This is a genomic window from Blastopirellula marina (assembly GCF_002967715.1).
GTDB classification, from domain to species: domain Bacteria; phylum Planctomycetota; class Planctomycetia; order Pirellulales; family Pirellulaceae; genus Bremerella; species Bremerella marina_B.
Genome location: NZ_PUIA01000012.1, coordinates 1 through 45723, shown reverse-complemented (window position 1 = coordinate 45723; position 45723 = coordinate 1). Strand labels below are relative to the sequence as shown.

The 45723-nt window shown below is 53.8% G+C and carries 24 protein-coding genes and 1 pseudogene; 14 read left to right on the top strand and 11 right to left on the bottom strand.

The window, feature by feature from the left end; translation table 11 throughout:
* Positions 1-413 precede the first annotated feature (413 nt).
* Entirely contained in the window at positions 414-1079 is a 666-nt protein-coding gene (locus C5Y96_RS01345) for a hypothetical protein (protein ID WP_105349753.1), read from the bottom strand.
* 98 nt (positions 1080-1177) lie between these two features.
* Between C5Y96_RS01345 and mfd the strand changes: the two genes are divergently transcribed.
* The 5 genes from mfd to C5Y96_RS01320 all read left to right on the top strand — a co-directional run bounded on the left by mfd (position 1178) and on the right by C5Y96_RS01320 (position 14198).
* The gene (gene mfd / locus C5Y96_RS01340; RefSeq protein WP_105349752.1) at positions 1178-4420 is read left to right on the top strand and encodes a transcription-repair coupling factor; all 3243 of its coding nucleotides are present in this window, start codon (positions 1178-1180) and stop codon (positions 4418-4420) included.
* A gap of 158 nt (positions 4421-4578) precedes the next feature.
* Entirely contained in the window at positions 4579-5979 is a 1401-nt protein-coding gene (locus tag C5Y96_RS01335; protein WP_158261036.1) for a peptidyl-prolyl cis-trans isomerase, read from the top strand.
* 379 nt (positions 5980-6358) lie between these two features.
* Positions 6359-7645 carry a citrate synthase gene (locus C5Y96_RS01330; protein WP_105349750.1) on the top strand — a complete coding sequence of 429 codons (1287 nt, stop codon included), beginning with the start codon at positions 6359-6361 and terminating at the stop codon, positions 7643-7645.
* Positions 7646-7901: 256 nt separating this feature from the next.
* Positions 7902-8933: a WD40 repeat domain-containing protein gene (locus C5Y96_RS01325; RefSeq protein ID WP_105349749.1), complete on the top strand. Its 1032-nt coding sequence runs from the start codon at positions 7902-7904 to the stop codon at positions 8931-8933.
* 51 nt (positions 8934-8984) lie between these two features.
* Complete coding sequence (locus C5Y96_RS01320; RefSeq protein WP_105349748.1) at positions 8985-14198, top strand: SdrD B-like domain-containing protein; 5214 nt, start codon at positions 8985-8987, stop codon at positions 14196-14198.
* A gap of 16 nt (positions 14199-14214) precedes the next feature.
* On the opposite strand, the gene C5Y96_RS01315 is transcribed toward C5Y96_RS01320, so the two are convergent.
* Both C5Y96_RS01315 and C5Y96_RS01310 read right to left on the bottom strand, forming a co-directional pair.
* The gene (locus C5Y96_RS01315) at positions 14215-17772 is read right to left on the bottom strand and encodes a PVC-type heme-binding CxxCH protein (RefSeq protein WP_105349747.1); all 3558 of its coding nucleotides are present in this window, start codon (positions 17770-17772) and stop codon (positions 14215-14217) included.
* A 148-nt stretch (positions 17773-17920) separates the two neighbouring features.
* On the bottom strand, positions 17921-18748 hold the full coding sequence (locus tag C5Y96_RS01310) for a DUF4339 domain-containing protein (protein WP_105349746.1): 828 nt from the start codon (positions 18746-18748) through the stop codon (positions 17921-17923).
* Positions 18749-19043: 295 nt separating this feature from the next.
* Between C5Y96_RS01310 and C5Y96_RS01305 the strand changes: the two genes are divergently transcribed.
* Both C5Y96_RS01305 and C5Y96_RS01300 read left to right on the top strand, forming a co-directional pair.
* A complete protein-coding gene (locus C5Y96_RS01305; RefSeq protein ID WP_105349745.1) occupies positions 19044-20330 on the top strand; it encodes a PQQ-binding-like beta-propeller repeat protein in 1287 nt (428 codons plus the stop codon).
* Positions 20331-20525: 195 nt separating this feature from the next.
* Positions 20526-23015: a c-type cytochrome gene (locus C5Y96_RS01300; RefSeq protein WP_105349754.1), complete on the top strand. Its 2490-nt coding sequence runs from the start codon at positions 20526-20528 to the stop codon at positions 23013-23015.
* A gap of 389 nt (positions 23016-23404) precedes the next feature.
* On the opposite strand, the gene C5Y96_RS01295 is transcribed toward C5Y96_RS01300, so the two are convergent.
* Positions 23405-24352, bottom strand: a complete 948-nt coding sequence (locus tag C5Y96_RS01295) for a WG repeat-containing protein (RefSeq protein WP_158261035.1) — start codon at positions 24350-24352, stop codon at positions 23405-23407.
* 64 nt (positions 24353-24416) lie between these two features.
* Entirely contained in the window at positions 24417-31163 is a 6747-nt protein-coding gene (locus C5Y96_RS01290) for an RHS repeat-associated core domain-containing protein (protein ID WP_233198707.1), read from the bottom strand.
* Between the two features lie 448 nt (positions 31164-31611).
* Between C5Y96_RS01290 and C5Y96_RS01285 the strand changes: the two genes are divergently transcribed.
* Together C5Y96_RS01285 and C5Y96_RS01280 are read left to right on the top strand one after the other, a co-directional pair.
* Positions 31612-31947: a hypothetical protein gene (locus C5Y96_RS01285; RefSeq protein WP_146115475.1), complete on the top strand. Its 336-nt coding sequence runs from the start codon at positions 31612-31614 to the stop codon at positions 31945-31947.
* A gap of 403 nt (positions 31948-32350) precedes the next feature.
* Positions 32351-32653 (top strand): annotated as a pseudogene (locus tag C5Y96_RS01280) (integrase core domain-containing protein); the annotation flags it as partial.
* Positions 32654-32717: 64 nt separating this feature from the next.
* Here C5Y96_RS01280 and repC read toward each other — a convergent pair.
* Entirely contained in the window at positions 32718-34067 is a 1350-nt protein-coding gene (repC, locus tag C5Y96_RS01275) for a plasmid replication protein RepC (protein WP_158261033.1), read from the bottom strand.
* Positions 34068-34783: 716 nt separating this feature from the next.
* On the opposite strand from repC, the gene C5Y96_RS01270 reads away from it, so the two are divergent.
* Entirely contained in the window at positions 34784-35374 is a 591-nt protein-coding gene (locus C5Y96_RS01270; protein ID WP_146115474.1) for a hypothetical protein, read from the top strand.
* A gap of 27 nt (positions 35375-35401) precedes the next feature.
* On the opposite strand, the gene C5Y96_RS01265 is transcribed toward C5Y96_RS01270, so the two are convergent.
* Positions 35402-36178 carry an N-6 DNA methylase gene (locus C5Y96_RS01265; RefSeq protein WP_233198705.1) on the bottom strand — a complete coding sequence of 259 codons (777 nt, stop codon included), beginning with the start codon at positions 36176-36178 and terminating at the stop codon, positions 35402-35404.
* Between the two features lie 374 nt (positions 36179-36552).
* Here C5Y96_RS01265 and C5Y96_RS01260 point away from each other — a divergent pair, with 374 nt between their 5' ends.
* Genes C5Y96_RS01260 through C5Y96_RS01250 form a run of 3 tightly spaced genes read left to right on the top strand, consistent with a single transcriptional unit; the run spans position 36553 to position 41629 of the window.
* Positions 36553-40179, top strand: a complete 3627-nt coding sequence (locus C5Y96_RS01260) for a tetratricopeptide repeat protein (RefSeq protein WP_158261032.1) — start codon at positions 36553-36555, stop codon at positions 40177-40179.
* A gap of 32 nt (positions 40180-40211) precedes the next feature.
* Complete coding sequence (locus tag C5Y96_RS28070; RefSeq protein WP_105349737.1) at positions 40212-40541, top strand: DUF6088 family protein; 330 nt, start codon at positions 40212-40214, stop codon at positions 40539-40541.
* Entirely contained in the window at positions 40538-41629 is a 1092-nt protein-coding gene (locus C5Y96_RS01250) for a YhcG family protein (RefSeq protein WP_105349736.1), read from the top strand. The genes C5Y96_RS28070 and C5Y96_RS01250 overlap by 4 nt, the downstream gene beginning before the upstream one ends.
* Before the next feature lie 60 nt (positions 41630-41689).
* Here C5Y96_RS01250 and C5Y96_RS01245 read toward each other — a convergent pair whose 3' ends face one another.
* Both C5Y96_RS01245 and C5Y96_RS01240 read right to left on the bottom strand, forming a co-directional pair.
* Complete coding sequence (locus C5Y96_RS01245; protein ID WP_105349735.1) at positions 41690-43153, bottom strand: relaxase/mobilization nuclease domain-containing protein; 1464 nt, start codon at positions 43151-43153, stop codon at positions 41690-41692.
* Positions 43146-43523, bottom strand: coding sequence for a plasmid mobilization protein (locus C5Y96_RS01240; protein ID WP_105349734.1), 378 nt, complete (start codon positions 43521-43523; stop codon positions 43146-43148). The genes C5Y96_RS01245 and C5Y96_RS01240 overlap by 8 nt, the downstream gene beginning before the upstream one ends.
* Before the next feature lie 525 nt (positions 43524-44048).
* Here C5Y96_RS01240 and C5Y96_RS01235 point away from each other — a divergent pair.
* A complete protein-coding gene (locus tag C5Y96_RS01235; protein ID WP_105349733.1) occupies positions 44049-44486 on the top strand; it encodes a hypothetical protein in 438 nt (145 codons plus the stop codon).
* 71 nt (positions 44487-44557) lie between these two features.
* Here C5Y96_RS01235 and C5Y96_RS01230 read toward each other — a convergent pair whose 3' ends face one another.
* Both C5Y96_RS01230 and C5Y96_RS01225 read right to left on the bottom strand, forming a co-directional pair.
* Positions 44558-44830 (bottom strand): hypothetical protein, encoded by a 273-nt coding sequence (locus C5Y96_RS01230; protein WP_105349732.1) that lies wholly within the window; start codon positions 44828-44830, stop codon positions 44558-44560.
* A 540-nt stretch (positions 44831-45370) separates the two neighbouring features.
* Positions 45371-45723 (bottom strand): integrase core domain-containing protein (locus C5Y96_RS01225; protein ID WP_146115472.1); only part of this gene is annotated, 353 nt, incomplete at its 5' end.

Below are 45723 nucleotides of genomic sequence, written 5' to 3'. Positions count from 1 at the left end.
GGCACTGCTTTAGATCTCAGCGAACTGAGAATCGTAAGTAGCACACTTTGGTAATAACCATAACTCTATGAAATTGCATCGTTTGTGTCGCAACAAAGCTTCCATCGAACTCTCAATCTGCCAGTGGTAAATTGAAAATCGAGATCCACTTTGCTACGCAAAATGCCATCTACCAACCAAATTGTCAAAGATCATGAGCACTTCTTGGTGAAGTGAGTTTTCCCTGTCGAGGAATTACTCTCAACTGGAAGGACGCAATGTATCACCGGACGGCCGCCATTGTCAAACGGGGGTGGTGAGAATTTGGCCATGATTTTTGGGTGTATGTTGTAAGTGGCGTTAGGTGAAGGGGTTAGGGCTTCGCGAAATCTTTGCATTTCGTGCTAGATGCTGAAATATGAGGTGGGAGGTGGCTATTGAACCTGCTCTGACGACAGTAAATAGGGTGCTTCGAAACGATATTCGACGTCCTTTTGTGTCACGTTGAGCCCAAGAATTCCTACTTCAAGGTCCTTTTGAAGGGTACAGCGACGCTCTAAAACCTTTCGCCATGTGGAGTTATCGTACGTTGCCGAGAGAATTAACCGGTCTTTGCGGCGTTCAAGTCGCAGCGTGATGGGTTTGTCTTCCATGGGGAAGTTGCCGCCACCAACTAATTGCCCCTGTTCATATTGCTCGCAGCTCAGGAATACCGCGTTGGCCTCGCCACTTCCTGTACGTGTCCAGCGAAGGAGGTTGCGATCGTCTTGCCACACGAGGATTCCGGCGGCGATATAGCTGGCGTGCCCTTCGACTCCTGATTTGGCTTGGGGCCGTGGGAAATCGCCTACACGAACTTCATAGAGAAAGTCCCCCACGATTTTCTGCATGACGCGAGGAGCGTTGGTTACTTGAAGCCGAGGATTCATGTCGTGCAATCCGGCGGGAATCGATAACGAGATGCCTGATTCCACGAAATCAACCGGGCAGTTTCCTACAGGGTCGACGACTTCGCCCCAGCCGGGGATTTCTTCAGCGTTTAGCGTCGCAGATGCCATGAAGTAACTGAGTGAAAGAATCAATAGTAGGCGAAGGGCCATGAAAGTGGGTCCTTGCGAAGCGGGCAAAAGGCAAGAAAAACAGCGGATCGCGTCTTGGCCCGATTCTATCATTCACTCTAGAATTCACGACTACAAAAATGAGCATTGCGACATCCCAGCAAGCGGCGACGATGCTCAAGAGTCTGCCGCAATGTTTCGAGCAGAACGAGTCTTTCCGCAACGTTGTCCAGGCCCTTCAGCAAGGGAAGGATGCTACGTTGGAAGGAGTCTGGGGCTCAGCCTGCGCGCTGGTTGCCGCCGCATTCCAAGGTGACGTCTCACCCCATGTCGTGCTTGTCGCACCGCATCTGACGGAAATCGACAAGCTGTCCGAAGCATTGCCGCTGTTTTCCAATGTGGATGTCGCAGCTTTCCCGGCCTGGGAGTCTTCACCGGATGAGCGTCGATTGCACGACGAGATCTATGCTGCTCGGCTGAGAATCTTGAAGCAGTTGGTTTACGGCAAGTGCCCTTCCCTTCTGGTTACGTCGATCGAGAGCTTGATCCAACCGGTTCCGGGCAAAGACAACATCGTTGCTAATAGCCGCCGCCTAGAAGTTGGCCAGCGGTTGATTCCGGAAGAACTCGGCAAGTGGCTGCTCGCTCATAAGTACCATTCGACAACGGCGGTGGAACTGCCTGGCGAGTTTTCGCTGCGCGGGGGCATTCTCGATGTCTTCGCGCCCGATTGGCAAGGGCCAGTGCGTGTCGAGTTGTTCGGCGACGAGATCGAATCGCTTCGCGAGATCGATATTCAAACCCAGCGCAGTGTCGGTTCCCTCCAGCAAATCGATATTACGGCTCTGCGGCACTCGCGAGACTACCAAGGTAGTTTCATCGATTATCTACCGGAAGACTCGGTGTTTCTGCTGATCGAGCCCGATCAGATGAAGCAAACCGCGAACGATTATCTCAAACGGGTCGACGACGTTCGTGACGCGTTCGAGTTTGCCGAAACCATTGTTCGATTAAACGACTTTCGCAAGGTGTCCGTGGCAGGCATCTCGAGCGGATCGTTTAACGTTACCGCAAATTTAAACTTCGAGTCCGTCGAACAGTTTAGCGGTGATGTCGAGCGGGTTCGCGGCGAACTGGACGTTGTGAGCCAGAATCTCGACGTCGTCATCGTTTGCCAGACGCAGGCCGAGGTCGAGCGTCTGCACGAAATCCTCGATGCCACGCAGGTCGCCAAGACGGGACGACTGCACTATGTGCTGGGGGAGCTGCACCAAGGTTTTCGCTTTCGCGACGGCCAACTGGTGCTGGTAAGTGGTAACGAGATATTCCATCGCGGGGCTCTGCATCGCACTAAGACGCGGCGTCTGGGCAAGGTCATCGATAGCTTCCTCGACCTTAAGAAGGGGGATCTGGTCGTTCATCTTGGTCACGGGATCGGTCGCTACCGAGGCTTGCGCCTGATCGAAAAGCAAGGACATGCCGAAGAGCACTTGATCCTTGAATTTCATGGCGAAACTAAGATTTTTGTCCCGGCTTCGAAGATCGATCTCGTTCAGAAATATGTCGGCGGCAGCAAGACACGGCCACCACTGGCGCGAATTGGTGGTGTTGTCTGGAAGAAGCAGAAAGAGAACGTCGAGAAGGCGGTTAAAGATCTCGCGGCCGATCTGTTGCAGGTTCAAGCGGAACGAAAAAGCCGACCAGGGATCGCTTTCGCGGAAGATACCCGCTGGCAGTACGAGTTCGATGCGTCGTTCCCTTATACGGAAACGGACGATCAGGCTCTGGCCATCGCGGCCATTAAGCAAGATATGATTCAGCCCCGACCGATGGATCGCCTGCTGTGTGGCGATGTCGGTTTTGGCAAGACCGAAGTTGCCATGCGTGCCGCGTTCAAGGCGGTCGACAATGGTTACCAGGTCGCCGTCCTCGTGCCAACTACCATTCTGGCCGAACAGCACTATAAAAGCTTTCGCGAGCGGATGGCTGAGTTTCCTTTCACGATTGCCCGCCTCAGTCGATTTGGCACGGCCAAAGAACAGCGGGAAGTGGTGGATGGACTCAAGAATGGGACCGTCGACGTTGTCATTGGTACGCATCGATTGGCGTCGAAGGATATCGAATTCCAAAACCTGGGGGTCGTCATTATCGACGAAGAGCAGCGTTTTGGCGTCGAGGTGAAGGAGCGGTTAAAACATCTACGTACGACCGTTGACGTTCTTACCATGACAGCGACTCCCATTCCGCGAACGCTACATATGTCGCTGGTGGGGGTTCGCGATATCAGCAACCTGGAAACTGCCCCTAAGGATCGAATCGCGGTCGAAACCAAGGTTTCGCGATGGAGCGACGAACTCATTCGACATGCTGTTTTGCGGGAACTGAACCGCGGTGGACAAGTCTATTTTGTGCACAATCGTGTACAAGATATCCAGCTGGTCGCTGCCAAACTGCAACGCATCGTGCCGGAAGCCAAGATCGGAATCGGTCATGGGCAGATGGCCGAAGGGGCACTCGAGCAGATGATGGTCGACTTTATTGACGGGAAGTTCGATTTGCTGCTGGCGACGACGATCATCGAGAGTGGTCTCGATATTCCCAACGCGAACACCATCTTTGTCGACGAGGCCGACCGTTACGGCCTGGCTGATCTGCATCAATTGCGTGGTCGCGTAGGGCGGTCACACCATCGTGGTTATTGCTATCTGCTGCTCGAGCCTGGCAAGCACCTCACGCCAATCGCTAGCAAACGCTTGCATGCGATCGAAGAGTTCAGCCACATGGGGGCCGGGTTCGCGATTTCGATGCGCGACCTCGAGATTCGCGGAGCTGGTAACATACTCGGCACCCAGCAGAGTGGTCACATTGCGACGGTTGGCTACGAATTGTACTGTCAGCTATTAGAGAGCGCGGTACGAAAGCTGCAGAAGATGCCGCCGAAGCTGACGATCGATGTCGATATCGATTTGCCTGTTGAAGCTTTTTTGCCAGACGATTACGTCGGCGACATGCGGCAGAAGATCGATCTTTATCGGCGTATGACTCGCATAGCTTCGGACGATGATCTGAAGCAAATCGAAGAAGAGATGCGCGATCGATTCGGGCCGACGCCTGAACAGGTGGAAGAGCTCTTGCGGCTGGTTGCACTAAAATTAGATGCCGCTTTTTGGCAGGTTTCCGCGATTTACGTCGAGGAAGAGGTCGATCAAACTTTTCTCGTCTTCGTATATACCAATGCGTCTCGAATCCAGCAGCTAGCAAAGCTACGTGGCAAGAAAGTCCGTGTCGTGGACGAGACACGAGCCTATATTCCGCTGCCAGATGCCAGCATGAATGGATCGGAATTGCTCGATTTTTCGAGAATGATGTTGCGTGCTAGTTAGGTGCGTTCCTATACTCCGCCCGCAATTTTCTTGCGCGAGCGCGGCCGGATGCCGCAATCGAATGGGAACTCCTCATGGATGGGAAGTCAAGCAACGTGATTTCAGCTGCTAACGCGACTAGCAAAAACATCGGTCTGAGCACCCTAACTGCAGGCCTCATGCTTAGCTCCGTCCTGCTATATCCGAGTGAAGCGTCAGCACAGTTCGGCTGGCTGAACCCTTGGAAAGGGGAAGAGGCCGCAGCGGCTCAGCAAACCCCGTCTGATCCATTCTCCCAGCGTCGCGCCGCGAGTGAACCTCAGTACCGAACGGCCGCGCGAACGGGGCCCAGTGTCGGAAGCTATCCAAGTACCTCGTCTCCTGCGGGTGGTGGCGCGACGGCGGTGATCTCCGATATGCCGAACTATCCACCCCAAAGCGGCTACAACTATCCGCAAACTCAGGCATCGACACCAACGTACCCTACAACCAGCTACCCTGTTGCCGGTCAGCCCAGTTACCAGGCAGTTCCACCTCAAAGCAATTTCAATCCGTCGGGACCTCCGCAGGTTGCCAACTTGCCACAGCGACCGGTAGCAGATCGGACGAAAGAAGATCTCTTCGAGCCTGCTCGTATCGTGGCCATCGTCAACGGCGAACCGATTCTCGCTGGGGATATCTTGGGGCCGGTGAATCAGATGATTGAAGAGAAGATGGCATCGCTCACCCCTGAGCAGCGAGAAAGTGTTGCGCCGGAGGAAATCAAGCAATTTAAAGAGCAGGCCTTGAAGCAGATGCTGCCTGGGCTGATTGACATCAAGGTGGTTTACCTCGACTTCCTGCGGGCCGTTCCGTCCGATCGGATGGAAGAGATGCAGGGCATGCTTGGTAAGAACTACGAAGAGTATCAGCTTGAAACCGACATGAAGAACGCCGGAGTGAACACGCCAGCCGAACTGGATATGAAGCTTCGCGGAATGGGTGGGTCACTGGAAAAGAAGAAACGACAGTTCGTCGAGAAGCTGGTTGCCCAGCAACAGATCCAACGAAAGATCCGGAAAGACGAAGAAGTCACCCACCAGCAAATGCTCGACTATTACAACGAACATGCGCAAGAGTACGAAAAGTTGGCCAAGGTGAAATGGGAACAACTGATGGTGAAGTTCTCGGAATTTCCCAATCGCCAGGCTGCCTGGGAGGCCATGGCCAGCATGGGCAATCAGGTGCTACGTGGGGCCCCCTTAAACGCGGTGGCCAAGCGTGAATCTCAAGGAATCAAGGCCTCCAGCGGTGGTCAGTACGACTGGACTCGCCAAGGGAGTTTGAAAAACGAAACGGTCGATCGGGCTATTTTCAGCCTGCCGATTGGCGAACTCAGCCCCATTATCGAGTCGCCAGAGGGCTTTCATATTGTGCGTGTTACCGAGCGGGAAGACGCAGGCATGGTCCCGTTTACCAAGGCCCAGGTCGAGATCAAAGAAAAGATCCAGAACGAACGCCGCCAAGAGCAAATGCAGATCTATATCAAAGACGTAAAGTCCAAAGCTCAAGTCTGGACCATCTTCGACGAGGCCAAATAGTTGGCTGTACGTTGGCCCTTCGGCAGGGGGTGTGGCTGCCGGAAAACCCTGTGTGAACGGGAAATCTTACTGAGTTTTCCTCGCTTTTCTCTTAACTATTGGGGCATTTAATTCGCCTGTTCTGCCACAGAAATATCTCTCGTTTCGTAAGAATTAAAATAAGCGGTACTTATGTCAGGCGAATGTTTCAGTACCGCCTATTTTGTTGGCTCCTACAATCGAGTAAAGTAGCGGTCAAAAGTTAATGTTCAGAGTTTCGTTCCGCGCCATCAACTCAATGCATCGTGCCATCATCGGTGCCTTCACCCCGCCGCGGAGAACATGACTGCCCTGAAATTCTTCAGGGGAGCCAGCGTACGCACCCAGTGAGGAAGTCTGCATGTCCGATACTGCCAAGCTAATGCTCGATGGAAAAGAAATCGAACTGCCTGTTGTCGTAGGTAGTGAAGACGAGAAGGCGGTTGACATCTCGAAGCTTCGTGGCGGAACCGGCTACATCACACTGGACGAAGGGTATGTCAACACCGGCTCTACCACTAGCGCCATCACTTATCTGGATGGGGAAGCTGGTATCTTGCGGTACCGCGGTTATCCCATCGAAGAACTCGCGGCCAATTGCGACTTTGTCGAAGTCATGTACTTGCTGATCTACGGCGAACTTCCGACCGAAGAACAGTTGACCAACTTCCGCAATTCGATTCGCCGTCACACGATGCTGCATGAAGACATGCGGTCGTTCTACGATGGTTTCCCACGCGACGCCCATCCGATGGCGATCCTGTCCAGCGTGGTCAGCGCCCTGTCTACGTTCTATCAAGACTCACTCGACCCGCACGATCCTCAGCAGGTCGAAGTTTCGATCCACCGCTTGCTGGCTAAACTGCCAACGATTGCTGCTTACAGCTACAAGAAGTCGTTCGGGCAACCGTTCATCTATCCGCAGAACGACCTGTCATACTGCGAAAACTTTCTACAGATGATGTTCGCCGTTCCGAGCGAACCGTTCCACGTCGACCCAGACTTCGTCGACGCGTTGAACTTGCTGTTGATCGTGCATGCCGACCACGAGCAGAACTGTAGTACCTCGACCGTTCGCATGGTCGGTTCGGCTGATGCGAACTTGTTCGCTTCGATTTCCGCAGGCATCAGTGCTCTATGGGGCCCTCTGCATGGTGGTGCTAACGAAGCCGTGGTGAACATGCTGGAAGAGATCATCGACAACGGCGGCGACGTTGATAAGTACGTTGAACTGGCCAAAGACAAACAAAGCAAAGTTCGCCTGATGGGCTTCGGGCATCGCGTCTACAAGAATTTCGATCCGCGAGCAACGATCATCAAGAAGGCTTGCGATCGCTTGCTGGATAAGCTCGACATCAAGGATCCTTTGTTCGACGTTGCCCAGAAACTCGAACACGCGGCTCTCAACGACGAATACTTCGTCCAACGCAAGCTGTACCCGAATGTCGACTTCTATTCCGGCGTGATCTACCGAGCGATCGGTATTCCGGTTCAGATGTTTACGGTGCTGTTTGCCATGGGGCGTCTGCCAGGCTGGATTGCCCACTGGAAAGAAATGCAGGGTTCGCCAACCAAGCGTATCTGTCGTCCCCGCCAGATTTACACCGGCGAGACGAAACGAGAGTTCGTCCCGATCGAAAAGCGATAGCATCGCTAGTTCGTCAACATCGCAGCTATCAAAGAGGACGTGTTCGCACGTCCTCTTTTTCTTGAATCAGGCTGGCCAAATCTTGCCAATGCCAGCAGAGCATGCGGCCGCGTATCCGGAAAAGTTTACCTAAATAGTCAAACTTTTGGTGATCGTTTGAGGTCGGCTACGGCGTTGTGTCGATAAATACCGTTGTACGTCTGGGGACTACGAAAGATCCTCAGCATGGGTTCAGCGACGGAGACGCAACAGAACGATGATTAAGCAAATTATCGGTACCACGGCAGTGATCGCTACTTGGGTCGTTCCGTCGATTGCCATGGCTCAGGTTTCGGCCATCAAGTTGTCGCATACCATTCAGCTACAACCCGATTCCGAGCGACTTCATCCGCCGGTTGTTTCTCAGGTCGAAATTCACCCGACCGGTAAACTGATGGCGGTTGCCGGAGACGATCATTTTGTGCGAATCATGGAAGTCGCCACTGGGCGTGTGATCGTAACGCTCAAAGAACATACCGATTGGGTCCGAGCCGCACAGTTCTCGCCCAATGGCAAGCTGCTGGCCACCGCCGGAAACGATCGCCAGGTACTGTTATGGGACGTACAGGAAAACATCCAACTGCGTAGTGGAAGTGAATTTCCTAGCGTCATCACCGCGGTCGATTTCAATCATGATGGAACCCAATTGGCCGTCGTGGGCTTCGGTGAGTCGGTCGTTGTCTACGATGCAAACACTGGCAAGAAGGTCCATCAATGGAAGACTGCCGGAAACGATCTGCGGGCAGTTGCTTTTTCACCCGATGGCAAACTGGTTGCCGCTGCCGGACGTACAGGTGTTATTCGTGTTTGGGATGCCGTTAGCGGCACTCAGGTGAAGGATATCCGCGCACACAACGAGCGTATCCACGGTTTGGCGTTTTCCGACGATGGTGCGCAGATCATCAGCGGAAGTGAAGATCGCAAGCTGACCGTACACAACGTCAACACGGGACAGGAACTCGCTTCGATGCCTACCGGCGATGCGAAGGTGTTTTCCGTTTCGCTTGTTCAACCACGCGTCATTGCCACAGGTGGAAGTGATAACGAAGTTCATCTGTGGAGCTTAGATACGTACGAAGAGATTGATCGCCTGACAGGCCATGATGGCACTGTCTCGACGCTTGCGGCTCAAGGGCAAACGATGGTTTCCAGCGGTTTCGATACCACGATCCGCGTTTGGGACCTGGGTAACTCGCGTCAAAATCCCCCCCCCGTGTTAACGGTTCCGGTCAGCCGTTTCTCGAATTAATTAGGTCACCATTTTCGCAGGGATGCGAAAGTAAGGCACAGGAGTCGCCTGATGGGTTTCCACTATCGAGACGCATTGCGTCGTTTTCGTAGCTTTTTTGGTGGCGGCAAGAATGCTGCATTTCATCGTCCGGTTCGCTCGCGAGGTATTGAAACCCTCGAAGCACGCCGCGTGATGTCGGCTGATCCGATTCGTCTGGGTGCGATCTACCACGAAGAAGACGGCGCTGGTGGTGACGACCACGGCGATACGTTCATTGTCACCTTCGATGGAGGTGCTGACGGTACCCAACTGAACCGGCTCATCATCGATGGCGACCAGATTCAAAACTTCGGCAACCTGCCCGGTCTCAGTGCTGGCGACGTGATCTTCGATATCACGCCAGGCGGCCTGGGGGCGGATTCCGCGTTTCCATTCCAGGTCATTTCCGCCAGCGGCATCGATTCGATCAAAGCAACCGTGACTGATGGTGGAAGTCGTTTGATCCTGGACTTCACCGGCTTTGATGCAGGGGAAGAACTGCGGTTCTCGATCGACGTCGACGAAATCATTATCTACGATCCGAACAACCCGGACGAAACGCTGATCGACCCGATCGCATCGGGGGCGGAATTCCACGGGACACTACTCACCGGAGAATTCTCGGCGGCTCACTACGAGAACGCCACGGTCAATACCAAGTTCATCGACATGTACGATGCCAAGTTGGCCGAGTCAGGCTTGAACCTCCCGGCCGACGATTCGACCGGACACCGCGACCGAACTGACGGTGCGTTCGGCAGCATCGTGCAGCAGCCACTTCCAATCAGCATCAGTGGTACGGTCTATCACGACCCCAACCTAAGCTTGACGCAAGACGCCGGGGAACAAGGCATTGCAGGCGTTTCGCTCACGTTGTGGAAGAAAGAAAACGGCCTCTTCGTCAACACGGGGCATACCGTCACGACTGATGCCAATGGTAACTACCTGTTTGGTGAAAACCTGGGACTGCAGCCAGGCACTTACCAGGTTCGCGAAACTCAGCCTACCGGCTACTTCAGCGTTGGGGCCGTGCCAGGTACTGTCGAAGGAACGTCAACTGGTTCGACCGTCTCTGGCGATCCGGACATCCTGACCGAGATCAGCATCCCGCTGGGCGGCACGGCAGCGATCGACTACGACTTCGCCGAAGCGACTCCGGCGATGATCGATGGTTATGTCTATCACGACCGCGATAACGATGGCGTCAAAGAAGCGGGCGAAGAAGGCATCGCCGGGGTTCAGATCCGCGTCCAAGGGGTCGACGTGCTGGGCAATCCCCAGTCGTTCCTGGTAACGACCGATGCCAATGGTTACTACAAAGTCACCAACATGCCGCCAGGCGTCTACGAAGTACTGGAAGTCGTTCAGCCGCCAACCTATCAGGATGGTAAAGACACCGCCGGTACGGTTAATGGTGTGACCAAAGGAACGGCACACAACCCAGGCGATCGCATCAGCACCGTTACACTCAAGGGTGGTGAATCTGGTGTCAACTACAACTTCGGTGAAATTCGCCCTGCTGAAATCAGTGGCCACGTTCACCTGACCGATCCCGAAGGGAACTGCTACGGCGAAGGGATCGAAACGACCCCGATCGAAGGCGCTGTGATCAATCTGTACGACAGCCAAGGCAATCTCGTGGCTACCACCACGACCGATGCCAACGGCAATTACCACTTTGGTAACTTGCTGCCAGGCGTTTACACGATTGAAGAGATTACCCCGCCAGGACTGATCGACGGTGGTGACCATGTCGGTACCATCGACGGCATCCATGTTGGTAACCTGGACGGAAACGACCGTATTGCCGATATCGAATTGCTTTCAGGCGACTCAGGCGTCGAATACGATTTCTGCGAACACTTGCCTGCCAGCCTTTCTGGGTACGTCTATCACGACCGCAACAACAATGGAATCCGTGAAGCAGGCGAAGAAGGGATCGAAGGGGTACTCGTTCAACTGTATGACGAGAATAACATCCCGGTCGGCTTGGCAGTCACCGATGCCAACGGCTTCTACGAGTTCGTTGGGCTGTCGAAGGGGCAGTACCACCTCGCTGAAATCCAGCCATTCGAGTACATCGACGGTCTCGATACGGCAGGTACGATCTTCGGCACCACGGTTGGTGCAGCCGTGAATCCCGGGGACGAGATCAATACGATCGACGTCAAATGGGGCGACGAAGGTATCGAGTACAACTTCGGCGAAATCAAACATGGTTCGCTCAGTGGTTACGTCTATCACGACCGCAATGTGAACGGCACAAAGAATGCCGGTGAAGAAGGGATTGCCAACGTCACCATCACGTTGATCAATACCGACACCAACGAAACGTTCTTTACCACGACCGATGAAAACGGTTACTACGAGTTCCTGAATCTTGTGCCGGGCAACTATCGCGTTCTCGAAACGCACCCGATTGCCTACCAGGATGGAACCGACGAGGCCGGTACGATCAACGGCAGCGTCCGTGGTGTGGCCGTGAATCCGGGCGATGAAATCAACGGCATTCCCATCGGCAGCGACGAACACGGTATCAACTACAACTTCGGTGAGTTCCTGTACGCCTCGATTTCGGGTAGTGTTTACCTGACCGACGAGGACGGTAACTGCGATCACGAATCCGAGACCTCGCGTCCTGTTGTGGGGGCCGCGATTCATCTTTACGATGCTGCAGGCAACCTGCTGAAGTCGACCGTTACCGATGCCAACGGTGACTACTTCTTTGGAGAACTGCTGCCAGGCACGTACACCGTGGTGGAAGTCACCCCTCCAGGTTTGATCGACGGTGGCGACCACATTGGTACCATCAACGGTATTACCGTGGGTAACTTTGGCGGAAACGATCGCATTGAATCGATCGTCTTGATGGCTGGCCAGCATGGTGAAGAATACGACTTCTGCGAAAGTGAACCTGCCGATCTGTCGGGTTACGTCTACCACGACCGCAATAACAACGGGGTTCGTGAAGCCGGGGAAGAAGGCATCGGGGGAACGACTGTCCGGTTGTTCGATGAGAACGGCAACCTGGTGAACACGCTTGTCACCGATTCCAACGGCTACTATCACTTCACCGGTCTGACTAAGGGAATCTATCGCATTGTCGAAACCCAGCCGACCGGCTACCTCGACGGCCTCGATGCGGCCGGTACGATCAACGGTTCGACCGTCGGTTCGGCGACCAACCCTGGCGACGTCATTCACACGATTGAATTAAAGTTTGGTCAATCGGGTATCGAATACGACTTCGGCGAAGTACTGCCAACCTCGATTGGCGGTTTCGTGCACGTTGACCCAGATCAGGACTGCATCTTCGACGAAGGGGAGCAGCCTCTTTCTGGCGTGAAGATCACTCTGCTCGATGCAGGCGGCAACGAGATTGCCACAACCTTTACCGATGCCAACGGTCATTACCAGTTTGATGGTCTGCCGCCAGGCAATTACACCGTCGTCGAATCGCAGCCTACGGGTTACTTCCAGGGTGGGCAGATCGACCACAACGGCTTGGCGGACGCCTCGGTAACCGACGTCATCTCGAACATCGTGACCCATTCCGGCGAGCACCTCGACGAACACAATTTCTGCGAGTTGCCACCGGCTTCCCTGTCGGGTTACGTCTTCCAGGATGGTGCGGTCATCTCGAATGCCAGCGGCGAAGTGCCAGCCGATATCGCTTCGCTGCGTGACGGTCAACGGACGGCCGACGACACCCCATTGGCTGGCGTCGTGCTTGAACTTCGCGATGGCTTTTCGGGGCAGCCGATTTACGGCAACAGCGATACCGTGTTGCAGGGGATTTACGGCGACGGACCAATTCGCGTCGTTACCGATGCCAACGGCTTTTACCGTTTCGATGGGCTGAAGACAGGCTTCTATGCCGTCTATCAGATTCATCCCGATGGCTACATCGATAGCATCGATACCGTCGGTTCAACAGGCGGTTTAGCCGTGAATCCAGGTACCGTTGGTCCGGAAGTTTCGGCCTTGTCGATCGATCCAGGGCACGATGCGATCATCCGGATCTTTGTTGTTGGGGGAACTGAATCTCTGGAAAATAACTTCAGCGAAATCCGCGTGGTGCCATTTATTCCACCACCGGAGATTCCACCAGGAATTCCACCCGTTACACCTCCGCCGGTTGCCGTTCCGCCACCAACTCCGGAGCTGATTCCTCCTGCTGAACTGTTGGTATTGCCGCAGATCGTTCAACCATACGGTGGTTCGGCGGTGGGCTTTACCTGGCACTTGAGCGTGGTCAACGCAGGCGACCCACGTGGCAAGGAACCCGTTGCGATCTCGGAATCGTTCTGGCTTACCTCGGCCAACGGCGACCTCAATCCTTGGAATATCGAGAACCTCGGACAGGCAAGCTGGACCTTGCTGACCGACGGCGAAGATGGCGAGGAATCGGAACTGCTGCATCGCCTGTTCGGCTCGAAGGATGCTATTCCGGTAGCCGGCGACTTCAATGGCGATGGTGTCAGCGAACTGGGTGTCTTCATCGACGGTCACTGGTTCATCGATCTTAACGGCAATGGTCGCTGGGACGACGAAGACATGTACGCCAAACTGGGGCACGACGGCGACCAGCCGGTTGTGGGTGACTGGGACGGCGACGGCAAGGACGATATCGGTATCTACGGCAAAGCCTGGCCGAACGATCCTCGGGCCGTGAAGGAAGAGCCTGGTCTTCCGGATGCGGCGAACAGCTTCGTCTCGGTCGAGAAGCCGAAGAACATTCCGCCGAAAGAAGAGCATGCTCCACACGGCACGCGGGTGATGAAGGTCGCCCAGCACGGCAAGTTCCGTCAGGACCTGATCGACCATACGTTCCACTTCGGTGTGGGTGGCGATCATGCTCTGGTCGGTGACTGGAACGGCGACGGCATCAGCACGATCGCTGTCTTCCGTGGCGGTACCTGGCATGTCGATTCCAACGGCGATGGTCGCTGGAATCCGGAAGTCGATGCGGCATTCGCCTACGGCGAAGCAGGAGACATCCCGGTCATCGGCGACTGGAATGGGGACGGCATCGATGAAATCGGCGTCTATCGCGGCGGTAACTGGATTGTCGACGACAACGGCAACCACGTCATGGACCCGACCGACAAGGTCTTCCAGCTAGGCGAATGGGACGACGTGCCTACCGTCGGAGACTGGGACGGCGACGGCACCGACGATCCTGGCGTGTTCCACGCTAACAAGGAAGGCTCGGTTACGGTCGCCAGTCGCAAGGCCGGCTAATCAACTGAGTACAGCACTACTGCCGGACAACGCTCGTTTCCGGCAGTAAGTTGCCAGCAAACCACGAGAAACCCTCTTCGCCGCGGAAATGAACGCTGCGAACAGGGGTTTTTTCGTCGGGACTGAACACTTTCACACGCAGTGCCTCGATCGGCACGCTCACCGCACCAGGCCAACCCCACACGAAACGGCCGCTGTCGTACCAGCCTCCTTGCCCTCGTTCGAGCGTCTGCCAAGTGCCGTCGATCTTCACTTCCACTGCCCAGGCCGTATCGGGCTGAGGTTGATTCGGGTACGTGCCAGAGAGGGTCAGGAAGTTGATGCTGACCGGCTTATTCCATGTTGCTGTCCAGGTCACAGCTTGCTCTTCGCTAAGAACACCCAACTCGGCACCGCCAGCCACGCCGATCTCGTGCCACTGCGAATCCCGCACAAACTTGCCAGTCTTCGGGTTAAAGATCGGATCATGCATTTCACCTCGTTTGCCGGCATCGAACAGAGGAACGTTCGTCGAGATCTTGGCGTCGACCAGCAGATTATGCGCGGTGGATGGCAGTACAATCGCGGCTGGGTCGATCGTTCCGGCCCCAGAGATCAACTCCGCATTCGGGTTTTCTGGAGGCTTGGTCAGCGTCAGGTAGGCAAACAGGTCGAGGATTTCCGCTGGCGACAGTTGTTTCTCGATCCCCTCAGGCATCAAGGAAGTATCCGAGGTTTTCATCGCATCTACGTCATCCCGGGCAACCGTTTCCAGTTTGCCCCCTTGCATTTTCAGGACAACCCGCGCGTCGCTATCTTCGACCAATAGGCCCGACAGCACGCGACCTTCGGTCGTCAGCACCGTCACGGCTTGATAATCTTTGCCAATTACCAGGCTTGGGTCGAACACGTTCGAAAGCAGTTGTTCGAAGTTGCCACGCCCATTGACGGTGATTTCGGGGCCCACTTCCTGCCCTTTGCCATGCAGTTTATGGCACTGCCCACAAAGCTTGTTGTAAACTTCGATCCCGCGATGGGGATCCCCTTCGCCGGAAGAGATCAGCCGCCGCATCTGGGCGACGATAAACGTCCGCGATGGATCTCGGCCGGTCTTGATGGTGCCATAGATCGAGGCGATCTGCTGGGCGACTTCCTTGCTGGATGTGCTGACCAGCCGCTGAAGCTGATTAACCGACAGGATGTCTTTCGGAACCTTCCCTTGTTCAATCTGCGAGAGCAGCAGCAAGGTCCACGCCGGTCGCTGTAGCAGCACTTCTACCGCTTTGGGGCGGTTCTCGGATGAAAGGGTGTCGAGCCGTTCCAGCAGTAGCGCCGCTATGACATCGGAGTCCGATTTGCCGAGCGTCTGAATCACCCGCCCAATTTCATCTTGGCTGTTGTCGGTGGCGCTAAAGTATTTGGTTACTAAGGTTATTGCCTGCGGGTGGCCGGCGGAGAGCATCGCGTCGAGAGCGGCCACGCGTCGTTCGGTTGGCTGACCAGTCGTGGCAAAGACCTGGGGGGCAATCTTCATCGCATTGGCGTCATTCCAGGCCAACGCTAGATTGGCAGCATGATAGTAGCCTGGGTGCTGATTGCCGGCGGCCATGACTTCGGAAAGAGATCCGGCCAGTTCCGATTTGAGTTGCGCGAGTCGCTCGCCGGTAAGCTCGCGCGATTGTGTTTGCGCGGCAATTCTCTCCAGGCAGGCCGCCAGTTGCTCTTCCTGCCCCGGTTGAGAAGCGAGCAGTTTCACCAGCGTCGCCACGTGTTCGACCGAGAGCCCTGGTGTCCCCAGGATGCGTCCGGCTGCCCGTGGTAGCAGTGACAATGCCGCTTCACTTTGGACGTACGGAGTTTGCTGCATCAGTGCCAGATACTGCGGCGTTTCGTTTTCCAACTGCGGATGCAGGTTCTGCCAAACGATGTGCGGGATCAGCTTGTCCTCTGGCGAGTGGTGTAGCACTTCCAGCAGTGTTGGGACCGTTGGCAAGTAGTCGACTTGTGGGGCAAGCGTTGCGACCTGCAAGCGAACGTCCGGGCTTTCGTCGTGTGCCAACTTGCCAATCGCCTGGGCGATCGCTGGATTGTCGGAGGGGACGGTCCCTTGGTAACGAACGGCCCAGCTTCGTAATTGTGGATTGGTGTGTGAGAGCAGTTTTAAAGAGAACTTATCCGAAAGCTGGCGAGCGCCAATCAGCGACCATAATGCGTGAAGGCGAGTCTTTTGCGACGCCGATTCGTCCAGCACTAATGATTCGAGCTGGGGGATCGCGTTCTGGCTGGCACGTTCGGAAAGAACGCGTTGGGCCTGATCGCGATAGAATCGGTTCGAGGAAGCAAGCCGTGAGATCAACTGGTCGTCTGTCTCTTGATTCAGATCGTACGGTTGGGCACGTGGCGTGTTTTCAAAACGCACACGGTAGAGGCGTCCCTTCAGACGATCGACATCGCCTGGGCGGGCCCTGGCATCTTGGTAACAGTGATACCGGTCGTACCAGTCGAGCACGTACAGACACCCATCCGGGCCGGTCTTCTGATCGACCGGCATGTGCCAGACATCGTTGGCGGTCAGAAAGTCGGGACGCGGCTTGGCGAAGTAGGTAGAGCCTTCCCGCTGAAGAACATCGACATTCACGCAGCCACCGTGGATGTTCCCCATGTACAAGCAGTCGCGATACTCTTGGGGGTAGGCGTCGCTGTCGAAGTACTCGATCCCGCAGTACGCTGCCATCTGGTGTTTGTGCTTGACGATCGATTCAATCTTCCACGTATGTGGCGGATAGGGGCCGCCTTGTCGGTGGTAATAGCCGCTTTCGGTCAAATGCCACAAATGGTCGATCACGCAGGCACTGACAAATGCCTGGCCGTTGGGATCGAACGCGATCCCCCAAGGGTTACTGGTCCCTTCGCAGAACAACTCAAACTCACGCGTTCGCGGATCGATCCGGAACATAGCACAAGTGAACACAAAATCCTGGCCGCGATGTTTCACGTGGCTGTAGTTGAACACCCCGTTGAGCCCATACAGGTAACCATCGGGGCCCCAGGTCAACGAATTGGGAAGCTCGTGCGTATCGGTCCGTCCGAAGCCTGTGACGACGACTTCCGACTTGTCCGCTTTCAGGTCGCCGTCAGTATCTTGCAGAAAGAGAATATCGGGGGCATTCGCGACCCATACGCCGCCGTATCCTACGGCAATGCCTGAGGGGATATTCAGTCCCTCGGCGAAGACCGTCACCTTATCGATTGCCCCATCCTGGTCGGTATCTTCCAGAACCTTGATACGATCACGGCCTGGGCCAGGTTCCGACCGTGGGTACTCGAAGCTCTCGGTAACCCAGATGCGTCCCTTTTCATCGAACGTCATCGCCACGGGGTTCACGATGTCGGGTTCCGAGGCGACCACTTCCACCGAAAATCCACTGGGGACGGTCATCTTGGCGATGGCATCCTGCGGCGAAAGTGGCGGGCCTGGCACACCTTGCTGCCGACGCGGAACAAAGTTGTCTTCGTTCTCGGCGGCTTGTAGCGTTGAAGAAACGGTCAGCGTTAGTGTCGCAAACAGGGCAATTTGGAAGAGAAGACGATGCATCGGGGAGCTTTCCGGGGAGGGGGAGTAGGGCATGCCGGCAAGGAAAGGATCTCTACCCAATGTAAAATCTAATGGCATCCATTCCAATCAAAACGCCTGCAGGCTGTGAAATAAAGCAGGCCGCTTGTGAAATTGCTCTGATGACGAACTAGGCCAGATAGGCGGCAGCGATTAGTACGCCCAGCACAATCCAGATTCCCAATTGTTGGTCGGGGGGAGAGTAGAAGAGAGCGATACCCAGCCCAAGAAGCGTAAGGGTTGTTCCCAACAGGCCTGCAATCCGGCGGAACATCTGCACCGAAAGCTTCTCGGCCCCTGCACGAGCTTCTTCCGCACGCAATGGTCCCCAGGTTTCGGCCTCCATGCGTTTGTGTTCGTTGGCCATCATTACCTTGGCGGTTCGCAGGGCTTCGACCGCTTCCTGCTGTTGCTTCTTGTCTTCGGCGGTCATGAACTCTTTGGCTTGAAGTTCTTCGACCTTCTGTTGCAGTGGTCCGATCTCCGACGCTTCGCGCTGCTGGAACTCCTGCTCCGAGATGCTACGTTGGGCCGAGAGACCGTCGATGCGCGCCTGGTCGATTTGATCGCAGCCGCGGGTAAACACGATACAAAGCAACCCCAGCAGAATGCCTGACTTGGCGATCTGCATGAGTAGCATCGAGTCGACTTCGGAAGTGATGTCCTCGGTCGGTGGTGGCTTCATGGGGGTTGGGCTCAGTTGGGCGGAACTGGGTGAGCCTCCAGAAAAGCTTGAATCGCTCGATCGCCCAGACCGCGAGCGAAAGAGCCCATCGATCGTTTTGGCCGGTACCCAATCGGTGTATCCCGTACACCAGACCAGGGTATCGGCTTTGATGACCCCTTCTTCGGCAAGTTGCCAAAACTTAGTTGCCGAGACCGGGCCTACATGGGCATCATCGACGGCGTAATACCACCGAAGTTCCGATTGGGTCGAGCTAGACGAAGGCGAGGGCATTCGGGCCAATCCATTCCCAAGAGATGAGGTACGACAAGGGTGCTAAGGGAACGAGCAGGCTCATCCCGTTGGCGAATTGCCCGTCGGGTGGTCCGCACGTTTGTGGCAGCAAACCTGCTGAAACTATGGGGTAGTGAATTTAGTCATCAGTTGCAAGGGAATTTTACCCCGTTTAAACTTTCCTCAATCGAGGTTCACCTGCAATTATGGTACCTCTATTCTATCCCATGGCGATCCAGCCTTCCATAATCGCCTCCCGGACCAGAGTTCCCCCCTTTAATATCAAGGAATTGGCATGAAACGCCGGTACACAACGATCGCTTTGCTGCTGCTTACGTGCGCAGTACCCTCGCTGGCCGCAGAAAACGATCAAGATTGGCCGCAATGGCGAGGTCCCCACCGCGACGGTAAGTCGTCGGCGACCGGTCTTATTTCCAATTGGGAAGAAAAGCAGCCCAAGCTGTTATGGATGGCAGAAGGCCTGGGCGAAGGTTACGCCAGCGTCTCCATCGTGGGAAATGACCTCTACACCACCGGTAACTTCTCCGACGGCCAGGGCGTCGTCTGTTTCGATCTCGATTCGAAGAAGGTTGCCTGGAAACAATTGCTGACCCCTCAGGCTCCTAAGCATGGCTACCCCGGTTCTCGCTGTACGCCGACGGTTGACGGCGAAGACCTGTACGTCGAGATGTCGGAAGGGACTGTGGCCCGCTTGAATCGCAAATCTGGCGACGTCATCTGGAAGCGAAACCTGCAAGAGGAATATGGTGCCTCGCTGCCGACTTGGGGATTCGCCGAATCGCCATTGATCGATGGCGACCGACTGATTTGTGGTGCCGGCTCGTCGAAGGCCTTGCTCGTTTGCCTGGATAAGAAGACGGGTAATGAAATCTGGGTGACCCCACGCGGCGAAGCCGACTTGGGCGAAAAAGGGAAAGACGAAGCGGGCTACTCTTCGACTCTCGTCTGCAATGCGGCCGGAAAGAAACAGTACGTGAAACTGATTGGGCGCGGCTTGATCGGTGTCGATGCGACCACCGGCGACCTGCTGTGGTCGTACAACGGTGTTGCCAACGGTACGGCGAACATTCCCGATCCGGTGATCGATGGCGACTACATCTTCGCTTCAACCGGCTATCAAACTGGTGCGGCGCTGGTTCACCTGAAGAACGTCGGTGGCAAGATCGAAGCCGAAGAAGTCTACTTCCTCGATCCCAAGACCTTCCAGAATCACCACGGCGGCATGATCAAGGTCGGCGACTACATCTACGCCGGTACCAAGCACAACAGTGGTTTTCCGATCTGCGTTGAGATGAAGACCGGCAAGGTCATGTGGGGTGGTGACTTCCGCCCCGAAGGGAAGGGTTCAGCGGCGATTCTGTATGCCGACGGTAACCTGATCTACCGATATCAATCGGGCACTCTCGCTTTGGTGGAAGCCAACCCGAACGAGTATGTGTTAAAGGGGACGTTGACGCCTGAATTCCAAGAGAAAGAAAGCTGGTCGCATCCGGTTATCGTCGATGGCAAGCTTTACCTTCGTGAACAAGACAAGCTGATGTGCTACGACCTGCGTCCGTAAGACGCATGCTTTTTCACAGCAAACCAGGGCCGCCGAGCGATTTCGGCGGCCTTTTTTTGTCCCAAAACTGGAAGGGGTAGTTTCTAAGGGAGTTGTAAGCCCGCAATAGCTGTGATTAGATTGAAAAGTTCCCCAAAAGAGGATTTAAATTCTCTTGCGTTATTTTTTATGTTTCTGCCTGATGAGTTGATCTCGATGAGAAAAAAGCAAGTTTGGACCTTCCTAAGTACATTGGCCCTGCTGCTCGGTTTGGGCAATGTCGCACTGGCCAAGGAGCCGACAGCCACCGATCCTAAGAATTTCAAGGTCGCTGATGGTTTCAACGTTGAACTACTTTATTCGGTACCGAAAGATCGGCAGGGATCTTGGGTCAGCATGTGCGTTGGTCCTGATGGAAACCTGATTGTCTGTGACCAATACGGCAAGCTGTATCACGTGGCCGTGCCCAATGCAGGCACCCAAGGAGAAGTGACCGTCACCCCAATCGATGTCAAGATCGGTGGGGCCCAAGGTTTAATCTGGGCTTTCGACAGTCTATATGTTGTGGTTAACAGTGGGCAGTTCCCTAGCGGACTTCATCGCGTGACCGATAGCGACGGCGACGGCAAGCTCGACAAAGTAACCGAGCTGCGCAAGCTCAACGGTGGCGGTGAGCACGGTCCTCACGCGGTCATGCTGCACCCTGATGGCAAGCACCTGGTGGTTGTCTGTGGTAACCAGACCAATTTGACTGACTTTACTACTTCCCGCGTACCGCAAGTTTGGGACGAAGATCTGATCCTGCCCCGCATCTACGGTCGTGGGTTCATGCGAGACAAGATGGCTCCGGGCGGTTACATCGCCAAGATCGATCCCGAAGGGAAAGAGTGGGAACTGATGGCCGTTGGTTTCCGCAACGAATACGATGCTGCATTCAATCGCGACGGTGAGCTGTTCACCTACGATGCCGACATGGAATGGGACTTAAACACCCCTTGGTATCGCCCAACCCGCATTTGCCATGTGGTCAGTGGTGCTGAGTTCGGCTGGCGTAATGGTTCCGGCAAGTGGCCTGCATACTACCCAGACAGCACCCCAGCTACGGTAGATATCGGCCCAGGCTCGCCCACCGGGGTCGCGTTCGGCTACGGGGCTGACTTCCCCCAGAAATACCAAGACGCGTTCTACGCATGCGACTGGAGCTACGGCAAGCTATACGCTGTGCATCTGGAAGAAGATGGTGCTTCCTACAAGGCTACCGCCGAAGAGTTCATCACCGGCACGCCTCTTCCGCTGACCGATATCGTTGTCCGCCCTGCCGACAAGGCGATGTACTTCACGGTGGGTGGTCGTAAGGTTCAGTCCGGTCTTTACCGTGTCACCTACACCGGCGACAAAGGGGCCGACGCTGCTGTTGCTTCCAGCAAGAGCGAGGCAATGAAGCTTCGCCGAGAGATCGAAAAGCTGCACCTCTCGAAAGATCCCGCTGGACTGGACCTCGCCTTGGCGAACCTGGGAAGCGACGATCGCTTCATCCGCCAGGCCGCACGAATCGCCCTGGAGCACCAGGCTCCTGCTTCATGGCAGGAAAAAGCCCTCGCTCTGAATGATGCCAATAGCGTGATCAACACGGCGATTGCCTTGGCTCGTACCGGCGACGACTCGCTGCGTGGCCAGGTTTTGGACAAGCTCGACACGATTGACTACGCCGCAGTCAGCAAGTCGCAAAAGCTCGACCTGCTGCGGGCTTACGGTCTGGTGTTGATGCGTATGGGAGAGGACGCTTCCGTGCGTGATCGCTACCTGAAGAAGCTTGAGCCGCTGCTGCCGGCCAAATCGCCGGAAGAAAACCGGATGTTGGCCGAACTCCTGGTTCGTCTGCAATCGCCGACCGCGGCACCCAAGCTGGTGGCTCTCCTGGAAGCTACCCCCACCCAAGAGCAGCAGATCGAATTGGCTAAGAGCCTGCGACTGTTGAAAGCTGGCTGGACCAACGATCTGCAAGAGCGATACTTCCGCTGGTTCCACAAAGCGGCCACGTACCGCGGCGGGGCAAGCTTCGACTTGTTCGTTCAAGACATTAAGAAGGAAGCGGTCGAGAACCTCACGCCAGAACGTAAAATGGCCCTCGCTGCCATTCTGGAGCACAAGCCAGCTTCCAATGCTCCTGTCTTCAGCGGCAAGCCACGCACGCTGGTAAAGAAGTGGGCCGTGGAAGACCTGGCCGCCGTGGTCGAGCCTTCGGCTTTGAAGAATCGAAACTACGAAAAAGGTCAACAACTGTTTGGTGAAGCGAGCTGCTTTGCTTGCCATCGGTTCGATGGGCAGGGGGGGGCGATCGGTCCTGACTTGACGGCTCTCTCGGGACGCTTCAGCCCGCGTGACATCCTGGAATCGATCATCCTGCCCAGCAAGCAGGTGAGCGACCAATACCAGGCGGTCAAAATCTTGACCGAAGACGGCAAGGTGGTCGTTGGTCGTATCGTGAACCTGAACGGGGACACGATGCAGATCAACACCAACATGCTCGACCCGAACGCCATGACCGGCGTCAATCAGAACCAGATCGAAGAGATCGTTCCGTCGGACAAGTCGATGATGCCGGAGGCCTTGTTAGATAACTTCACCGAAGACGAGATCAAGGACCTGATGGCCTATCTCCTCTCGCGTGGTGATCGCAACAGCGGCATGTTCGCTGAGAACTAACGCTGGCCAAACAAGAAAAAAAGAAAACCACGATGGCGAATCCATCGTGGTTTTTTATTGAGTGCCGAAGAGAGGACTTGAACCTCCACGGGGTTAACCCCCACTAGGACCTGAAGTTAAGAAATGACCATTTTAATACTATGCGAATTACACGCTAACACCATATGACGCAATAGGTTGCGGGATTTTTCCATATTACTCCAATACCATCTGAATGGCACCGAAATGGGCCATGTTGTCCGCAAAATGTCCGCAAAAAAATATAAGGTGGACACATCTTTTGGAGCGGCTTCGGCGGAGCAGTCGATTGAGGTGGCGCTAAGCCATGCGGAAGTACATTTTACCAACGAATAATTTGTTTAACCTTAAGCAGCACGCCAGTTGAATCTCTACCACCATTCCGGCAATAAGAGATTTCCATTAGGGTCGATGAAGTTTCGCTCTTCGTCATCTCCGTAGGTAGGATCGGCGTTCGGACGCCATACGACAGCAACTTTCTCTTTAAAACCACCGATAAGCGAAAATACACCTTCTCCCAAGGTTTCTCCTGCACCATTGATCAATCGGACCTCCGGTTGCCCAGAAGGAGAAATCATTCCGGCTTGGAAACGATTGAATCCAACCACATCCAGCACATCAAACTGAGGCTCTAAGACGAAGTGACCATCTCGATCGACCAATCCCCACTTTTCATTCTTCTTAATAGGGATCAAGCCATCACTAAAGTAGGCACCGATCATCGTTCCCTCGACTCGCCTGACTTCCTCACCGTTGGTGTCAACCCAGCCGATTTGCTCGTTAAGAAATTCGACAGGCAACAGACCTTCCGCTTCGAGACCGACATGATTAAATGTGCTCTTGCCGACTCGTGAACCAAAGCAATCGACGACAACGCCAGTCTCAAATCTAAACGTAAGATAAGCACCCGTAAAACGGCGATCAGTTCGGAAATTTTTGATTTGGCGAAATAGGTCCCCTATGAATTCTCCTTTTCTGTTGATTCGCCGTTCCTTGCGCCCGGCATCATCAGGGGGCACGCCTACCGTTGCCCCATGCTTATCAAAAGCTTTGGCATTCCGAAACATCGGCTCTATCGTCCATTCACCGTTTGTATCCAAATAGCCGCACCTCTTAGAGCCAGCGTCGGTCGCCGCGAGTAATCCCTGGCATACCCCGGAATTATCGACTCTAGAAACGTCTGGTAGATGGCAACGAACGGCTCCGTTTTCATCAAGCAAAACGTACTGTTTTGGAGATCGAGTCTCCAACGCAACCGCGATTCCCTCGTTGCTCTCGTAAGCATTCAAAAACGCAGGTTCAACGATGACCTCTCCCATGAGATTTCGATACCCGAACCGATCACCTCGTCGAAATGGCAACAACATAGAATTGACCTTTTAGTTAGAAATGACGATCAGGTATCTCCCGTCGATCAGGCGGACAAACTGTACCCCGTGCACGAAGAGGAATAATTGAATTCTGGGGATCTTTTGAAAGGCCATCATATATTTCGTTAAGCCGCCGATTATGGTCCAAGGCGCTTTCGATCCTGTCACGGTATCGATCAGCGATTCCATTAACAAATTGATCGAGTTCTTGGGCACCAACTGGGAACGGATGCAACTCATCAATCGCCGCTATTGCTACAGCTTCTTCATGGCTTTTTCCATCGCTTCGCAATTGATTGTATGCCATAAGAGCTCCAATAAGCGGCAGCATTTTTCCTCCATATTTTGCCGTCAAGTCAGCTGTGTCACCCAGATAGGACAAAATCTTTCGTAACTTAGCATTGGAGATAGGTCTGAGACCGGCAATCTTTATTGAAGTAACTGGAAAGGGTTTTTCAGGAAATCTTTTTCTTCCATGGACGTCATTTTTCCATCGTTTTACTTCTGAAACCCCTTCCTCTGCCGCGACATTGAACTCATGCAAAAACCGCTCTGTTTCACTCTTACAAGCACTCTCATCGGAAATATCGTCGATGAATCGTTTAATAAATTCTTGCTGCTCATGAACGGACAATTTCCGACTGTCGTCTAATCGATCATGCAGTCTCTGCCGAAGTGCTTCTCTTGCATAAGCGGTATATCCTGTCGAACTCCCATGAGCCGTCATATTATGTGTATTATCCTTAGGTTGAATGTTGCCATAAGAATCGAGGAACCAGTAAAGCGACTCATCAAATCCGAATTCTAGCCACAATTCAACAGGAATTGGGTGATGTCCTGTTCCTTCTACGGGGTATGTTCCAACCCAACGTTTTTTTAGTCCGTCTGGATCGTTAAATAAGATAGGATCATTACCCACGTACCGATACAGATTCGGATCTTCCGCCTCGAACTCGATCGGGTCTTGACTCGCCCAACGGCCAAGTGAGGCGATGTACCAACGCTCGCTATTGTACTGCAGCCCAGTCGCCTCATCCAAGTAACGAGCTGTAAACCCGAAGCCTGCCGTATCGAGCGATCCGTTCGTTTCACTTAAGACAATTCCGAAGCTGTCGTAAGCGATGTGGTTGACGACACTGGTCGTATCGGCCACGTCATCATACTCGGCCCAATCGCGGATCGTGTTTAGCTGATCGGTCAAAGCCCAATAAACGTCGCCTGCAGCGTTTTCATCGGCCAGGACCTGATCCACATTCGGGCCCCAGAGAAGCCGATGATCGACGTCTCCTGCGTCATCCAGCACCAGGATGATCTGGTTGCCGTCGTAGACAAAAGTGCCTGACGTATCGACAGTACCGTCCCCGTCCGTATCGTGCTCCCTCCCGATCATCCGATTCGAGTAGTCATAAACGTACTCGACCTTCTGCTGCTTGACGTCCGACGCGTCGTAATCGGTCACGCTGATCAGGTGGTTACGATAGTCCCACTCGTAAACAGCGTAACTGCCATCCGCGATACTGGTCCTTTGGGTCAGATTCCCTTCCGCGTCGAACGTGTAGTTGTATGTCCCGTCGGAAAGAAGCTGGTTGTTGGTGCCGGTTGAGTAGCCGGTGTTTGTTCGGTTGCCGTTTTCGTCGTAGGTATACGACTCGTCGGAAGAAATGCCACTACGATCGGCCCCGGTCAATTGATCCGTATCGTCGTAGCTGTAGGTCGCGTCTTCAGCCGAGTAGCCGTAGACCGTGAACGCCGTCAGACGGTTGCCTTCGTCGTAGGCCCAGGTATAGCCAGCGAGCGTGCTGGAGCCGCCATCGGCATGGGTCAGGCTGGTGAGGCGGTCGGCCGCGTCATAGCCATAAGTGCTGGTCGCGACCAGTTCGGTCCCGGTCAGGTCGGCGTAGCGAGTAATCGACGTGAACTGCCCCTTGTCTTCGGCATCGTAGGCGAAGTCGACCCGTTTTTCGGTGACCGCATTGCCGCCTGACTGACTAGCCTGCGTGACCTGGGTCATGCGGTTCAGATAGTCGTAGGAATAGGTGTTGATCAGATCATCCGTGCCGTCGATCTCCGCCGCCAAGCTCGTGCGACGGCCCAGGGCGTCGTACGCCTCATCAATCACCACGTCGAAGCCAAGAGCCGCCAGGTCGTGCGTGGTGCTCGTGTTGCGGCCCAGGTTGTCGTAAGTGAACGTGTAGGTCGCTGCCGGATCGCTGGCACTGGTCAACTGCGAAGCGGCATCAAACGTGTAGCTGAGTGTTCGCTCTACATTGACGCCATCTATCCATTTTTCGGCGGTGCGACGTTGTAAGTCATCATATTCGTAGACGGTCACTCGGCCGTTGCGGTCGGTGTATTCGACCACGTTACCAGCAGCGTCGTACTCGTAGGTTCGCGTATCGTTCAGCTCATTTGTATTGGTGAGCATTCGGTTAAGAGCATCGTACGTCCAGGTGGTTGTGTTCGACACTGGATCGGTGAGCGTCAGGCGGTTGCCGTTGGCGTCGTAGGTATAGGTCGTCTCGCCCAATTCGGCATCCGTCTTTTTCACAACACGGCCCAGGTGGTCATACTCGTAACTGGTCGTATGGCCCAGAGCATCAGTTTCGCTGGTCGTTCGCCCGACATCATCGTATGTGAAACTGGTCGAGGCGGCGACTTCACTACCGTTGGTGCTGGCCTGCCCCGAACCGGTCAACTGGACCTCGAACGACGATTCATCATTGTCATCGTTGTTAATCGTCAGCGTAGCCGAATATGAGGCGACCGTGGTCGGAGTAAACTGGACGGTGATCGTGGTCGACTCACCAGCGGCAATTTCGTCGTCCGAGTAAGAAATAATTTTAAAAACGCTAGGAAGCGTGATTGAACTGATCGTGAGCGGACTGTCGCCGATGTTGGTGATCTCGAAGGTGCGAATCGCAGTACTTCCCACATCGACTGTGCCGAAGCCCACGGTCGAGGAACCATCTGTCAGGACAAGCCCTTCGAGAACCCCGTCGGTAACAACGATTTCCGGACCTCCAGTCGCCGAGCCTGTGGCCCCAGTCCCTGAGCCCAGCGCGGAACCGAGAGCCAAGCCCACATCATCGGGATCGGCCTCGGTGATCTTGGTGATCCGTCCCAAGTTGTCGTATTCGTAGCTCGTTTTTCCATCGCGGGTGATGGTGGCCGCCAGTTCCCCGTCGTCGTTGTACTGATAGAGGGTTACCGGAGCCTGTTGCGAGCCCGCGCCATCGGGGTCCGGTTCATAGATGGCAATCTGTCGTCCCAGGGCATCGTAGGCATAGACGGTTGTACCGCGCGGATCGGTCATCGTCGCAATGAGGTCCGCCGAGTTGTACGTATAACTGACCGTCTGCGATTCAGCATCGGTCACGCTGGCCAACTGCCCGCTACTGTTATACGTGTAGGTCGTGACTGGTGCCGCCAGAGGCCCGGCAGGCGCGATTCCATCCGGATCGGGCAGCGTCTCGGTAAGCAGCCGTCCCATCGCGTCGTAGGTGTAGCTGGTTGTCCGCCCGAGTGGATCGGTTTCACTGAGCAGTTGCCCATTGGCGTCGTATTCGTAGCTGTAAACGGGGGAAGTCGCTGAACCGGCTCCATCGGGATCGGGCAGGGTAACCGAGATTTGCCTTCCCAGGTTGTCATACGCGTAGGTCGTGACGTTCCCTAGTTCGTCGGTCATGCTCGTGAGTCGATCGTTGGCGTCGTAGACGAACGAAACTTCCGGAGATGATTGCGCACCGGCCCCATCGGGATCCGCATAAATGACCTTGGTTTGGCGACCCAGGTCGTCGTACTCATAGGTAGTTACGCCTCCATTCGGATCGGTCATGCTGACCAGTTGGCCGAATTCGTCGTACCCATACTCGGTCACCGGAGAGGTCATCGCCCCGACGCCGTCTGGGTCAGGCGAAGTGATTTTGATGACTCGATTCAGATCGTCGTATTCGTAAGTGGTGACATTGCCGAGGGCATCCGTTTCGGTCAGCACGTTTCCGGCATCATCGTAGGTGGTGCTGGAGACGGGAGCGGATTGACCGCCAACTCCATCCGGATCGGGCAAGGTTACGCTGGTTCTGCGACGACGGTTGTCGTAAGTATGCGATGTCGTTCCCTTGGGCGTGGTGACCGAAGCAATTTGCCCGGTAGCCGTGTAGGAGTAGGTGTTCACCAGGGCTGCGAGCGCACCGGCTCCATCGGGATCGGCCGTTTCGACTTCCACCAGCCGATTTAGTTCATCATACGTGTAGGTCGTCGTGCCCAGCGGCGTTGTTTCGGTGAGCAGATTGCTTTCCGAATCGTAGGTGTAGGTTGTGGTGATTCCACTGAAGTCGGTTTCGCTGACGAAGCGTCCGAAGGCATCGTAGACAGTCGTGCTGCTCAGTGCAGTAAGCGCCCCAGCACCATCTGGATCGGGTAACGACACCGAAATCTGACGTCCCAGATTGTCGTAGTTATAGGTCGTAACCTGACCGAGAGGATCGGTGACCGTCAGGATTCGGCCAGCGTCATCGTAGGTGTAGCTTGTTACCGGAGCGGTTTGCGGCCCGGCTCCATCCGGATCGGCTTCGGTGATTGAGGTCAGCAGGCCATCGGTATAGCCATAGGTCGTCACGTTCCCCAGCGGATCGGTGATGGTAAGGATGTTGCCATCGCTGTCGTAAGTGTAGGAAGTAACCGGAGCAGTTAGCGAACCTGCACCGTCCGGATCGGCTTCTGTGACCGAGGTGACTTGCCCCTTGGTGTTGTAGGTGTATGTGGTCGTCCTACCGTTTATGGATTCGGTGGCGAGAAGGTCAAAGTCGTTGTAGGTGTAGGTGACGACCGTGGCGGCTTGCGGCCCCGCCCCATCTGGATCTGCTGTTGTCACCGAGGTGACACGATCGAAGTTATCGTACGTGTAAGTCGTAACATTGCCCAACTCATCGGTTTCCGTGAGCATATTGCCAGCGGCGTCATAGGTGGCCAAAATGGTCGCTTCGTCGGCCGTGCCCACCGCATAGGTCACTGAGGTGCGATTCCCGTCGACATCGTATCCGAACTCGGTGACGACACCATCCGCTTCGGTGATCGATTCAACCAGGCCTATCGGCGGATCGGTTACCCCGACGGGAGCACCGGTGTAGGTATAGGTGGTGGTCAGGTCGTCTGTTTCTAGATTGATAGCGTCATCGATTTCCCCAATGATAATCGTCTCGGTCAGTAGCCACTGATTTGTGGCATCGTAAGCGTAGAGGGTGATGTTTCCATTAGCATCGATAAACTTGATCGGCTCATTCCAGGTCGCGTGGTACTCCCAGGTTCTTACTGAATCGTCCGGCAGCGTTTCAGTCAGTATATTACCGCTCGAGTCGTAGGAGTATTCGTAGACTGCCGCTTCTAGCGCGCCAGGACCGTCCGGATCGGCCTCGGTGATTTTGGTGACGTAACCCGCGGCGTTGCGGTCGTAGGTCGTGACGTTGCCTTCCGCATCTTTGACCGCAAGCAGATTGCCTTTTCGGTCGGTCTTGTAATAGGTGGTGACTCCATCGGTCGTCATCTCGCCCCAGGCATCTCCTTCAAGGGTCAGCGAGGCTGGATTCATCAATGTGCCGGTTCCCGATGCAGGAAGGTTCCGATAGGCGTAGTTATTGTATTCCGTGGAGCTACCATCAGGCGATATGCTTTCGATCAAAGCTCCTGAAGAATCACGGACGTACTGGATCGTTTCGCCGTTCGACTTGGCGATCGAATTGACCCTGCCTGTGCTGTCGTAGCTGTAAGTGTTCACGATCGGAACTAAGCTGCCTGCACCGTCTGGGTCAGGCGAAGTGATCGTTTCAATCCGGTCATTGACGTCGTACGTATAGGAGGTAACCCGTCCCAATTCATCGGTAATAGTGGTCAGCTTGCTAGACGTATAGCCATAGCTAGTGGTTTGGCCACCATGTTTGGTGATACTAGAGATTTCATCCGCAACGGAATCGCCATCGGCGTCGGTATAGCTGTAAGAGGTCTCACGGCCGCGTTTATCCTTCTTCGTGGTCGCCAACCCGGCACTATTGAAGGTGTAAGTCTCGCCTTCTTGATTCGTCAAGGTGTAGGTGCTGCTGCCGGAATCCCAGGCCAATTGACTGTAAGGATCGTTGGCAGCCGAGTAAGTGCCGTCCAAGTTATCCAGGAAGTGTGTCAGATTCCCATTGCCTAAATCAAGCAGCTTACCATCGGCAGATGTGGTGAGTTTGGCGAGATCGTCCACAACTCCATTGCCAAGGGCATCATTTGGCTTCGAGACCAAGAGTTCGCCCGAGAAATTGAAGTTATTCAACGCGGAATCAAAGGCGGTACTGCTTAGTTTCGCAGTATAGTTGTAAGCCCCAGTCGCAAGACTCGACGTATTGAAGACGTGCGTCAAAGGCAGCGTGATTTCGCCTGACGACGGCAGGCCGTCTAGCGAGTAATAAACCGTCTCGACGGCTCCGCCTACCAACTGCCAAGCAACTGCCATGACACTGCCAGGCGGACGTTCTCCGGTCAAAGTCGCATTGATTGTAACTGGCTTGGTGTCTCCGCTGTTCTCGGCAGGCTTACTGGCTTTTTCAGGAAATCCTTTCGCGGAACAGCCGCAGTTGCAGTCGCAGGTAGGGGGCGTTTCGTTTGCAGAATCCTCGGCGACATTCGAAGGGCCATTTGGATCGCCGCCATCAAAGACAATCTTAATGGTGAAGGTTGCAGCACCCGAAAAATGGATATTCACATAGGCGGTGAATGGGTTCATAGTCGACAAATAGAGTTTTTTGACAATTACATCTCCATTTTGAAATCCGGTAGTGCTTCCTGAAATGCTAATTGGCCCAGAGGCTGACAGCGAGACGTCATTACTCGTTCCTGGAGGCGCATCCCAAGTCGCAGTTATGTGTAAATCTAGATAATCGCCCGTTGAATCGGTGAGAACTTCTTCGTAAGAAGCCTGTGCCCGTTCTACCGGAATCAGTTCTCCTGTGTCGTCGTCCATGAAGTCGCCATCAGATCCCGTCATGGAAAATAATGGATACGTTGTTAACAGTTCACGGCGTTCCATCGTTTCCAGGACCAAGTGGCGACGTTTCCTATGTTTTTTCGAGCAAGGAGATTCCACGAAACCCAATATGTGGTTTTTCCATGATGTTTTCTTGCGCGGCATCAGATAGATCCTTTGGTCTGAAATTTATAAGAAATCAGGAGTCGTGTCTTTTGGGAAAATGCTGAAGAGCCGGCGCGAGCGGCGGGTGACTCCAAGGGTCGTTAATGTTGGATATGTGCTAGGAGTAAAACTGAGGCAGGAATTACTCAAGCACATCGCTTTTCAATCCGAATTGACGGTTAATGCCTCTACCTGGTCGGCCTTGATTGGTTGCATCGAAGTTCTACTTGAGTTAGACGTCGTCGGTTCTGAAGGCATCGACGTTTGCGACATACTTCAGACGACATGCCCGCTCGATCAATTACAGATTCCTTCTGATTTCGTGATCGCCCAGCGTCGGATTGAAAAAACGTGTGGACCAATACGAATCGATAAATAACAAAAGGGATGAGTACGAGTTGGCTGGCACCGTCTGGAGAAAAACTAGCAATCGCTTTAAAGGATTGCACTAGCGTTTTGGCGCAAAATTTCTTCTCACCAGATGTCCGGAATTTTGATTGCGCAGCAGCTCTTGATGCGTTGATTTTAAATGCTTGAAATCCCGCTAGATCACAAGCCAAGCGGTTGTGAGTGGGAAGTGAAGTTCACGTGATGCACATTAAATCTTCATCAAAAAGTGACCGAAAAAAATGGTCTGCGAATACCACGACTGGGTATCGTGGGCTATGGCACATCGGTGTAAAAAATTTCTCGCAGAGAATGGCTAATGAGTGGGTGAGCGTGCCTGCGGGAACTCCCGGCGGATCAAGACCTGGCTGGTTATGATCGACATGGAAGTGCTGAACATCGAACCTGGATCGCCGTGGCAAAACGGCTTATGCGAAAATTTCAACAGCCGCCTTCGCGACGAGTACCTGCACCAGACCGACCTGCTGAGTGAGTCGGACGCACGGATCAAAGCTCGGGCCTGGCGAAAGAATTTCAACGAGCGACGACCGCACAGTTCACTGGGCTACTTGACCCCAGCCGAGTTCGCGAGTCGCTGTGCTGCTTCCGCTAACCGAATACCACTTAACCCGCATCGCCACCGCCCTTTAATCGCACCACAAGTGTGGCAGCGAAAAAGCACAAACGACAGAAGTTGAAACCACTGCTGTAGAACTGATTCGTTGTCTAACAACACCTTTACATCACTCGCCTGATGGTTTCCTAAACCTCTGGCAAACGTGGGCTCTCAACTCGACCCAAAATCGAACTGTGGAGCCTAAGCTCGGCATCTTTGGCCCTTTTCACCATTGCCCGAAAATACCCAGCCGGTTTGAGAACGGGCACGTCTTCACGCATGGTCGCTCGATCGGTCAACAGCAAGCATATCGCCGCCCCGTTCCGTCCCAAAAGGTGACAAGCTTCCGACCAACTGCGTTGGTTGACGTTCAACTCCGGCTTCAGCCGGTAAGCCGCCTCGACGACATCTGACCAACTCATGGCCCTCGGTTCCAATGGCAACCGTTCCCGAAAACGGTCACTCGCGGCAAGAAGGACCTGCTTGAGTGAAATATGCTGAAGCCCGGTTGCTTCGATGATCGCTCCGCGATCTAACCGCCCTTCCCTGCCCCCGGTTTCATTCTTTTCGATGCCTGTAGACCGCACCAGACGTTCGGCTACGCTTTCCTGGAAGCCTTTGTCCGCAGGACTATCTGTATCTGATTTATCAGATGATTGCTGAGTGGTAGATTTGTAGTGGGCGAACTGGGGGTCGCCCTTGGATGAACTTTTGCATGTTTTCGGGACCGATCCCAAGCTGGTTTTGGCCGTTGAATCCTGTTCCTGGGGCTGAGGCAATATTGCTGCCACCTGGGAATGAAGTTGCTTGTGATCTCCAAGAAGGTCGCGAAGTGTTTCCAGTGACAGGTGCGTTCGTATCTGGATGGCGATTGTCTCGTAAGAACGCTCCCATTGAGCAAGTTCCAAAGGACAACTCCCCTCCTCCCGCTCAAGTTCCAGCAGCATGGCTCGGATCTGTCGTCGATACCAGGAGATCTGACGTTTCGTCTCCATCCAGGCACGGTCGTACACTTGCTTTTGCTGAAGCTTGTCCTCCAATTCTGCTCGAAGATAGGCCAACGGCGTTAGGTCGACGCCATAGGCGTAGATGATCGCCCCGGTTCGCGGATCGCGTTGCCCATAGCGTTTATGTCCCCCGCAATCGTGCCAACTGATTGCTCCCGCCTTGAAGAGCTGCTGCTCAAGCTTCTGGATCTGTCGTTCGGAAACTCCTAGGTCGAGTGCTGTCCTCGAAAGGGATTGGTAGACAATCGGACGACTTTCCGCGCGCCAGTCCTGATCGCGAGTATATGCTAGATAGTAATCGAGAAGCTGAATTGTTCGGGGCGTAAAACCGGCTAACTTCCCTACTTTCTTGACGAGCAACAAAAGGTCGTAACGGTTGACATCTTCTTCCAGTCCCTGAAAGTCTTCGCAGAACTGTAGAGATTGGCGATATTGAGGAGAAGAGACACGCCCTCCTCCACTTCTAAATTGTCCTGTGGTTGGACGCATGTTTGAGGTTTCCATAATGTCTATGGCCGAACAGCCGGGAACGCCAAGCGAAGTTCAAGCAGGAACATTCGCGAAGAAATCAGGATGCAACAATCCACTGCAGTTCATTTTTGATTTGCATCCGTAGTCGAAGAGCGCTAGAGTGGTTTTGAGAATTCGAGATCACCCTAGAGAGACTCTTCCAGATCACCGCCGCGCCAACGGCGGTTTTCTTTTTTCAGGGCATTCGTGCTGGTCGGCGCGCTCCTTTCGTGTGGTTGGTTAGGATCTGAATGGCCCAGAGTGGCCCATTCGGCGAGACAATGGCCGCGATTCGACCATCGATGGAATCACCCTACACCATTTTGCCCCCGCTGAGCAAGAACTTGTCCAAGTGGTCACCACTGAACAGTTCCGCACGACCACTGCCCTGTTCAACGGGGCGGCTGTTCAGCGCAATTCATCTGGTGTTGAACTACCTCCCCTACTCCACGCATTCTGCGGTCCCTAACGAAACGCCGCGTTGCACACTGGTCACCACCTGAACAGCGCCTCTGTTGAACAGGCTGCCTATGTGAACGACCAGGCTGTTCAATAGGGAAATGACCACTGTCCTGCCCTGGTGAACAGTCCTCATGTGAACAACTCTCAGGCCCGTACGAAAGCGGTTGTCAGGCGGGCATTTTTCGTGCTAGGGTGACCAGAATAGTGTTCAACTTCTGTCCAATTGTTTAACAGTGTCCAAAACTCAGTATTCCATTTCCCAAGCCCATCGCATCACCGGCAAGTCGCGGACGACGATCTCCGCCCATATGGATTCTGGCAAGCTGTCCTTCCAGAAAACCAAAGGGGGGAACCGAGTTTTGGAAGCAAGCGAGCTTTTGCGAGTCTATGGGGATGATTGCAACTTTGATTTGGCCGAGACATCGAATAGCAAACAAGCGGCCCAGCGGAGTAGGGCAGGGGAGACAAGTGAATCGGAGTTGAACAGTGATGTCCAAGTTGTTCAACAGAAACTAGAGCGAGAAGTCCAAGAGCGGGAACGAGAACGCGAACAATACCGCCAGCAAATCGACCACCTGCAAGACGCCCTTAAGCTCGCCCAGGAAGGGCACAACAAGGCAACGCTCCTGCTGGAACACCGTTCCGAGCGGGTAGGGGACTGGGATCAATCTCTTCGTGCTTTGGAAGAACGCTTGGCCAACTACGAAAAACGAGCGGAAGAAGAGCGCGAAGCCGTGCGGCAAAGCAAGAAACAGGCGATGCAGTTCAAGCAGGCGTATGAAGCGGAAAAGTCGAAATCGATTTGGCAAAAACTAATCGGATGAGAAGCCATTCCTGTCCTCGCGTTTCCATCAGAACAAGTCAAGCTGGGTCGTGCCATTCGGTGGTTCCGGAGGATCATTGATTGTTGGCTTTGAGGGAGGTTTTTGACCGGAGGCAGCGTAGTTGAAAGGGGACTGAGCCACAGGAACCTCCCTGATCACGCCGCCGCGAAGGTGAAACCCGATTTTGAAAACACGACTCACCTCCAGGCTTAAGGAATTTTGCGTAACAGCCCAACCGTACAAGCCATTGAGGCCCATGTTGATGCTCGTCATGGCCGTGCATCTGGGATCGATATCTTGACCCGTATAATCCCAGCGAGGATATTTCTTTCCTATCGCCAAAAGAAACCGCCCCGAGCCGCAGGCCGGATCGCAGACACTTTTTCGTTCTTGGGAATCATCCGCATCAACGGTCAATTCCGCCATGAGAAAAGTTACGGCGTCTGGAGTTAAGTACAATGAGTGCTCCCCGTAAGAAATGGCCCCCTGGAAAATATCTCCCAAAACGTCCTGGCCGGTCTCTTCCATGACGTTCACAAGCGTGGCAAAGGCGCGCACAATCGCGTCGATTCCGCGTTGTCCTTTCTTGCCCTTGGCATATCCTTTGGCGACCGTCTTGAGATATTCTTCCTCGGCGGTGCCTCCCGATAGGCTGCATCGAACGAATGTTAGGAAGTCGGAAAACGCTTCCCCGCGTCCGAGCCCCGCTTTTTCGCCCGCTGTCTCAATGTGGTCGAGAACCTTTCGGCTGCCTGCAATAAATAACTGTTCCTTGGCCATCTCGGAAGGAACATGCCACAGCACGGAAATCAACTCAACAATTTTTAACGTAGATATGAACTTGGGAGGAGGGGAGATTCATTCTCTGAGGGATCATGATCCCAACCTGAATTCAGGTTCTGGCTTCGTCGGTTTCGGAGGATCGGCTCTCGCCCCGCCTGGAGCCGATCCTTTGAGACCGTAAGAAGCCTGTCTGAACCACCAACCAATTTTCAAGCTTTTTCAACTACCCCTGGCTTTGTTGGCGAGGGGGTGAGGCTCTCTTACTTTCTCGATAGAATCTTCTCAGTGAAACTTTGAGGAGAAAAATGCTAACACCTTCCACATACCAACTACCACCCCCAGAGAATTGGCAGAATTTCGAGCATTTGTGCTGGAGATTGTGGAGGGCTGTGCATGTGGGCTGTGAAGTTCAGAAGAACGGTCGTGGCGGTCAAAGGCAGAACGGCGTTGATGTCTTCGTGCATACCCAGCAGGGAAGTTGGATCGGGATACAGTGCAAAGGTAAGGATAACTATCAAGACAAAAAGGTGACTCGGGCTGAGTTGAGGCGTGAAGTCAAGGCTGCGGATAATTTTAGGCCAAAGTTGTCTGAGTATATTTTGGCGACTACCGCTCGTCGTGATGGCGGGATACAAGAATTCGCCAGAATACTGACAGTTGAACGGGGCAAAAAGGGACTGTTTCCCGTAAGAGTACGCAGTTGGGATGATATTCGTGATCTGTTGGACAGTCACCCAGAGGTTGTTAGTGAGGTCTATAAAGGAGCCCCGTTTGTTCAAGATGTGCCAATATTAGTCAATCATCTAGTCCATCTGCTCGGATTGGATGCCCCGCGCGGGGACGCTAATCATCAGGATTTACCAAATAGCAAAGCGATTGCGATTCGTGATGCAATTTCTGCCCTGGGAACAAAACGACATGGCGATCACGATCAATTGCTTGAGGATATTGGCCCAGAATCAACAGGCAAGCTTATGGGAGGAAAGCAGAGGCGTCAGAAAGCAAGACGCCCAAGAGTTACAAAAAGGGGTGTAACTCCAACAATACTTTCGCCGGAGCGTACAAGATTGTTGGCCCTTATTGCAACAACTCCCAGGCCTTTTTCAGTCGAGGATTTAAAACGCATCTTTCCCCACATCGATTGGAAAGAGGACATTCGATATTTTCGTCGCAAGCAATTGCTAAAGACGGAGAATGGCAAGCTCTCGGTTCCAAAGGGAATTCGGCAATCGATCATGCCAAAAAAGACCGACGAGGATGTCTACCTCAAAGAGTGGATCAATGTCCTGGAACCGCTGAAAGCGCATCCCGATACCGCTATTTTTCTGGCGATGCAACAAGTGAAATCCGGGCTAGTCGTTGAGGCGGTTGAAACTCTCGTGGAAATGGCAGAAACACTCTTTCCTGGCCCTTGGAATGAAATATGCCTTTCTTGGTTGTTGGAAGCTGATCGACCAGAGTTCACTTCGCGATTGTCGCAAGAGCAGCGTGTCCACTATTTAAACGCCGTCGCACTATGTTATTCACGTTCCAGGCAATTTACGAAAGCAGTGTCATGGTTCGTAAAAATGAGAAGGTTCAGCAAACGAGTTGGTCACAATTGGGGAGTTGGGCAGTCCTACCACAACTGCGGTATTGCGTATCTCGAAGCGGGAGATTTGAAGAACGCAGCAACTAACTTTCAAAAATCGATTGATCACGTAAGGGAGACCGGCGATAAGTTCCTATTAGGGCGATCTCTCTATGAACTGGCAATGACGTTATCCAGTTCCTCATACGAAAAAGCGGAACAATTGTTTTCCGAAAGTGAGCAAGTCAAACGAGATAACGGTGATGACGATGGCCTCTTGGGAATTTATCACGGGCGTGCGACTCTGGCCGTACAGCGAGGTGATTTTAAAGACGCATTGGATTGGTTTCGCAAAGCGGAACAATCGGCTCAAAAGGTCGGCCATTTTCACGCCGTCGCTCTAGAAACATACAATATTGGCAAGACTTTCGCAGACCTTGGTGATCTTGAACAGTCGTTAAGTTACGCTCAGCGGGCCAAAGAGTTAGCAGAAAAAGATGAGTTTCCTGATGTTCTCCTGCTTTCAGTAGGGGGAGAGGCGTTGGCATATCATCACTTGGGATGGCATGACAAAGCCGAGGCTGCGTTCCGTCAACTTTTCGAATTGCATTCCGAGGAAGGAAAACATCGAGAAGCGGTCATCGCCTTACACGATGCTGGAGCTGCATTGGCGAGTCAAAGGAAGTACAACGACGCTCGCAAGACTCTTGCCAAAGCTTCCAAGCTGGCCGCTCAGTTTAAAATCCGGGAATGGCTTTACCAATCTCAAGCCGACATCGCCCTCACTCATTCGATGGAGGGTAACGACACAAAAGCATTATCCGTACTTCGCTCGAAGGCGCAACATGCTGAAAGTTGTGGAGAGAATTGGGTTGCCACGAAGCTCTGGATTGACGTCATTGAATTACTGCTCAAGTGTGATGCATCGCATACCCGGATTAAATCAGCTGTAGATCGTGCTTTGGGGGCGGCAGAGGTTCTGGATGATAAATCATCGCTTCAAGCCAAAATCTACGCCAATTGGTATTGGTTGTGTTGGCAACGACAAGAGTACGACGATAGTTTGCGAGCACTTGAAGACATGTTAGCTGCTGCTCGACGTTCGAAGGACAACGAGTTAATCGGTCGCGCAGAGGACCAACTCGGCGTGTGTCTCCAGCAATTGGGAAGATTTGACGAAGCCGTTTCAAAGCATCGTCGTGCGCGAAGTGCCGCCGTTCGTGCAGGAAATCAGGAACTTGTTGAAGCGATATCGAGCAATTTGGGAAGTGCCCTGCGAAATGTAGGACGCCATGCGAAGGCTCGTGAAGCATACGACGAAGCAGAAAGGATCGCGCTCGGACGTGGTGATATCGAAGCGGCAATTGGGATTGCACACAATCGGGCACTTTCGTGGCAAGCACAAGATGAGCTTGATCAGGCAGAGAATGATTTCAGGGAGTGTCGCGATAAAGCGCGACGTAGAGGATTCCATGGGGAGTATGTACGCGCACTCCATGCGTTGGCGAATGTTTCATGGCAGCGAGGCAACGTTCGTGAAGCAGTGAAAAGATATCAGCGCGCCTTGGATGCTGCTGAAAAGTTCCTAGATTCCGAACGGCATCGCATATGTATCAACTACGCCGTAGCGCTTCGCCACAAAAATGAGGAGGAAAAAGCGGTTGCTGTGCTGGAATCGGCAAGTGTGGATTTTCAGGGATTGCCTGATGCTCACGTCTACCATTCATTACTCGGAGATCTCTACGAGGATGTTGGCAATTTGGATTTAGCTGCCAAGCAGTGGAAGCTGGCTCAACTGAATGCCATGCGAACCAGGGACGAGAGTGCCATTGCGACAAGTGCCAGTTTGTTGGCTGCATTTGAGGGAGAGGCGGGACGACTGGAGGAGGCTGACCGCAATTGTCAGTTGGCTCTAGGGCACGAGAGTATTCCTGAATTGAGACTTCCCCTCCTCGTTCAGCGACTGGGTGTCGTGTTGGAACTTGATGATGAAGCCTTGATAAACGAAGTGCTTGAAGAAATTCAGATCTTAGCAATTGAAACAAAGACGGACGATGATTTGATCGATGCCCTGACCATGCTGGGAGAATACAACTGGGAGAAAAAGCTTGAAGATGATTCGATCAAGTCTTTTATTCTAGCTATGTCGCGTTGTCCCCAAACGGACTTCGAGCGGTTTGTCGAAATCGGGTCGATCGCAGCCAGCAAATTGGCAAGCCTTTGGAACGATGGTCCTGAACGGAGTTCCGCACTGCTGAATTCCACAATGGATTGGCTTGTAGAAGAGCAGGGGTGTAAACAAACGGCGATATTATTGTGGCCTTTTGCGGTCGGTGAGCGAGTTGCTAAGGATATTTCCACGTCAGACTTTCAAGCTGTAGATGAGTTGCAGATCAGTGAGAAGATTTTCGGAATTGTGATGGAAGAAGTCTTGGCTGTATGCGGAAAATGACATGAGGGGTCAAAATAGGCAATTTCGTGGCAATGCAGCTAATATTCACGTTGCCATCCGTCAGGAAAACGTATACGTTTTTTTCTGACGGAATCAGGCAAGTCATGACAATCTTTCGAGACGAAATCCAAAATCTAATCCATGCTAGAGGTCGCGGTAACGTCTTTACTTCCAAGGACTTTCTCGATACATGCAAGTGGGACGTCACCGATGAAGCCCTCTTGCGTCCAATGATAAACGGCGAAATTGGGCGGTTGGGAAGAGGGCACTATCATTACCCTCGACTCAACGAGCGGCGGTATCTCTCCTTGAGGCCTGAATTAGACGAAATTGAGAAGGCCCTAGCCGGGGAGCCCGCATGAAGAAAGGCCCGAAACCAAAGAAGAAGACCAAGAGTGGCCTCGTCCCATCGTCTCCGAAGGTAGTACCCGCCCAGGCAGATTTCGATGCCGTTCTGGAACTGATCGACGCCGCCCGGACGAAAGCTGTCGCGACCGTCAATACGACGCTGATCGAGCTTTATTGGAGCATCGGCGAGTTCATTCAGGGGAAGATCGCCGACGACGGTTGGGGAAAAGGAACGGTCGAGACCCTGGCCGAGCACATTCGCCGGAAACAGCCCAACGTTCGTGGCTACTCGGCCAGCAATCTCTGGCGGATGATGCAATTTTTCGAGACCTACCAGGACCAGCCAAAACTCGCACCACTGGTGCGAGAATTACCCTGGACCCACAACCTGCTCATCATGAGCAGGTGCAAGCGGGACGATGAACGCGAGTTCTACCTGCGGCTCGCAACCCGTGAAAAATGGGGCAAGAGGGAACTTCAGCGACAACTCAGTGGGGCACTCTTCGAGCGGGTTGCTCTCTCACCACCAAAACTCGCACCGGCGGTGCGAGAAATTCATCCCGAGGCGGCGTCCATCTTCAAGGACAGCTACCTCGTCGAGTTCCTGGACCTGCCGTCCGCCCACTCCGAGGCGGATCTTGAACATGCCTTGGTCGAGAAGCTCAAGCAGTTCCTGATCGAATTGGGTCGGGATTTCTGCTTCATCGGGAGCCAGTACACGGTTCAAGTCGGCGGGCGCGACTTTGCCATCGATCTACTGTTCTTCAACCGGGCGCTCAACTGCCTGGTCGCCTTCGAATTGAAGATCGAGGAATTCCAGCCGGAGCACCTGGGCAAGCTGGAATTCTATCTGGAGGCCCTCGACCGCGACGTGAAGAAGCCGCACGAGCGGCCTTCGATTGGCGTGCTACTCTGTGCCACGAAGGACCACGAAGTCGTGGAATACGCCCTCTCGCGGGCCGCATCACCCGCCTTGGTTTCGGAATATCAGACCTGCCTGCCGGATAAGAAGCTGCTGCAAGCCAAACTCCACGAGTTCTATGAACTGGCTCAGGAACAGGCAGCACCATCGGCCACGCCATCCAAAGGGCGTAAGAAATAACCGAAGAAAGTGCTTGTCAGAAAAACGTACTCATTCCTCTGACCGGCACGATATCGGATATTACCGATCACGGTCGTCGTCACGCTCATGAAAACGGCCCCGTTCCCGTCGATCTTGAAATCGATCGCGGTATTCATCGATTTGTTTCGCAGCCTGATCGGCTCCTTCCTTCGGCAATAAATCACTCGGATTTGTCCGAGGCTGTTCCATATGCCGAACGTTCCGATCATTCTCTGGTCCATTCCGCTCACATTCCAACTGCTTTAGTCGATATAATTCACGCCGCATCTGACGGCCTTTCTCCAGCCAGTCGGCGCGAATACGGGCTTTTTCAAGATCTCGGATGAGCAACAAATCATTTCGATCTCGCTGAAATCGCTGACGATTTACGAGCAACTGGCGATTCTGAAATGCTCTCATCCGTTCGACTATCGAACGCTCTTCCGCCTTCTGTTGTTTCTCAAGTTCTTTATCCTGTAACGCGTGCTGACGCTCTAACGCTTTTCGCCGAGCACCGGTGCTTACGATGAGTTCAAACGCTTGGGAAATTGTCTTCACTCGTCCATCATCACGACTCGCTAGGCCAATGAAGCTCCGAAAATCGATTGAGCGAATGACGTTCCGCATCCAGCCAATCGCTCGTTCTTCTTCCAATTCAAAATGCCGAATCTCAGCCTGTTGCTGGTAATAGAGTTCGCCCCAACGGGGGCGATAACGATTACGAATCTGCATGAGTTCCTGCCCAATTGCGTGCTTTGCACGCTCGCGGATTTCCGCGACTCGCTGCCGGTGGCCGACTTCTAGTTCGGCCCACTGTTTAGTATGCCTTTGCTGTTGCTGACGCTCTCTTTCTTTGATGGCATGGGCCATCTGGCGGTGTTGCTCTTCTAGCTGTTTCTTCGCATCGTTGTCGTTGACTGCTTGCTGCATTTCGACGAGATGTCTCGTTTTGTTACCTTCTGCTTTGACATACTCACCGCGTTCTCGGGCTTTCTCATTGATTACCCGCTGATCGCAGTAGATCTTGCCGCGCTCTTTCTCGTACTTCTTGGCCCAACGCGAGAGTTTTCGGTAGTCATTGAAGTCCTTCGGCAATCTTCCGTCTTCAGGTGAAACGCGGTTCACGAGGATATGAACGTGTGGCTGCGGTTCGTCATCGTGGCAGACGATAAGGGTCTGCCGGTCGTCAAGTCTGACGGCCCTGATTGCACCGTATGCCGCGCGAAGCATTTCTTCTTTCGACAGGTCTTTCGCCTCTTCGGCATGCCAAGAAAGCGTTAGGTGGAGCACCGGGCCTTTTCCTGGCTTGCCGCCAGGGCGGATGCCCGCTTCGCGTTTTAGCCGGTCCTGGTCTTTGGCGGTAACCGCCATAACACGCCACGCAGCGTCTGGGTTTTTGGTCGCCAGGTTGCGTGTTGATGTCCAGGCGACACGTTGCCGTGTCGTGGCATTCTTATCATGCAATAGGTAGGTGGCACACCCCTTGAAACTCTGTCCATACTTAGTGTGAACGCGATCAATCAAGGGACATCACCAGCTTTTCGAGGACGGTTGCTAGTTGCTTCTGAGACTGCTTGATCTCCGTAGGAAGGACTTCCCAGTCCGGACGAACTTGACGATCCGTATGCAAATAAAGGGCAACCTGGTTCGTGACATTTCCGAGGGCGGAAATCTGCCGTCCAAGTTGATTTACCTCGCCGATCAACGCGTACTTGATCCGGCGTTCTGGGGCGGCAATGATCTGGTGCCCTAAACAGCGACGACGCAGATAGTCGGCAACATCCAAGCCCGCCGCGTCAGCCTGCTGGCGGAGATGTTCGACTTCTGCGAGAGTGAAGCGAAGGTTGTAACGTTCGCTTCGCTTCTCGTTTGCGTGCTTCTTAGGTCGCGCCATGATTGCACCTCATTCGTCAAAAAGTGGACGTCGTGCCATGCGTATCATGGTTCACGTTGAACCGCTGAATGTTGCACGGTGGGGGCACCGAATGAGGTTCCGCCCAGGCAATCCAACGGCCCACGTTGGCCAGATAGGTCCCGCAGCGAAGCGGAGGGGTATTGGGTGGTCGAAAAAACGAAGTTTTGAGGCACCCAATACATATCTGGCTACTCGTCCTCTGGGTGCCTTTTAGCTCAACTTTCAGTGGCACGTCAAGCAATTTGAATGCGTGTCATTCTTGCTCCCCTGGTCACCGCATGGTGCGTCTCATTTGATGACTTCGGTTTGCGCCGGAATGGTTCTCCTTGCCTGAGCGAGGGTAGGGCAGGGGCGTGGCAACAACGTGGTTTGTTGAGCGCGTTTTGTGTTTCCAAAAATCTTGATGAATTTTTCCCGGTAGCTCGTTGCGAACACGTTTCGTGTTACTCGACAATGATCGCACGATAGTCACCTGTACTCGGTTCACACACAAGGAATGTAACCATGGCCCGCGTCTTCACCGGTCCCGTTGAACTCTCAGAGATTCCCACGCCCAGTCATACGCCGCTCTTTATCGGCACGCAAATTCGCCTGACGTTTCAATGCAGAGAGATCACCGCCGACGTCAACTCAGGGAGTTTTCCTGCGATTAAGATTGGAACACAACGCGTCCAAACCTTTCAGGAATGGCAACAACATGAAGTACTGCTGAACGGTTTTCTGGTTGGCACGATCGACAAGGCGTCGTCTGGACCGCAGGAGTTCGTATTTCCGTTCCAGCCGCGCGTTTTGAAGGTCGACGCCACGGCTCAGCCGCACGAGTTGCCCCTGGATGCGGTCAACGTGTTGACCGTTCAAATTGGGAGCGGTGGTTTCGGTTTGAACGATAGTTTTGACGTCGAGTACATCGATTTCGAGGGCTTCAATACGAGCTTAGGTTGATCGAGGTAGATAGACGAAAATGCCCGCTCCAACATTGAAGCGGGCATTGCTTGTAAATAGGTCGTAGGAGCTCAATGGACTTGGATACTACCGTCTTCTTGCGGCGTACGGTCCTGTCCGCGAAGTTCGAGTAGGCGGTTATATGCCTTGCGGTGTAGTTCGGCTGCTCGCAGGTTCTCCGTGCCGCTAAAGCTGTAGGAATCACGGAACGTATCACCTTGCTTGAAGGTGCGAGAAACCGTCACGGAGTAGTAGTGCCCTGCGTCACGTTTGTTGAGCCAGACGGCGGCCTTCAAGGCTCCGTCGCGAATGGTGAATACCGGTTTTTGTTTCGTAGTCGTCATGATATTTCTCCTTGGGTTGTGGATGACTGATGCAGTCCGACCGGCGCGTCGCCAAGACGCAGCGTCAAGGGTTTACCGCCACGCGGCGCGGCTAAAAATTCGATTCGAATTTTTCGACTGCCCCTTGAAGCTAGGCTGCGATTAGCCAGGATGCATCGACAGTCTAACACTTGCCCAAGGATCCTATGGCGACGTGGAACCGGCTTGGAAATGTCTCACGCCTGAGAATCGATAGGATCAACCTTCCCTGGCGGGTCTCCAGTCTTGGAAACCCCATCCAAACAATCTCTAAAGCGAATTGTTCGGAGCCTGAAAAAGAGTGCAAGCGAAAACGCTTGCTGAATCAATAAATTATAAATAATACTTGAAAAGTGATCCGCTTTATGTCAATCTCCTCCCGAACTTACGGAAGGAAAAAGGCAATGACGGAACCAACAATTGAATCGCAACTAAAAGAAAGGGCCAACATACTATTTGCTCAATGTAGTGCCTGGGTGGCTGGGTTGGTGAACTGAAATGCCCCAAAAACCTGGCCCACCGTTATGAGAGTTCGGATTGGGTAAAAGGAATCGCAGTGGGCTGCTGGAGTGAGGGCGTAGCCCGAACGGAAGCAGGCCACTGCGACGCGAAATCTGCGGGGGTCTGGCCGCCCAGACTGCCGTGTGGGCGGCGGTGGTTGTACGTGTGTCGCCAAGCCGTGATCAGCGTACGAGCCTCGGCCAGCGTCGCGAACAGTTCGCAGTCCAGGCATTCGTCGCGGAGGCGACTGTGGAAGCTTTCGACGTATCCATTCTGCCACGGGCTGCCAGGTTCGATGAACGACGAACCCACGTCGATCTTCTTTAGGAACTGCTGCACGCGACGGCTGATGAACTCAGGGCCGTTGTCGCTAC

Bases quoted from the DNA above. Each gene is read 5' to 3' on its own strand.
- C5Y96_RS01320 (WP_105349748.1), top strand. From the start codon at position 8,985: ATGGGTTTCCACTATCGAGACGCATTGCGTCGTTTTCGTAGCTTTTTT.
- mfd (WP_105349752.1), top strand. From the start codon at position 1,178: ATGAGCATTGCGACATCCCAGCAAGCGGCGACGATGCTCAAGAGTCTG.
- C5Y96_RS01295 (WP_158261035.1), bottom strand. From the start codon at position 24,352: ATGGGAGAGGTCATCGTTGAACCTGCGTTTTTGAATGCTTACGAGAGC.
- C5Y96_RS01250 (WP_105349736.1), top strand. From the start codon at position 40,538: ATGAAGAAAGGCCCGAAACCAAAGAAGAAGACCAAGAGTGGCCTCGTC.
- C5Y96_RS01325 (WP_105349749.1), top strand. From the start codon at position 7,902: ATGATTAAGCAAATTATCGGTACCACGGCAGTGATCGCTACTTGGGTC.
- C5Y96_RS01230 (WP_105349732.1), bottom strand. From the start codon at position 44,830: ATGACGACTACGAAACAAAAACCGGTATTCACCATTCGCGACGGAGCC.
- C5Y96_RS01310 (WP_105349746.1), bottom strand. From the start codon at position 18,748: ATGCCCTCGCCTTCGTCTAGCTCGACCCAATCGGAACTTCGGTGGTAT.
- C5Y96_RS01335 (WP_158261036.1), top strand. From the start codon at position 4,579: ATGCTTAGCTCCGTCCTGCTATATCCGAGTGAAGCGTCAGCACAGTTC.
- repC (WP_158261033.1), bottom strand. From the start codon at position 34,067: ATGCGTCCAACCACAGGACAATTTAGAAGTGGAGGAGGGCGTGTCTCT.
- C5Y96_RS01315 (WP_105349747.1), bottom strand. From the start codon at position 17,772: ATGCATCGTCTTCTCTTCCAAATTGCCCTGTTTGCGACACTAACGCTG.
- C5Y96_RS01240 (WP_105349734.1), bottom strand. From the start codon at position 43,523: ATGGCGCGACCTAAGAAGCACGCAAACGAGAAGCGAAGCGAACGTTAC.
- C5Y96_RS01305 (WP_105349745.1), top strand. From the start codon at position 19,044: ATGAAACGCCGGTACACAACGATCGCTTTGCTGCTGCTTACGTGCGCA.
- C5Y96_RS01290 (WP_233198707.1), bottom strand. From the start codon at position 31,163: ATGAACCCATTCACCGCCTATGTGAATATCCATTTTTCGGGTGCTGCA.
- C5Y96_RS01300 (WP_105349754.1), top strand. From the start codon at position 20,526: ATGAGAAAAAAGCAAGTTTGGACCTTCCTAAGTACATTGGCCCTGCTG.
- C5Y96_RS01330 (WP_105349750.1), top strand. From the start codon at position 6,359: ATGTCCGATACTGCCAAGCTAATGCTCGATGGAAAAGAAATCGAACTG.
- C5Y96_RS01345 (WP_105349753.1), bottom strand. From the start codon at position 1,079: ATGGCCCTTCGCCTACTATTGATTCTTTCACTCAGTTACTTCATGGCA.
- C5Y96_RS28070 (WP_105349737.1), top strand. From the start codon at position 40,212: ATGCAGCTAATATTCACGTTGCCATCCGTCAGGAAAACGTATACGTTT.
- C5Y96_RS01235 (WP_105349733.1), top strand. From the start codon at position 44,049: ATGGCCCGCGTCTTCACCGGTCCCGTTGAACTCTCAGAGATTCCCACG.